Genomic DNA, 57671 nt, shown 5'->3' with positions numbered 1-57671 from the left:
GTCTTCCCTTTTTCTGATTTGTATGGTTGAAAATATTCAATAACTCCGGATGTTCCGAAAATAAAATTTCGTAAAATCTCGTTGTAATTTCAACGCCTTTTTCTTGTAATAATGGTACTGTTGACTTTACGATTTCAATTGTTTTTGCACTTAACATTGTATCCCACTCCTCTATTTCCTTAACTATTTTTAGTTTAACTGAATCTTATAATGCAGATTGTGATTTTAATCACTATTAACACGGTGTTTTTGTGAATAATATATGAACATTATATTTACAAAAGAAAATAAGCTAACTAGAATTCTAGCTAGCTTATTATTTTGTTTGTATAGCTTGTTCAATTACTTTTATATCTTTCCCATCGCCAAACTCCGTATACCCCCAGATATTCGTTTCACCTCTATATTTATTTACGATGATATCCAAGTCATGATATACACGGTGGGCATACACTACATACTCAATATTTTGAAGTTCCACACCTTTTTTTACAATTTCATAGCTTCTATTTACATCGCGTTTTATTTTTTCATTCTTTATTTCCATATGTATATTTTTTAAAGATTGTTCTTGCTGTTGAAACCATTGCTTAAATTGATTCCAATCCCCATCTGTATAATTCTCTGCTTTACCGTAATTTAAGAAATTATTATAGCTTTCATGTGTCATTCGAATAAAATCTAGCACTTTTGTCTCTTCTTGCACATCTTCTATTTGAGCTATTGTATTTACCTCAGCAGGCTTATTCGCATAATGTAACAGCACATTCATAAGACTATAACTCGCAATAATCATCACGATAATAATACCTAATACATTTAACAATTTCTTCATATACAGAACTCCTTCTCTACTAAAAATATTACAACGTATGACTATACTTGTAACATTCTCTTGTAGAAATATAATTCCTGTATTAATTCTTCCTATCATTTCGACAATATTTTTCTATACATTTCTCGTTGGCAAATGTTCTTGTAGAACAATATATCCTTCATAAGCTGTGTAACCGAGTATAGCCATTAATCCAATATAACAAGCAAATACTGTCCATTTCGTTTTCGCATCCACTTTATAATAGTTTTCTTGTTGTTCCTTTTCTGTTTTCCATTCATTTAATTTTCTTTCTGACGCTTCAAATGCTTCCCTTATGTGAATTGTATACTCATCTTTTTCATCTTCATATGGAACATAATCTAACGGTTCGAACTTCGGTAAAAGATACTCTAACACTTCCATTTTTTGAAGTTCACCTATTTGTAACTCTTTTTCCCGTTCTCTTTGTCTTAATGCATTCATCTCATGATGCATCACGTATATAGTCCGATGTACAGCACCCGTTTCTTTTAATTCCTCTTCAAGCCTAGTAACATATTCTTTCATTCCATCAATTTTATGCCCTAATTCCTTAATCGGCTCATCTCTCTTTATTACTCTATATAACTCCATACAACCGATAATAACAATAAATCCTCCCAAAATACTTTTAAAGTAAATTGAATAGCCAAGTAATAAAATAAGGCCTGCTCCCCAAATTTTAGTACTGACAACTGAAATAATTCGCCCACCATCTAGCGGCGAAACGGGAATTAAATTAAAGAAATTAATCATACTTCCAAGCAAAATAACAAGCGCCCAAAATGGCTCTTTCGTCATTATATAAAGCGGTATCGCTGGTAAAAATGACAGAAGTCCGAAAAGCGGACCCATATATGCAATGTAAGCTTCATCTTTCGCATTTTTCGGCATCTCTTTCATTCCAATAAGAGCCCCCATAAATGGAATAAAGATTGCTGGCGATGTTGGGATCCCCTTTCTTTTCGCAGCCCATAAATGGCCCATTTCATGAACAAACAACAAATAAATGAGCGCCACTCCAAATTTCCAACCATATAGAACTGCGTATGCGCCAAGCGATAGAAACATACTAAATACCGTTGAAAACTTTGCTAATTTAAAAATTGCAAATACCCACTTTAACTTAGACAGTAAAAATAGACCTATCGCAACAATAATTCCCCATAATCCTTTTTTATTATTTTTCATATTCCTCTCCTTTATCTCTCATTAATGAATCATATCATTCATCAAAGCTTGTTCTTTTCTCTATTATGACATATTTTTTTCTATTGTTAGAAATAATGTTTATATAATCCATTTTCAGCCAAAAATATAAATAAAAGGAGGTGTACACAAATGAATTTACAATCTCTTATAATAGGTGCTCTATCGTTTTTAGCTTCAACTCTTATTTTTTATACCGTTAGTTACGTATTATTATTAGATTTGTTGCCCAATCACGTATTTATTGCCCTTGTCATCCTTTCCGCTCTTATGATTTCTTTTCTTATTACACGAAAATCAATGAATGAGCCATCTACAAAAGCAAAGTAATAGAGAGGGGTGCTTTCCCCTCTCTATTATCATTTCCTAGGAAAGGTCATATAGATTTGACGAGTTTACATTCATTCCAATCCGTAAGGGCTAATTAAAGTCTCACTTTATCTTTGAAAATTCATTTTTTCACCATAATCTTTAACAATCTGAATTATATTTTGAAACACACCTATTTTTTCTTTTTCACTGTTTAATATTTTCAAATCATAATTTTCGTAATATGTTTCTAATGATTTTAATTGTGATTCTGAAGCGCTTTTTATCGGAACAGTAGCATGTAATTCATATTGCTTATACCCTTCCTTTACTTTTTCACCTAAAATCATTTCACTCTCTTTTGCTCCAATTAATTTTTGAACTTTTTCTGGAAAATTGAGTTGCAAATAATATTCTTGCTCCTTCACTAACTTATTGTATAGTGATTGTGAAATCGTATACCGTACCGTATAATTCACGTTTTGATCGCCTGTTTTAATATGAAACGCGGTAATCTGCAAATCTTTTTTTGTTACTTCCGTTAAAGGGCTTACCTGCATCTCATCTTCTTTTTGTTCTGAGACATTTGGAAATATATCCAAAAGCTTTTCCGTATCTTTTTCATTCAACATATACATAGCTTTCTTATATTGCACCCATCCTCGTCTATCTTCTCCCCTTAACCATGCATAATAAGTTTCTTTTTTTCCATCTCTACTAATTTGTATTTCATATTCAGGTTCACCGAAGCTTCCTGTTATTTCTTGTTTCTCAGCTTTACTCAAAATGTCTATTACTAACTTCGCTTCTGATTCCTGCAACTTTTTCTCTTTATGTTTTTTTTGTATAACGGTTACCCCTATTGTTTCTTTCACTTCATTCACCGTCTCTTCTACTTTTTTTGTTTCTTTTTTCGGCTCAACTTGACCACAAGCTGCTAGTAACATAACAAACAACAACACCAATACATATTTCCCTTTCAAATTAATCCTCCTCTTACGATAAGAAATCCTTATAACCTTCATACATAAAACAAAAACGTGACATCCTATTAAATACGCTATACTAATCATTGAAAGGAGGTCTTTATCATGTCCATTAATTTTCATGATGAAAATAATAAGTACACATATGCAACAAGAAACGCTCATATTTCTTGGGCTGAAATGGTAAAAAACATTACAGAAATACAAAACAAGCAAATAATTGATATCGGCTGTGGTGGTGGGATTTATACGAAAGAACTCGCTCTTATGGGAGCCAATAATGTTGTGGGACTTGATTTTTCAAAAGAAATATTACAAGCTGCAAAAGAAAATTGTAACAACTTTCCAAACATTTCATTCATCCACGGTGATGCACATAATATCCCATACCCTAATGAAACATTTGACATAGTTATTTCGCGTGCAGTTATTCATCATTTACAAGACATTCCTACATTTTTACGTGAAGCTTCTCGTATATTAAATAAAAACGGTGTACTTATTTTACAAGATCGAACAATTGAAGATTGTACAATTCCAGGAAGTCCCGAACATATTCGCGGATATTTTTTCTCTTTATTTCCAAAACTTATTGAAATAGAGTCAAAAAGACGTCCAAAAACCAACACTATACAGACTGAATTGCAAAAACATTCTCTTCATGTACTTCCCACACAAACACAATGGGAAATACGAAAAATACATGATTCTGTAGAAGCATTATTGCAAGATTTATCTCCTCGAACAGGTCGATCCATTCTATATGAGTTAACAGATGATGAACTTTCTCAACTTCTACAACATATACAGACCGCATTACAAAACGTCTCTCCTATTATTGAAAGAGATCGATGGACAATTTGGAGCGCGATGAAGTTGTAAGGAAGGAAGCCTCACAAAATAATGTGAGGCTTCCTTTTTTCATAACCTAATTTTGCAACACTCTTGATATCCTCCACTTCTGGCCTGTGCACTTCCACACTTCGGACATACTAAATATCTAGACTGATTTGTCAACAAACTACCTTTTTGAAAGAGTAAAACTTCTGCTTGTTTAAACGAACGCGAATAATATAACCACATAAAACCAATTATAGCAATAATGCCAAATAATACTCCCATCGCAAGCATTTCAGTCACCTCTTTTGGTTTGTTCTTTCCAGCAAGTGGATTGTTGTATTATTCTCTGTAAATTCAAACAATCCCTTCTTTACTCCTATAAATATCAACTTTCTCTATAAATTTTACAATTCTCCGCAAATTTTTACTTCCATTTTACAATTCATTATTCCTTTTGCAACAACGAATATCACTTTCGATATTTCCGTATATAAATATATCTTTCAAAAAACATATTGACTTTCTAAAAAAAACATGCAACAATACTGTCAGAATACTTGAATAAAAATTCATTGACGAGAACGAGTACGTTATAGAACTGTTCCCCAGAGAGTTGGCGATTTGCTGAAAGCCAACGTTCAGCGCGTAACCGAAAATCATCTCCGAGAAGTAGAACCGAATGTTACAGTAAGTTCTTACCGGCCGTCCCCCGTTACAAGGAACACGTATCATGTTGTACGTTGCAAAGCCGTATACATATAGATTTATTTCTACATGTGTAAATTAGGGTGGTATCGCGGGTAAATATAACTCGTCCCTTTCTTTAGGGACGAGTTTTTTGTGTTCTTACAAATGAATGAAAAAGGAGGAAAAACAATGAACACTGTATCAAAAAAACATATTTTTTTCACGGGTCTTATGCTATTTTCTTTATTTTTTGGGGCAGGTAATTTAATTTTCCCTCCCATGCTTGGGCAAAACGCAGGTGAAAACTTTTGGCCAGCAATGATTGGATTTTTACTAACAGGAGTTGGCTTACCACTACTTACTGTTATCGCAATTTCTCTATCAGGAAATGGAATGCAACAACTTGCAAGTCATGTTCATCCATTATTCGGAATTTTCTTTACAGTGGTTGTATACATTGCCATCGGTCCATCCATGGGCATCCCACGTGTTGCAAATGTCGCTTATGAAATGGGTGTTAGTTCTTTCTTGCCAGAAACAATCCGCTCTAGCAGCCTAGTACTATTTGTATATACAATCATCTTCTTTACTATCGTATTTTGGCTGAGTTTGAATCCATCTAAACTTGTTGATCGTATTGGAAATGTATTAACACCTATTTTATTACTCTCTATTTTCTTATTGTTTGTTAAAAGTGTATTTACACCACTTGGACAATCAGGACCAGCAATGCAAGAGTATCAAACTTCTCCAATCTTCAAAGGCTTTATGGAAGGCTACTTAACAATGGACACCATTTCAGCACTTGCATTCGGAATTATCGTTGTAAATGCAATTCGCTCTAAAGGTGTGAATGATCGTAAGTCCATTGCCATCGCCACAGCAAAAGCAGGGCTTATTGCCGCTACAGGGCTCGTACTTGTATACGGTGCACTCGGCTGGCTTGGGGCAACTAGCGTCTCGCTCGGATATGCAAAAAATGGCGGACAGCTACTTACTGTTATCGTACAACAATTATTCGGTCCATATGGTTTGCTCCTATTATCTCTTATCGTTACACTCGCTTGTTTAACGACATGCGTTGGACTCGTCTCTGCGTGCAGCCAATATTTTTCAACATTATTGACTACATTTTCATACAAAACGTTCGCGAGTATCATTTGCGCATTAGGATTACTAGTTGCCAACTTAGGTTTAACGAAAATTATCGCAATCTCTGTTCCAATTCTGCTTGTTGTGTATCCAATTGCAATTGTACTCGTACTACTATCATTGCTTCATAAATACTTCGGTGGATATCGCTCTGTTTATGTAGGTGCTTTAATCGGAGCAGCTGTAGTAAGCGTATTTGATGGATTAAAACAAGGTGGTATTTCAGTTTCATTTATCACACCATATTTTGAATTTATCCCTTTATATAATGAAGGAATCGGCTGGCTAATACCAGCATTAGTAGGAGCTCTTATTGGTCTTGCAATGGCTAAGCTAAGCGGTACGAAAAAAGTTCCATTAGTAACCGACTCTCACGAAGTAAAAGCCTCCTAAAAAAACTCCCAAAAGGGAGTTTTTTTACATTTGATACGCAGCATGATTAAAACTGCTTATTTTATAAGCTTTCGTATAATATTCAATATTCGTATCAACTGTTTCTACCTTGACAACATCATAGTGCTCTTCTTGCTTTACTAAAAATAAATAGTATTCCTCTGTTGCCTCAATAATCGCAATTTTATCTGTTTCAACATTATATTGTTCACAAAGCGCTTGTAATGCGTTCACATAATCCCCTAATTTTTTAGACTTATCCATTCCGAATATAGTTTGAACTAACATATACATTCTCCCCTTTATATGTACTGTTAACACCTCAATGATAACGCTTACATTATTTATCGTCAATAAAAACATTCAATTGTTTTAACGCCAAATCTATATTGTATCGAGCCAATAATCAGCGAGGAATTCCCCGCCAATTAAAGCTTCACTTTATCCCGCATTAACTGCCCGTAAAAACCCGATTGGTGAGAGCTGATAATCAGTGGGGGGATGAATCCCTCCCACTGATTAAAGTTTCACTTTATCACTTCGTTAATTGATGCCTAAATGCATAAATAACCGCCTGAGTACGATCACTTACATTCAATTTATTTAATATATTACTCACATGTGTCTTTACCGTTTTCAGTGCAATAAATAACTCGTCCGCAATCTCTTGATTACTTTTCCCCTCTGCAATTAATAACAAAATCTCAAACTCTCTTTCCGTTAAATCATCATGCAAAGGTTGCTCTTTCTTTTGACGCATACGGGACATCATTTTCCCGGTAACTTTTGGCTCTAATACTGTTTCTCCATCATAAGTAGCTCGTACAGCATCAGCAATATCACTTGCCCTTGATGTTTTTAATAAGTAACTGGTCGCCCCAGCCTCAATAACAGGATACAATTTTTCGTCATCTAAAAAGCTTGTTACAACTACAATTTTTGCTTCTGGCCATTCTTGAATAATAGCACGTGTTGCTTCGACACCATCCATCTCATCCATAACAAGGTCCATTAAAATAATATCCGGTCTTAATTGCAATGCTAATTCTGATCCTTTTCTTCCATTCTCAGCTTCTCCTACTACTTCAATATCTGGCTGTGTAGATAAATATGCCGATACACCCATACGAACCATTTCATGATCATCGACAAGCAATACTTTTATCATACTTCTCCCCCTCTCACAATCATAATCGGTACTTTTACTTCTATTTGTGTACCTTTTGCTGGGAAACTAAGTACCTTGAGTGTCCCACCAATTTCATGAACACGCTCTTGCATCGATCTTAGGCCATATGAACCAGCCTTATTAACCCCTACTTCAAACCCAACGCCGTCATCAATGATTTTTAAAATCGCATATTGATCAATTTTTCGAAGGCGCACTTCTGTTTTCTTTGCCTTCGCGTGTCGCAACGTGTTTGATAGCGCTTCTTGCACAATACGGAATAAATGATCTTCTACACCTTTTTTTAATTCTATTGGCTCAATAAGCCATTCAATTTTCATATGTTGCTTTCGCGATAATTCCGTCAATAATTCCTCTATACCTTGTGTCAGTTTCTTACCTTCTAATTGTACAGGCCGTAAATGAAGAAGCAACGCTCTCATTTCTGATTGTGCATTTACAACCATATTTTCAACGAGCTGCAACTGCTTTTTTGTCGTTTCTGGAATTTCAGCTACTTGTTCATTAATAGCTGACATCATCATCGACATTGCGAAAAGCTGCTGACTCACTGAATCATGCAACTCCCTTGCTAAACGATGCCTTTCTTGAGAAATCGCTTCTTGTCTCATCTCTTCATTCCAATGAGCTCGTTCATTCGTTACTTTTTGAAAGAGTCCAGCTTGCTCCTCTAATCGACGAGCCAGAACGATTACTTTTCGTTCCACTTCATGAAATTCATCATCTGCAGTAAACGAAACATCGCTCGGAAAATTCCCTCGCTCTACTTCAAATAGAAACGTATTTAATCCTTGTATACGCTGCTCTATATAGTAACCGATTGCATATCCTACAATTCCCCCGATAAGTAAACTTGTAGTCATAATAAACAAGCCAATTGGAACAGAAGCGATGGATTCCTTCCATAATAAATCATACACTTGTTGCTCGCTTTTCCATACATATACAATTGTACAAATGAGTGCGATACTAACAGAGGACAACATAGAATACCGAATATACATCCACGAAATATTTTTTTGTTTCTTCATTATACTTTCCTCACTTCCGTGTCGCCTACGACAAGCGAAGAAATAATTTTAATACGACGAGGAGCCTCTTTATACTGCTCTGTTCTAAATGTAACATTGCGGTTAAACCCTGTCTCTTCATGACCTGGCAAGAGCACACGTCCGACAATAACAGAATGATTTAAAGAAAGTTCAATATCATATGGCACATATAAACGAATATTGCCAACGACACCCCGAATAACAATTACCGTTTCCCCTTCTGGAATCATAGCAGTCGTTAAATCTATTTCCACATCACAGGCACCATATTGAACATTAATATCCTCAAGTTCATAAATATGATCCATCATTCGTACATTGCCTACAAACATATTTTTTAAATATGTTTCTGTACGATATATTTGCTTCTCTTCGTCTATAATCCCTTTTTCTTTAATTTCAACCTTCATTGCTTTTTGCTGATGTCCTTGTTGAATCAATTGATAACCTATTAAAGCTAAACAAGCAAATACGACAAGAACAAATGCTGCTGATGAAAATAAGAAGAATAAAAATACGATACCACCAACAAATAAAAATACATTTCCCCGTACATAACGATTCTTTTTACGATAATGCCTTCCAAACATAAGCATAATAAATGCAAAAATGAGACCACCTGGTTCAAAATGTCCAAGTATCATATCAAGAAAAAGACCGAATCCAAATATGATGAGGAGCATCCCCATTAATTGTGTCTTTGAAAAATGTTTCTTCATTTCAGCTCCCCCTTCTTGTCACATATACATAGAAGAAAAGGCATTGCTTTCCAACACCTTTTCTCCTATCACTATATCATAAGCCTGTTTTATAATATACCACTATTATTTTGTTAACTCTTTCGTTAACGATACATCATTCTTTTCTTTCATTTCACGCTCAAGTTTTGCAATTTTCATATCAAACGTGTCACGCTCATGCTCTTCATTCATACGAGTTTCTAAGTCACGAATATGATCTTCAATCTCTTCAAATCGTAAGAACGGATTATTTTCATCCATTTTATGCATCGCAGTATTCATACGACGATTTGCATGTGCCATATTTTCACGTGCCATTAGTTCCATTCGTTTTGCGTGCATTTCTTTTAATTTATTTTTCATTTCAGAAAGACGACGCTCTAACTCATCAATTTGCTCTACAACACCTGCATACATTTCTTCTAATCGAGTTACTTGCCCTTCATAATAAGCTACCTCTTCTAACGCACGTTCGTGCAATTGTAATTCGCCTGCTTCTTGAGCAATGATAGCTTGCTTTGATCTTTTATTAACGAAATAACGTGCTTGCTCAAGCTCACGAGCAAAATTAGATTTTAATGTTTTATGACGCCCAATTAACTTCTCAATTTTTGTTATTTCACGCTCACTATCACGTAAATATTGGTTTAACATCGCAATTGGATTTTTTCTTTCCTTCTCATCTAACACGTTATGAAAATCAGCTAAAATTGCATCGCGTACACGTCCGAATAAAGATTGTTTCATTATAAATCTTCCTCTCTTCTACTTTATTTATAATTTGATTTATTTTTTTAGTTTTTCATTAATTTGTTCCACTCATCTTCAAAGTTGCTATATGGTTTAGAACTTTCTGGAGCAGATTCAACAACTACATCTTTTTCTTTTTTCCACTCACGGTATCCGTAGTATAAAACCACTAAAGCAGCGATACCGATTAATGCTGGTGAATGAGAAAGTGCAATGGATAAACCGATTAAACCAACAATACCCCAAGCTAACTTTCCAAAAAATGATTTAGCTCGCACAAATGATTTATAGCTCCAATATACAACTCCTGCTCCGATTGCGAATCCTACAATACCAGCAAGACTACCAAGAGCAATTAAAGCCAAAATACCGGCTGCGATAAACGCTAGAAATTGTTTCATCTTGTGCTTGCCTCCCTTCGATTTGATACTCTTATCTTAACTAATTTTTCGTCTTCCCATAACGAGCTTAAGAACCGTTTTTAACTCAGACTTAAGACCGAGTCATATTCAGCCCTTTACGCAAAAAAACGTGCAGAATCTATTCTCTGCACGTTTTTTAATTACTAACATTCATATTAAATTAAGCTGTTTTATGATACTCTTTTTTCTCAGCTACTTTCGAAAACCTTGGAAACCCAATTAAAATAGAAACAATCCCACATACTCCAACTAACATTGGATAAAATGCATATGGCAACAATTCAACCGGAGATAACGCTGCAAATCCTGCTGCCGTTAACATTTGGGCACCGTACGGAATTAATCCTTGCACACAACATGAGAAAAGATCTAATACACTCGCTGATTTACGAGGGTCTATTTCATATTGATCTGCAATATTTTTTGCAAGGGGTCCTGTAAAGATAATTGAAATCGTATTATTCGCTGTACACATATTCGTCATACTCACTAAACCAGCAATACCAAATTCCGCTCCTTTTTTCGAACGAATATTACGTGTTAATACATTCATCAAATATTGAATACCACCATTATATTGGATTAATTCAACCATACCGCCAATTAATATAGCAAGTAATACTAACTCCATCATACCGCCCATTCCAGTCGTTACACTTTTAAAGAAACTTTCTAACGTGTAACTTCCATCTATAAGACCGATAACACCAGATAGTACAGTTCCACCAGTTAATACAATAAGTACATTCCAGCCAAGTAGCGCTGTAATAAGTACTCCTGCGTACGGTAAAATCTTTATCCAATCAAAGTTATGTGCTTTAATGTGCGTGTCACTTCCTGAAGTAACTATTACTAATAGTACAATTGTAATAATAGCCGCTGGTAACACAATTAAAAAGTTCGTTTTAAACTTATCTTTCATTTCTGTTCCTTGTGAACGAACAGCTGCAATTGTTGTATCTGAAATAAATGATAAATTATCACCAAACATCGCTCCGCCAACAACAGTAGCCATTGCAAGCGCAATTGAGATATCAGTTTGACCACTAATACCTACAGCAATCGGCGCTAATGCTGCAATTGTTCCCATTGAAGTTCCCATCGCTAATGAAATAAATGCACCAATAACAAAGATTCCAGCTACGATAAATCCTGGCGGTAAAATAGTTAACGCTAAATTAACAGTTGAGTCTACTCCGCCCATTCCTTTAGCAGTTTCAGAAAATGCACCTGCAAGCACAAAAATTAATACCATAATCATAATATCCGGATTTCCTGCACCTTTAGCGAACCGCTCTACTTTCACATTAAAACTTTCTTTACGATTCATCACTAAAGCGACTCCTACAGCAATTGAAATCGCTACAAGTATCGGCAATTTATAGAAATCACCTGTAATAATTCCAGAACCAATAAATAGCGCCAAAAATATCCCAAGTGGTAATAAAGCTAAACCATTTTCTCTCGTTTCTTTCAAAGTACCATCTCTCCCTAGTTTCAACCTTTTTCTAATGAATAACAAAAGACCTCTTCCGATGAGAAGAGGTCTTATACATCTATAAGAAACACTCTTCTCATCTTTCAAGCACACGCTTGCTGGATTTGGCACAGCACTCTGAAATCGAGTCCGCTGCCGAGGCATCGTAGGGCCAGTCCCTCCGCCTCTCTTTATAAGAAGGTTTCATATTTATTTTTTAATAATAATTTCTTCCCTAACTTTACTCGCTTACAAAAAAAAAGTCAATTATTTTTTGTATAGATTTTTTTGGTAATTATACAAAAATTTGAATACAACAATCATTTCAACTTTTCTATTTCTTCTTTCAATATTGAAATCCAATAAAATTTACTATTTTTTATTGTTGCTAATATCCATTTCGTAGTATACCAAGCTAACTCATACTCTTCCTTCGTGACATCGCCACTTTTATAAGCATACTCTAGCTCCTCTTCATCTAATACATACACCTTACCGCTAGGTAATAATACTACATCTAAATATAAATCATCAAAATACGGTAAACCACGATCGTCTATTTTATATTCTTTCGCCACATCTATATAATATTGCACTAATTTTTTCTGATCATCTAACATAGCGGTAATCGCAAAGTTTTTCCCGTCTATGAAATATTGAATCCACGTATACTGATCCGCTGCAATACAAAGTTCTTCACCATCATATTCTTTACAACTAGGCTCTCTCACCTTTTTTATATCCAGTATTCCGAGCATTCCCTCTTCCACTTGCTTAACCGTATAACTCTTTTCTATTAGTCTCTTCCACGAAGAACCGTCACCATATTTTCGTTTCATTATGTCTGCTCCTCTTCTATATACAGAAAAGCTCCCACATATTATGTGAGAGCTTGTTCATATTATAATTAAGCCGCTTGACCCTTTTCAGAAATCTCTTTTAAATAAGCTTGTCCTTTTTCAGCGTCATATTGACCTTCCCACTTAGACATAACTACAGCTGCTAAAGAGTTTCCTACAACGTTAACTGCTGTACGAGCCATATCTAAAATACGGTCAATACCAGCAATGAACGCTAAGCCTTCAGGTGGAATACCTACTGTACCAAGTGTCGCTAATAATACAACGAATGATACGCCCGGTACACCTGCGATACCTTTTGATGTAACCATTAATACAAGCAATAATGTAATTTGTTGTGTAATAGATAAATCAATACCGTACATTTGCGCTAAGAAAATAGCCGCAATTGCTTGATATAAAGTTGATCCATCTAAGTTAAATGAATAACCTGTCGGAATAACGAAAGATGTAATTGCTTTCGGACAACCGAATTTCTCCATTTTCTCCATGATTTTTGGTAAAACTGTTTCTGAGCTTGCTGTAGAATACGCTAAGATCAGCTCGTCTTTTAAAATCTTAAAGAATTGGAAAATGTTGATTCCAAATATTTTCGCTGTAAGTCCTAAGACAACTACGACGAAGAAGATCATTGCCCCATATACGACAATTAGTAATTTCCCTAATGGAATTAATGAAGCAAGACCAAATGTAGAAACTGTAACACCAATTAGTGCAAACACACCAAATGGTGCAAATTTCATAACTTGGTTTGTTACGTAAAACATTGCGTCAGCTACACCTTGGAAAAATTGAAGAACTGGTCTTCCTCTTTCACCAATTGCTGCTACGCCTAAACCAAATAGTACAGAGAAGAAGATAATAGCAAGCATATCTCCGTCAGCCAATGACTTCATAATGTTCGTTGGAACAATATTTACAAACGTATCTGCAAATGAATGACTTTGTACTTGCTCTGTCGTATGTGTATATTTCGAAATATCTGTCTTTGTTAACTGCTCCATATTTACGCCTTTTCCTGGTTGGAAAATATTCGCTATTAATAGACCAACAATAATTGCAATTGTTGTAATAATTTCAAAGTAAAGAATTGTTTTTCCGCCTAGTCGACCTAGTTTTTTAACATCGCCAACACCAGCAACCCCAACAACAATACTTGCTACAACAATCGGTACAACGATCATTTTAATTAATCGGATGAAAATATCACCAATTGGTTGTAAGTACTTCACAACAGCTGGATTATCAAAGAAAATCGCCCCAACCGCAATACCAAGCGCAAGCCCTATTAATATTTGCCATGCAAGTCCTATTCTTTTCATATTTGTTGTAACCCCCTCTTCGATGTGTCACTCTATCTCTCATTCTATCTCTATAAAACTAAGAAATTAAGAGTATTACATATTATTCGACAATTCACTACATTTTGTCCCTGTTAAAAATCATAAATCAAAAATTTAAATCTGACAACAAAATAACTTTGCCCGAACACAAATAATTTTCTTGACAAAAAGCAGACCCATGTCAGAAAACCTAACATGAGAACGATTCCTCACTAGTGTTTTATTAGCTTTCCAAGTAATATTTTACCTCATAAAAACGATTACTTTCCTTCTTCACTTTACAGATTAATTCCAAAATATACCTTTGTTACACATATGAATAAAATGTATGTACTATGACAATTACAGTTGAAAAATGATAAATTCCGACAAAACTTAGCAATTTTATAAAGTTTTCTTTACATTATGATTACAACGATAGACACTCTTCTTCTTATGATATATAACATTCATAGAGAAAGGAGTCAGACAACTATGAAAAAGAAATTTGCAGCGTTTAGTGTTTTAGCAGCAGGAACGATTTTTGCTTCCCCGTTACTTTCACCTGTATACGCTGAAACAAATCAAGATAAATTATCTAACATTCAATCTGAATTAGAAGGCAAACAAAGTGACTTACAAAATAAATCAGTCGAGAAAGAACAAATAGAAAAAGAAATTCAAGAATTACAGAAGAAAATTGATGAATTAACTACTTCTATTAATAAAAACGAAGCTGAATTAAACGATACAAAAAAAGAAATTAGCAAAACTCAACAAGTAATTGCTGACAAAAAGAAACATATAGAACAATTACAAACAAACATAGATACACGTCAGGAAGTTATTAAACAACGATTACAATCTATGCAAGAAAAACCTCGTACAAATATCATTACAGAGGTACTAACAAATTCTTCAAATATTGCCGATCTTGTTGATAATATGTACTCCGTAAGTTTAATATTAAACAACGATACAGATATTGTAAAAAAACAAACATCTGATCAAAATGCTGTAACTACAGAAAAAGAGGCTGTTGAGAAAAAAGAACAACAACTGAAAGAATCTGAGCAAAAACTAGAACAAAAACAGCAAGAATTACAAAATAACCAACAACAGCAACAAACTCTTATTAACGATCTACATACGAAAGTAGCAAAAGTAGATTCAGAGATTGAAGGATTAGAAGAATCCAAAGGCATTTTAGAAAATCAACGTCAAGCTGTGCAAAAAGCAATTGAAGAAGAAAAACGGGCCGAAGAAGCTCGTAAAGCGGAAGAAGCCCGCCAGGCAGAAGAGGCCCGCAAACAACAAGCTACTAAATCTGCTCAAGCAACTCAAGCCGCTCCAACACCACATGATACAAACATCGGTGGCTTTATCAAACCAGCAGCTGGATCAAAAACTTCCGGATTTGGTGTACGTTCTTTAGATAACCATAAAGGAATTGACATCGCTGCTTCGGGAACGGTTCCAATTATCGCCGCTGCAGATGGCGTTGTTATTCGTTCAGAATTATCATCTAGTTACGGAAACGTAGTGTATTTATCTCACCGTATAAACGGAAAAACATATACGACAGTATATGCTCATATGAATAGCCGTTCTGTATCGAATGGACAAACTGTAAAACAAGGCGATCAGCTTGGATTTATGGGGAACACGGGCCAATCATACGGACAACATTTACACTTCGAACTTCATCTTGGAGAATGGAATGTCGGCAAGACAAACGCAGTTGACCCATCTCCTTATATCGGATTATAAAAAACCTCGGTGCCTACCGAGGTTTTTTATTTACACTTCACACAATATAGGCATTCTACATAGACTATAACTAAATGCCTATAGTTTACGGGGTGATCAATATGAATACGCAATTACAACAAAAAATAGAAGAAGCTAGAGAGACGTATATTGGCCGGATATTTACATTTGGCGGCTCAGTATTATTTTTAATCGGTTCATTCCTTGCAGTCACTACAGCCTATAAAGCATATAATCGTTTATTACACTCATCAACATCCACATAAAAAAAGACGGGAGATCCCCGCCTTTTTTTATGCAAACATTTTAAATACACCTATCGCATTTAAAAATACAATTATTACAGTTACCGGAATAACATAACGAAGTAAGAAGAACCAAATGTTAAATAACGTTTTCCCCTTCGTTTCCGTCACTTCTAATTCTTTCATCAATAACTCTTTACTCATTTTATTTGGTACAAATAATGAAATAGCTAGTACTCCTAACGGCAGCAATACGTTACTTACCGAAAAGTCAACTAAATCAAAGAATGTTTTCCCGAATATTTTCACGTCACTCATAATCCCAAATGATAAAGCTGATGGAATACCGACTGCAAAAATAAGAATACCGATTAATAATGATGCTGATGGACGCTTCTTCTCATTACCTTTCGCAACAGATGCTACTACAATTTCAAGCATTGAAATTGCTGATGTTAAAGTCGCAAAGAAGAATAAAATTAAAAACATAATAAAGAAAAATTGACCAAATGGTATTTTTGCAAATACTGCCGGAAGGACGATAAACAGTAATCCTGGTCCTTCAGTCGGTTTAACTCCTAATGCGAAAATCGCTGGGAAAATTGCTAATCCTGCAAGTACTGTAACAAAAACAGTTAAACTTACAATAGATGTTGCTGATTTCGCTAAATGTTCCTCTTTCTTTAAATACGAACTATACGTGACCATTACTGAGGCACCTACTGTTAGTGAGAAGAAAGATTGTCCCATCGCGTATAAAATCGTATCTGCTGTAAGCTTTGAAAAATCTGGCTTTAAGAAGAACTCTACTCCAGCAAAAGCACCATCGAGTGTTAACGCACGAACAATAATCGCAATAAATAAAATAAATAATAGCGGCATCATGTACTTACTTGCCTTTTCTATACCTTTCTCTACACCTTTACTTACGACAAAAATTGTACAAAGCATAAAGATAAATTGTGCTCCAATCGCACTTAACGGATTTGAAATCGTTTCACCGAACAATTGTCCATAATCAGCTGCTCTATTCCAGAAACTTCCTGTCACACTATAATATAAATAAAGTAAAATCCATCCACCTACAACACTATAAAAAGATAGTACACTAAAACAAGTAACAACTCCCATACGACCAATCCAAGGATATACTTTGCTATTTGGCACTAGTACTTTATAAGCTGTAACGGCCTCTTTTTGCGTGCTACGTCCAATAACAAACTCCGCTATTAGAAGAGGCATACCTATAAATAAAGTTAATAGTAAAAATACAAGGAAGAATGCGCCTCCCCCGCCATTACCTGCAACATATGGAAATTTCCATATCGCACCAAGACCTACTGCGGCTCCGGCTGCTGCGAGTACAAAGCCGATTTTCGACGTCCATTGCTGTGTTTCTTTCATCATAAATTCTCCTTTTCTGAATATTTAAACTTTTGTTAATTATACACTTTCATTTCATACTCGCACACCTCCTTTAGAAAATAAAAAAGTCCCCTACACGCAAATATGCATGTAGAGGACGATATATGTAATGTAAATACCGTGGTACCACCTCAATTGGATTGATAAATCCCACTTGTTCAAGTACAGGAATAATTCCGATACTCTATCCTTTTAACGGCGGAACCCGGGTTGCCTACTACAATGTTCAACATACCTCTCGCAAGCCCATTCTGTATATTTTATCGTACCGGGCTCCCACCTAACCCCAGCTCTCTGAACGCATCAAATATACGTACTCTTCTTGCTCATCGATTTCATCTATTGAAGTTACTTGTGATTATAAATTATATTTTTATATTTGTAAAGCGCACTTTATCTTTTATTATTTTAAAATCTTTTCCTCTAATTCTCGTAAAAAACTTTCTCTTTTCCCCTCGTTTTGCACATATACTGATTTCAACACTTCTTGGAGCAATATATTTCGTTCCCTCTTTTCTAACTGTAAATCTTTTAACTTCAACCTTACTTCATATAAAAAATCTAAATACGATTCATATGTCTCATCATATTTATTTGCAATATCATCTCGAATTTTTTTTGCGAGCTTCGGGCTCGCTCCCCCAGTAGAAACTGCTATATTAAGTAAACCACGATGAATCGCTGCCGGAAAATGAACATTACCACTTTCCGGATTTGTAATAACATTTACTAATTGATTCTCAGCGGCATCTTCAGCAACTTGTTCATTTAATATTGAATCACTACTCGCTGCAACAACTAAAAAAGCACTTTTAATATCACTTTTTTCATATTCTCTTTGATACCAACGAATTTTCTTTTCTTCCACAAGTTTTACTAAATTCGCATCTAATTCTGGACTTATCACAACTATATCCGCACCCTGTTTGAGTAAAGGAATAATTTTAAATCCTGCAACTTTTCCCCCGCCAATAACAACAACGCGTTTCTCATTAACTCGCACTGTAAGTGGATACATACTGATCTCCTTTCAATAACTCCGTCGTTTTCTGAATTAACATATCTTGAAACGCTTCATTCTTCCCTAAATATGGACTGATTTTTATCTCTTCCAATTCATATTGGCGCACTTCTTTCTCAATATGTTTCATAAGTAAACCTGTAAATAACAAGTAAGGCAGTACAACGATGTTCTTTTCTTTTCGTTCTACAACTTCCTTTAACTTCTCCTCAAATTTTGGCTCTGCAGCCGCTAAATAACAAACTTCTACTTTTTTAACCTTCTCTTTTGTTTGAAATAAAGAAGCAATCCAGTTTATATCTCTTAATACTTCAGGATCACTACTCCCTCTTGCAACGAGAAGTAACGTCACTTCATTTTTATCTTCCTGTTCGATGCCACTTCCGCTATACACCGATTTAACAAGTGTTTCTGATACACCAAACGGATTACCATAAGTCACTTTAACATTTGGATATTGATTCTTGAGCTTTACCAATTCAAACGGAATATCTTTCTTCACATGACCTGCCGCTAATAAAAAAACAGGGATAGCAATAATCTCTGTGGCCCCACGCTTCACACATGTACGAAAACCATCTTCAATAGAAGGATTCGCTAACTCTAAAAAACAAACTTCTTGAATAGTCGCTTCTATACGGCTCATACACGATGTAATAAATTGAATCGCCTCTTCTTTCGCTGTCTTCAAACGACTTCCATGACATATATATAAAACGGCTTTCATTTTACAACACTCCACTTACTTGATAAGCATTTTCTGTCTGCTTCTCAAACCAATGAATTTTTTCTCTAAAACGGACAACTTCTCCAATTACAATCATGCTCGGATTTTGAATTTGCTCTTTTTTCGCAACATCTACAATTGTCCCTAACGTTCCAACAACTGTGCGTTGCATAGACGTCGTCCCCTGCTCAATAATAGCAGCTGGCGTACTTTTATCTTTTCCATGCTTCATAAGTTGCTCACATATGTAGGGCAAATTACTAACCCCCATATATACCGCTAAAGTCTCTACACCTTTCGCTAAACTTTCCCATTTCACTTCTTCTTCAGCACCTTCTTTCCTATGCCCAGTCACAATAGCAAAACTTGCACTTGCATCACGGTGCGTCACTGGAATGCCCGCATAAGCAGGAGCAGCTATTCCAGCTGAAATACCAGGAATGATTTCAAATGGTACACCTTGCTTTGCTAATGCTTCAGCTTCTTCTCCCCCTCTACCAAACACAAATGGATCGCCGCCCTTAAGCCTCGTTACAACTTTTCCTTTTTTCGCATACTTAATAAGAAACGTGTTAATTGTCTCTTGCTTCATCGTGTGATAATTCGGGAGTTTTCCGCAATAAATTAAATCCGCGTCAGGCTTTGCGTGTGAAAGCAGCTCTTTATTCACAAGTCGGTCGTATAAAATAACATCTGCCTTCTCAATACATTTCAACCCTTTAACAGTAATTAAATCTGGATCGCCAGGACCCGCTCCAACAATATAAACCTTTCCCATCATCTCTCCTCATTTCTTCTATTAAAATGAAACTTCCATTCGTATATAAGAATGGAAGTTTTTATTTTTTCGTATTACTGATCTCTACTCATGGATAACAAATGCCGCACCTTTTCGAATCTTCTTTTTTTCAAACAAAGAAATCTCTTTTACCTCTGGCAACGGTAAAAAATGCTTTTCAAGCTCAATCTCCGCAAGCTTAAATGCCTGTTCTTCACTTTGAGCAACAACAACTATCGGAACAATATCACTCACTAATACAGCTTCAAATCGATATAAATCCATATCGTCCCTCCTAAGACGCTATTACTTCTTCTAGCACATTATTTAACGCTATTTGTAATGTATCTACACCAACACGACCTACAAAATCATAAAATGTTTCGGCTGGTAATTTATTCTCTTTGAAATAACTTATAAATGATGCGAGTACATCAGGTAGATCCTCGCCATCTATTTTTCCTTTTAACTTTTGATTGTAGGCACCGCCATCTAATAATGTTCCACCTACGTATATTTCAAACGCTTCAACAATGCCTTTTTCCTTCGTTTTCATTTTCACACCTTGTAACCCAATGTCAGCAATTTGACGTTGACCACATGAATTCGGGCAGCCTACCATATGAATTCGAACTGGAACATCGAGTGCAATTTGTGTATCTAAGTATTCTGCAATTTTTCGTAATCTTTCTTTCGTTTCTACTAGTGCAAGATTACAATATTCAATACCGGTACATGAAACCGCATGACCAATAAATGATTTCGGGCTAGCAGATATCGCTTCAAACAGCGGTTCACTAAGTAATCCTTTTACATTTTCCGGAGGAACGTTCGGAATAATGAAGTTTTGCGAGTTACATGTACGAATTTGTCCATTTCCATATTGCTTTGCGATTCTTGCAATCTCAAACATTTCTTCTGCATGTAAACGACCTACCGGTACATTAAAACCTACATATTTTAATCCCTCTTGTTTTTGGTCTTGAACACCATAAAAATAGCCTGCATTCCATCCTTTGAGTGCACTTTCCCCTTTACTTTGTAAAGGCCCTGTATACTCTATTAGTTTCTCTTTAAATTTCTCTGCTCCCCAGTCCGCAACAAGAAATTTCAACCGAGCTAAATGACGTTTCTCACGATATCCAAAATCACGGAATATAGTAGCAATCGCAATCGCCACCGCCTTCACTTCTTCTGGTAAAACGAATACATCTAATTCCTCAGCTAAATACGGACGGGCTGATAATCCTCCACCTACTTTTATATGAAAACCAACTTTTTTCTCACCATCTATTTCTTTCGTAGCAGGTGTAAATGCAACACAGTTAATCTCTGCGTTTGCTGAGTTATAAATATTAGAGCTAATAGACATTTTAAATTTACGTGGTAAATTAGAAAACTCTTCATTATGCTGGAAGTAATCGTATACTTCTTTTACAATATGCGTTGTATCAAATAATTCATTTGCATCAATGCCAGCAAGCGGATTACCTGTAATATTACGCGTTATATCACCACACGCTCCAGCTGAAGACAATCCAACTCTCGCTAATCTATTAAAAATATCTGGAATTTGATGAATTTCTAACCAATGAAACTGAATCGCTTGTCTCGTCGTAATATCTATTACATCACGTCCATAATCTTCAGCGATAGAAGCAAGTACTTCTGCCTGTGCATTTGTAATAATCCCTGACGGAATATTTACCCGCATCATAAAATAACCAGCTTCTTTCGGTCTTTGTAAATACAAGCCTGCCCATTTAAAGGCATCCCACTCTTCTTTCGGAATAGATTCGAAACCATTTTCCGCATAGTAAGGAATATCATTAAAAATTTCTAAGCCATCTTTTTCTAATTTATTTTTCTCGGTCTGATTTAATTTTTCATTGTTAGCCCATACTTTTTCATAACTCATTGTTTATCCCCCTATATAAAACTACGCTCTTGTAAGTACTTCACGATTTGTTCTGCACATTCTTCAATAGAATATTTGTGCGTTTCTACAATTAATTCCGCTTGCTCTGGCTCTTCATAAGGCGAATCAATACCTGTGAAATCCTTAATGTCACCTTTTCTTGCCTTTTTATAAAGCCCTTTCGGATCACGTTTCTCACACTCTTCAATCGGACACTTCACAAAAATTTCAATAAATTCATCTGCCGCTAATAAATCTCTTACTTGTTTACGGTCTACTCGAAATGGTGAAATAAATGCTGTAAGGACAACTGTTCCTTGATCTACAAATAACTTTGCCACTTCGCCAATACGTCTTATATTTTCCATGCGATCACTTTCAGAAAATCCTAAGTCTTTATTTAAACCGTGACGAATGTTATCCCCATCCAGCACATAATTTCCAATATTCTTTTCAAACAGTTTACGAGCGACCGCATTCGCTACTGTAGATTTACCCGAAGCTGATAAACCAGTAAACCAAATTACAAAACTGTGATGTCCATTCTTCGCTCTTCTCTCATCTTTTGAAACCGACGCTGTATGCCAAGTAATATTCGTATCCATCTCGTTCTCTCCCTATTCTGTTACTACTGCTTTTTTCAATCCTTTAATTAGTACTTCCACTACTTCTTTACGACTAAATGTACTCGGCGGAATCTCACCGTTTCTTAATAATTCTCTTACTTTTGTACCCGATAAAATAACATGATCTTCTTTTCCGTGCGGACATGTTTTCGTTGAAGCCATCGCTTCACATTTCGTGCAGTAAAAACTATGTTCAAAGAATAGTGGTGTAATTCCTAACTCTTCTATCGTAAAATTCGTGAAAATTTCTTGCGCTTCATACGTTCCGTAATAATCTCCTACCCCTGCATGATCGCGCCCTACTATAAAGTGGGTACATCCAAAATTCTTTCTTACTAACGCATGAAATATCGCTTCCCTTGGTCCTGCGTAACGCATGGCAGCAGGAAATACACTTAAAAAGACACGCTTTTTCGGATAATAGTTTTGAAGGAGTACTTCATAGCTTTCCATTCTTACATCAGCAGGAATATCATCCGATTTCGTTTCTCCAACGAGCGGATTTAAAAAGAGACCATCTACAATTTCAAGAGCAGACTTTTGGATATACTCATGGGCACGATGTACCGGGTTTCTCGTTTGAAACCCGACCACTGTTTTCCACCCACGTTTTTTAAATTCTTCCCTCGTTTCAATTGGGTCTAAATGATAAGAAGGAAATTGATTATTTTCAAAGCGTTTTGTTAGAATAATAGTTCCTCCAACGTAAACGTTTGGTCGTTCATATAATTTTTCCACTCCTGGATGAGCCCCATCCGTTGTTTTATATACAAGTAACGCTTCTTTTTCTTTATCTGGTACAAAAATATCTTCTATTTGAATGACACCATATATATTTCCATTGTTGACAAGCTTTACTTCCTCTCCAACTTTCAGGCTTTCTGCGACTTTTTCTGTTACAGGTAATGTAATTGGTATACTCCACACACTACCATTTGCTAAACGAAGCGTTTCTACGACTGAATCATAATCTTCCTTCCCTAAAAAACCAGTAAGGGGGCTATATCCACCTGTCGCCAATAGTTCTAAATCACTTAACGCAATATTGTCTAACTTAATTTCTTTTTCAATTTGTGATACGTCATATGCCTCATCTATACGGTTTACTAATTCGTTTACTATGCTCATTTTTCTATATCCTCTCTTAGCTTTATTTCAAGATTCATCTTATTGATAATGAAGACCACATTCAGTTTTCACTTTTCCAGCCCATCTACCATCTCTTGAATCGCCACCATCCCCAACAGGTAACGTACATTTCTCACACCCAATACTTGGATAACCAATATCATGCAACGGGTTATACGGCAAGCTATGTTTGTATACATATCGCCAAACTTCTTTCCACGTCCAATGAATGAGTGGACAAACTTTAATAGATTGAAAACGATGATCTTGATTTATAAACTTTGTATGCTTACGTGTTTCTGATTGTTCCCTTCTTAAGCCTGATATCCATGCTTTTTCCACTACTAATGATTTTTCTAAAGGTAAAATTTTTCTAATCTTACAACAAAGATTCGGATTGCTCTCCCACAGTTTTTCACCATGCAACTTCGCCTGTTCATCAAGTGTAAGTTCTGGCTGTTTTTCTATAATATTCAATGAAGGAAATCTTTCCCGCACTTTCCGAATTAATTCATACGTTTCTTGAAAATGAACATTTGTATCCAAAAATACGACTTTAGCATATGGATTTACTTGGTTTATAAGGTGCAGCAATACCATACCTTCCACCCCAAAGCTACATGCGTAGACAATTTCATCTTTATACTCTCCATAAGCCCACTTTAATACTGATAGCGCGCCTTTTGTTTCGTCTTCTTCCGAAAATGAAACAACATTTTCTTCCCACGTTTCATACGTCAACATGTTTTTTCCCCCTGTAAAAGCAAAAAGACGGTTTTAACCTAATGGAAATAGGTTAAAACCGCCTCTAGTTTTTCTAGTCAGCGCTTTTCACTTTAAACGTACTTTTTCACTTTTCTCTAACTGAATTACTTTTCCATCTTGCACAACAATTGTAATTGAACCATATTTCATATCAGCAAGCATCGCTTCAATCTTCTCGGATACTTCATCAAAATGTTCCCGTACACTCACGCAAACAGCCCCCCCTTTTTATTCATAAAAAAAATCTTTCCCATTTCGAAAAGACTGTTCGGTAATATATTTTACCTTATCTTTCAAAATGGATCCCATTTTGCTGGATTTAGCACCTTGCTTTCTATAAGCAGGTTGCCGAGCTTCTTCGGGCCAGTTCCCTCCGCTTCTCTTGATAAGCTTTGTATTTGTATTTTATCACAATTCTGATTTTTTTCAATCCTAGTTTTCCGATATATTTTAATTATTTTATTTTATAAAAAAGGAATTGCCCATACGAACAACTCCTTTTCCTATTTAGACAAGCTCTTTAATACGTATGCGATCGTTCCCAATAATATTTTCATATGTTTCACGTTCCACAACTACTTGCGATGTTCCGCCTTTTGCAAAGACAACGGCTGGTCTTCGAATCCGATTGTAATTATTCGCCATCGAGTACCCGTATGCTCCTGTACAGGAAACTGCTAGTAAATCAGAAGCAGCGACTTTCGGTAAATGAATATCCCAAATCAACATGTCTCCACTCTCACAGCATTTCCCGGCAATCGAAACGAGTTCCTCATTCTCATCATTCCCTCGATTCGCTAACATCGCTTCATAACGCGCGCTATATAAAGCTGGTCTTAAATTATCTGTCATTCCACCATCGACTGATACATATTTCCGAATACCAGGAATATCTTTCACAGATCCAACTGTATAAAGTGTTGTCCCAGCATCACCTACAATGCTACGGCCTGGTTCAACCCATATTTCTGGCAATGGATATTCACATACAGTAAATTGTTCTCTCACTGCACTTGTTACAGCTCGCACATATGTCTCAAGAGTTAATGGTGTATCTGACTCTGTGTAACGTATTCCAAATCCTCCGCCTACATTTAACACTTTTACTACATAGTTTGTTTGCTCTCTCACTTCTTCTAAAAATTGGCGAAGAACTTCAATCGCTCGAACAAAACCAGCTGTTTCAAATATTTGTGATCCAATATGTGAATGGATCCCTAGCACATTATAATTGGATTTTTGTACAGCAAATCTAATTGCCTGCATCGCTTGACCGTTTGAAACGCCAAATCCAAATTTCGAATCATCTTGACCTGTTGTAATATATTCATGTGTGTGCGCCTCTACTCCAGGCGTTACACGAATTAATATGTTCACAAATTTCCCATGTTGCATCGCTAAATCGTGTAAAACTTCTAATTCAAAGAAGTTATCTACGACAAAACAACCGATATTCGCCTGAAGAGCCATCACTATTTCTTCTTCTGTTTTATTATTTCCATGAAAATGAATACGTGATGCCGGAAATCCTGCTTGGAGCGCAGTATATAATTCTCCCCCAGAAACAACGTCTAATGACATACTCTCTTCACGAGCTACTCGGCACATCTCCATGCACAAGAACGCCTTGCTTGCATATGCTACTTGATAAGAGAAACCACTTTCTTTAAAAGCACGATGAAATGCTCGGCATTTTCCTCGGATAGACTCTTCATCGTATACATAAAGTGGTGTTCCGTATTGCTTTGCTAGCTGCGTCGTATCGCACCCTCCAATTTCTAAGTGTCCTTGCCCATTAATTCGGCTTGTGCCGTGTAAATACATTTAAATTCCTCCCTTATTTCCTCTAAAACTCATAACCCCAATCTTCTATTCATTGCAGCACGCTTTTAGATAGACAAAAAACGCGCGGAACAATGTTCACACGCGTTTCTTATTAGGAAAAATATATATTGAAAAAATAAACGAGTTGTTATCTCCTCAAAATAAGAAACCGCATCAACATCTCCAAATAGCTCTCCATAAAATAAATCTTATGACAGTACTACATTTATTCAATGCAGTCCCAATATATGAATAAGATGGTTATTCTTATATTTCGGCAATAGTCCCTTTCAACCTATGATCACAGATTCCATTAAATCTCCCATAGCTTACTCTTTCCTATCGCGGCCTCTACCTTTGAGAGTAGATGAGGTAAGTCTATTTAATTTTCAAACATCTAATTGTTGCTATTAACAATACCAAAGGACCATTTTATTTGTCAAACAATTTTTTATATTGTTTTTTTGCAGTTTAATTTCGTATCGTCTGGTAAGCGCTTTACTAATACCTTTGTTACTTCCCATTCGCCTTCTTCGTTATTAAATGTAATCGTTACCTTCTCAAATGGTGGAGCAATTTTCCCAGCAACACGTTCATACTTTGTCACTTCAATACTTGCTTGAAATAAATATGTACCGCTATACACTTTTTTTAAACTAATAATTTTAGGACATTGATAAGGTTTCAAACTTCCATATTGTTTTTCAATTGCTTTATTTATTTTTGGAAATAAAACAGAATAAAGTGCATCTTCCATAAGAGGTGCATCATATTGGGCTACCGACACACTCGGTGAAGTAAAAAATATAACACTACTGCATGCTATAAAACATAATAATTTTCGCATTATAACCTCCGTATTATCACGCGATTCTTTCTGCGTACGATAATTATCATACATAGAAATTCTGTTTTATTGTCTCCCACCACTCTTTTTCTACTCGATTATTATAAAAAAGCCCACAACCTTCTTTTATTTTCGTATAATGATACTCATAGTATAATAATCATAATAACAAAGGACTGTTCGTATATATAAAATGAGTCGTTAAGCAAACTGACTCTCAAGAACTGTCATGCTTTTTAGGAGAGGAGTATATTATGCTACAACATCTGTTTCCAAAACTGCGATTTGCACTCGTTGCAGTCGTTTTACTATGGATTAAAACATATATTGTGTACAAGCTAGCATTTGATATTAAAATTGATAATTTCTTTGAAGAATTCATGCTTTTTATCAATCCACTAGCTGCGTTACTTTTATTTTTCGGCTTAGCTTTACTTGCATCTAAGCACCGAAACCGAATTATAATTGGAATCAGTTTTATACTGTCATTTATTTTATTTGGAAACGCAATGTTTTATGGGTTCTATAACGATTTCGTTACTTTCCCGGTTTTATTCCAAACAAACAATATGGCTGATTTAGGGACAAGTATAAAAGAACTCTTTACGTACAAAACATTACTTTTATTTGCAGATGCAATTATTTTAATGTTTATTTCGCGTAAATTCCCATCATTTGGGGACAAAACACCACTTTCCCGCTCAGAGAAGCGAACTTTCTTTAGCGGTGTAACAGCTTTATTAGCACTACAAATTGTTGTATCAGTTATTTATAAACCACAAATGTTCTCACGCTCATTTGACCGTCAAACTGTCGTGAAGAATTTAGGTTTATACACATATCATCTATTTGATATTACGCTTCAATCCAAGTCCTCAGCTGAGCGTGTATTTGCAAGTGGGGATGGGTTTTCTGAAATTAAAAACTATACAGACTCAAAAGACAAACAAGTTGATAAAAACTTATTTGGGGCTGCAAAAGGTAAAAATGTAATTTTAATTTCAATGGAATCTACACAAAGCTTTGTTATTAATAAAAAAATAAATGGAAAAGAAATTACACCATTTTTAAATGAATTTATTAAGGATAGTTTCTATTTCGATAACTTCTATCATCAAACTGGACAAGGTAAAACTTCTGATGCTGAATTTATCGTTGAAAACTCACTTTATCCGCTAGATCGTGGTTCTGTATTCTTTACTCATGCAACAAATGAATACACAGCGACACCAGAACAATTAAAGAAATACGGATATTCTTCTGCCGTCTTCCATTCAAATGATAAAACGTTTTGGAATCGGGATGTAATGTATCCTGCGCTTGGATATGATCGTTACTTTAATTTAAATGATTACGCAGGAACGGAGCAAATGTCTGTCGGTTGGGGATTAAAAGATAAAGAGTTCTTTGAACAATCTATTCCAAAGTTAAAATCTTTACCGCAACCGTTCTATACAAAATTTATTACATTAACAAATCATTTTCCATTTCTTCTAAATCCGGAAGATCAATATGTTGATGAATTCAACTCGGAAAGTGGTGTTGTAAACCGCTACTTCCCAACTGTTCGTTACACAGATGAAGCTCTTAAATTATTTATTAAACAATTAAAAGAAGAAGGATTGTATGATAATTCCGTTATTGTCATCTATGGTGATCATTACGGTATTTCCGAAAACCATAACGCAGCTATGGCACAGTTCCTAGGAAAAGATACTATTACACCATTCGATTCTATGCAATTACAACGAGTCCCTCTTATTATTCATGTGCCTGGCCAAGAAGGAAAAGTTGTTTCTAAAGTATCCGGTCAAATTGATATTAAGCCAACGCTCCTTCATTTACTTGGTATTAAAACAAATAAATCCGTTGAATTTGGAACTGACTTATTTATTAAAGAGAAAGACCCGCTTATGGTAATGCGTGATGGTAGCTTTGTTTCTGAAGAGTATGTTTATACAAAAAATATGTGCTACAAAAGAAGTACGGGTGAAGAAGCTGACATGACGCTATGTCAGCCGTATATTGAAAAAGCAAAAACAGAATTAAAACTCTCCGATAAATTAATTTATGGAGATTTATTACGCTTCGATCCTAATAATCGATATAAAACTGGAACGATGACAACGAAATTTGAATAGTAAAGGAAGCAACTTTATACAAGTTGCTTCCTCTTTTTATTTTCACTTAATTTTCAAACCATCCTTCTATGAAATCTTTCACAAATTGGTAATTTCTTTCGTATGAGGAATAAATTTATGGTATGATAAAATAAGTAAACTTTCATACACTAATTAAGAATTTATTACAGAAAGCAAGGGATCAGATTTTGTATAGAGCAGCTATTCCAAACTTATTTACGCTCGGAAATTTATATAGCGGATTTTTATCAATCGGCTATGCATCTTTAGGATATTATAAATCAGCTGCTATTTTAGTACTTATCGGGATGATGTTAGATAGTCTTGATGGTCGTGTTGCTCGTTTATTACGTGTTGATTCACAAATGGGAAAAGAGCTCGACTCGCTTGCAGATGTCGTAACATTTGGTGCAGCACCAGCTGTTTTAATGTATTACACATCTTTCTCAAACTACGGAATCATCGGATTATACATAGCGGGATTATTCCCTCTTTTCGGAGCATATCGTTTAGCACGATTTAATGTAACACCATCTTCTACTTCAATGAAATATTTCACTGGAGTACCGATTACAGCAGCGGGAGGGCTTGTTGCTTTCTTAACGTTATTTTCACATACCATTCCAAAAATCGTTCTTATTACCGTATTTGTAACGTTCGCATTTTTAATGGTGAGCCGCATTCGTATCCCAAGTTTAAAAGATGTACCAATTCCACGATATAGCATCATTATTACACTATTTTTAGTTGGAATCATTATTACAATGTATCAAACAGGATTTGGAAATTTTTCTGTTTTCTTATTCATTGCCATTCCACTATATATTTTGTACATGTTATCTCAATTCATTAGACAAAGACCGTCTAAAAAAACAAATAAAGAAAAATAAGAAAACCTTCCGAGTCCGGAAGGTTTCTTTTTATTTTGTGACTAATACCTTTTCATTTACAGGTGTTACTGGCTCTTCGCCGTTTAATACAGCTAAAATATTTCTAACAGCCATTTCAGCCATCGCATCACGAGTTTCAAATGTTGCATTCCCTACGTGTGGAGCAAGTACTACATTCTTTAATTCTTTTAACTCTTCTGTAATTTTCGGTTCAAATTCAAACACGTCAAGAGCTGCTCCTTCAATTTCATTCGTTTTTAATGCATGAGCAAGTGCTGCTTCATTCATAATTGGTCCACGTGAAGCATTTACAATATACGCTGTTTTCTTCATCATTTTAAACTGCTCTTCATCAATCATATGATGTAATTTTGGATTATAAGCACAGTTAATTGTAATAAAGTCTGCTGTTTGTAATAATTCTTCCAACGTCACATACGTTGCTCCCAGTTCACTTTCAGCTTCAAGCTTACGATTTGGCCCTGTATATAAAACATCCATTCCAAATGCTTTCGCACGTTTTGCAACAGCCTTCCCGATTTCTCCAAGACCTATAACTCCGATTGTCTTACCATGGACTTCTCGTCCCAAGAAAAATAACGGTGCCCATCCGTTAAATCCGGTCGTACGACATAACGTATCCCCTTCAGGAATTCTACGCGCCGCTGCTAAAAGAAGTGCAAATGTTAATTCTGCAGTCGCTTCCGTTGATACTTTCGGTGTATTCGTAACTGCAATTCCTTTTTCGCCCGCATACGTGTAATCAATATTGTCGTAACCAGCACCATAGTTTGCAACAATCTTTAAATGAGGCGCTGCATCAATAACTTCTTTTGGCACCTTTGTCGAAAGTAAACTTAACAATGCATCTTTATCTTTTACACGCTCTGTTAATTCATCTATAGAAATTAACTCCTCTTTATCGTACATTTCTACATCATGATCTTTTAATAGTTCTAATCCAATTTCCGGAATTTTTCCCGCTACTAATATTTTTGCCACTACTAACACCTCTTCTATAGAAAATAAGATATCTCTTATATTTCATTGTAAGAAATCCACATATAAAAACCAAGGAATTTGATTATAGTTTTAAAAATCGACACTTTTCCATGAAAAAAGAGGAGATGCAACTCTCCCCTTTTCTTACGCTTTTTCCTGCGATTCTTTTCCAAGCTTCACATCAATAGTTCCTTCTGCAACCGTATCGCTAATTTGCTCCTCAATAACCGATTGAGATGCAGCATTCGTTTCAGAAGTATAAGCTTGTTGCTGTGCACCTTGTACATTTTGTTTATTTTGTTGTTTCGCCATTTCTTACCCTCCTTTTCATTCTTTCTTATTTTGAACAAAAAGGACGGTTTTCATCAAAAAATTGCGTTTCATTTTGAATTTGTTACTTCTTCTTCAAGCGACCTCATTACTCTTGCTCGCTTCGTAAATGTTGCAACCTGAGTAACACCGTGAGCTCGTAATGTTTGTACATTTTCTTGTACATAATTCCCTAAATCATTTGGATAATGGGCATCCGAAGAAATCGTAATTGGAACACCATACTTAGCTAATACTTGTAAATATAGTGGACTTGGGCACATTTCACGAACAGGATAACGATAGTATAATCCTGCATTTATTTCTGTTGCCGTATTCGTTTCTACTAACGCACAGGCAATTTCCTCATAATAAGAAAGCTGTTCATTCTCATCCAATCGATAATTAAATACCTTTATATTATCAAGATGAGCGATAATATCAAATAACTCGGTACGAATCGCACTCTCAACTGTTTTAAAAAACATATCATATAATGCGCGTAGGTCATGCTTCTCAAAATATTCTTTCGTATCTGGATTATCAAATCCCCAGCCATTTAGAAAATGAACAGAACCAATTATATAATCAAAGTCTCCTAGCGCTAATAATTCTTTTAACTCTCCTTCACAACCAATAAAATAATCCGCTTCAATTCCAAGTTTAAGTGTGACACCTCTTTTACTCCATCGTTCTTTCGCCTCTTCAATAACCTTTGTAAAATCATACAGTGAAACTACCCTTACTTGATCTAACCATTCCTTCTGTATACGACCGAGCTTAGAATCACTAATATCTACATATTTTTCATAATATCCTTTCGCTTCATGAAAACGATATAGATGATCAACAATTCCCACTTCTTTTATACCTTTTCGCACAGCTTCTTCTAAATAGAGGTCCATCCATTCTGTTGTAAATGGCCCTTCCTTCACACGCTTTTGCAAACGCTCTTGTGTTTTCATAAGCCAATCAATAGAATGCCTTTCTTGAAGCGGTTCATAACGTTCCAGCGCTTCATTTATTTTAGAAAGCCATCCTATTGAATACGGTCCTTCTTCTAAGTGAAGATGATAATCTACTTTCATATACATTCCCCCTTATAATGTATCTATTTCCCTTCTATCCCCAACTTTCGAAAGCTTTCCATTTCGTTCTTTCACCTCTCGCATGACATCTTCCAATGTAATATTTTTTTCAGCTAATAAAACGAAACAGTGATAAAATACATCAACCATTTCTTTCACTACTTCTTCTTTATCATTATTTTTACATGCGATAATTACTTCAGCACACTCTTCACCAATTTTCTTTAAAATTTTATCTTCTCCTTTTGAAAATAAATAATTTGTATACGATTCAGGAAGTGGGCTTTCCTTTCGTTCTTCAATTGTTTTATACAGCAACTTAAAGGCATTTTCCATATGTATCCCCCTATATAATTTGATAGTGAAAACATGTCTTCTCTCCCGTATGACAAGCAGGTCCTACTTGTTTCACATTCATAACAATTGAATCTTGATCACAATCTAAATATAAAGATTGCACATATTGAACATTCCCTGATGTTTCCCCCTTATTCCATAACGACTGCCTCGAACGAGAATAAAACCATGTTCTTTTCGTCTCTAACGTTTTTTCATATGCTTCTTCATTCATATAAGCTAGCATTAAAACTTCTTTCGTACCTTCTTCGATGACAATTGCTGGTATTAATCCTTTTGAAAAATTAGGTTTCATAACCGCACCTCAACATTTGCATCTCTTAATTTTCGCTTTACACTCTGCACTGTCGCCTCACCATAATGAAAGATGGATGCCGCTAACGCTGCATCAACTGTTGTCTTTTGAAAAACTTCTATAATATGATCCGTATGACCACAGCCCCCTGATGCGATGACTGGAATGGAAACACTTTTTGAAATTTCTTCTGTTAAACGAAGGTCATATCCGCTTTTCGTTCCATCTGCATCCATACTCGTTAACAAAATTTCACCTGCCCCAAGTTTAACAACACGCTTCGCCCATTCTATAGCATCCATTCCTGTGTCAACTCTTCCGCCGTTGACATATACGTTCCATTTACCTTCTGCTACTTTTCTAGCATCAATTGCCACGACAATACATTGTGATCCAAAGTGTTCTGCCCCTTCTTCTATTAACTTCGGGTTTCGCACTGCCGCTGAGTTTATTGAAACTTTGTCTGCTCCAGCTCTTAGTAAATTGTACATATCTTTCACACTTGAAATCCCCCCGCCAACCGTAAGAGGAATAAATACTTTAGCTGCTGTTTTTTCTACAACATCTATAATCGTTTTTCTTCCTTCATGAGTCGCTGTAATATCTAAAAATACGATTTCATCTGCCCCTGCCTCGTTATATGCTTCAGCTATTTCAACCGGATGACCGACATCTTGTAATCCTATAAAATTTACACCCTTTACGACTCGCCCTTCTTTCACATCTAGACATGGAATGATTCGTTTCGCTAACATAACTTCGTTACCTGTAACACTTCTTCTAAATCAATCGTTTTCTCGTAAAGCGCCTTTCCAATTATGACACCATATATATTCATATCATTTAACTTTTTCACATCTTGAATAGATGCCACTCCTCCAGAGGCGATGAGACGAATGCCCACACTTTTTTGAAGTATCGCTAATTGTTCAAAATTTGGACCTGCAAGCGTCCCGTCTTTCGAAATGTCTGTAAACACAATCGTTTGAACACCTAAACTTTCCATTTGTTTCGCTAAACTAACGTAAGAAATTTCAGACAGATCAAGCCAACCTCTCGTTGCTACGAAACCATTTTTCGCATCAATTCCAACAATGATTTTCTCTTTATATAGACGAACTGCTTCCTCTAAAAATGACTTATCATAAAGAGCTGCTGTTCCTAAAATCACTTTTTCTACACCTGCTGACAATAACTTCTCCACCGTTACAAGTGAACGAATTCCTCCTCCCACTTGCACAGGAATACGTACCGCCTTGCAGATTTTTTCAATGACGGGCAAATTTAACGACTCGCCAGCAATTGCACCGTCTAAATCAACAATGTGTAGTATTTCCGCTCCAAGCTTTTCAAATATGATCGCCTGCGCTACCGGATCTTCATTCATCACCGTTTCTTTACTAAACTCTCCTTGATAAAGTCTAACGCATCGCCCTTCTTTTAAATCGATAGCTGGGAAGATTTCCATGCTTCTACCACTCCTTGAAAATTTTTTAATATTTGCATGCCAATTTCGCCACTTTTTTCTGGATGAAACTGTGCACCAAATACATTTCCTTTCGCGACAAACCCTGGTATTTGCATTCCATAATCACTTACTCCGCATACAATTTCATCTGGACAATCCGCGTAATATGAGTGAACATAATACACGAAAGAACCATCCACTAATCCATTCCAAAGCGGAAATTCTCTTTCCTTCCTTAATTCATTCCATCCCATATGAGGAATTTTATACGAAACTTTTAACTTACGAATTTCACCTGGTAGTAAACCTAATCCGCTACAATCTTTTAGTTCCTCACTTCGTTCAAATAAAAGTTGCATGCCCAAACATATACCGAGGAGTGGTTTTCCTATGTCACAAACTTCTTTTAGTACACACACTAAATCTCTTTCTTTTAATACTTCCATCGCTTTCGGAAATGCACCTACTCCCGGTAGAATCACGCCATCGCTTCTCAATATCTCTTCTTTATCACTCGTTACAATGTACTCTGCGCCAGTATATTTTAATGCTTGCTCTACACTGCGAATATTCCCCATTCCATAATCTATAATGGCAATCAATTACAACATCCCTTTCGTTGAATTTACACCAGTAATGTTGGCATTTTTTTCGACCGCTTCTCTAAGCGCTCTACCAAAAGCTTTAAATAATGCTTCAATTTTGTGATGTGTATTACTTCCGTATAGAACGCGCGCATGTAATGTAATATTGGCAGCATGTGCAACTGCTCTAAAAAATTCTTCCGTCAATTCTGTATCAAAATCCCCAAGCTTCGGATTTATTAATTCCCCTTGAAATACACAATATGAGCGTCCACTTATATCAATTGCAACAAATCCTAAAGATTCATCCATCGGTACATACGCGGAACCGTAACGATTAATTCCTTCTTTATTTTGCAATGCTTCTTTCAAGCAATTTCCGAGTACAATTCCAACATCTTCAACGGTGTGATGTGCATCGACAAATACATCACCTTCTGCCTCAACTTGCAATCCAAATCTTCCATGTCTAGCAAATAAAGTCAGCATATGATCGAAAAAACCAACCCCCGTTTGAATAGATACACTCGTACTTTCATCAAGCTGCAAACTTAATTTAATTTTTGTTTCTGTCGTCTCACGTGCTTGACTGGACTGACGCATTATTTTTCCTCCTCAAACCTTATTTGGATTGCTCTCGCATGTGCATGTAACCCTTCTTTATTTGCAAGCTCTACAATATGATGCTGTACATTTTTTAATGCTTCCTCTGTATAAGAAATAAAACTTGATTTTTTCACGAAATCATCGACTGATAACGGAGAAAAAAATCTTGCCGTTCCGCTCGTTGGTAATACATGATTCGGTCCCGCCAAATAATCCCCGAGCGCTTCAGGTGCATATGGCCCAAGGAAAATAGAGCCTGCATGTTTCACATAATCTAGAGCATTCATCGGTTCTTTTATATGTAACTCTAAATGTTCTGGAGCAATTTTATTTGATAACTTTAGTGCCTCCTCTAAAGAAGCAACGATAAAGATGGCTCCATTTCTATTTATTGATTCACGTGCAATTTCACTTCTTGGTAACGTTTCTAACTGTCTTTCTACCTCTTTTTCTACTTCTTTAGCTAGTTCCATATTCGTTGTAATACAAATCGCCGTTGCTCTCTCATCATGCTCTGCTTGCGATAATAAATCCGCTGCGATATATTTTGCATTACCTGTTTCATCCGCGACAACTACAATTTCTGATGGACCAGCAATCATATCGATATTTACTATTCCGTATACTTCTCGTTTCGCTAGAGCGACGTACAAATTTCCCGGTCCAACTATTTTATCCACTTTCGGAATCGATTCCGTCCCGTATGCTAACGCAGCAATTGCTTGTGCTCCACCTATCGTATAAATTTCATCTACTCCCGCAAGATCTGCAGCAGCTAATATATGCGGATCAATTCCTCCTTTCCTCGGCGGTGTTACCATTACAATCTTTTTCACACCTGCGAGTTTCGCCGGCAATACATTCATTAATACTGAAGAAGGATATGAGGCTGTCCCACCCGGTACATATACACCTACATTTTCTAACGACCGAATGAGTTGCCCTCTAATTATCCCTTTACTTTCACAATCGAATATTGAGTGCTTCTTTTGCTTTTCGTGATACGAAACAATGTTTTTCTTCGCCTCTTTTAAAGCTTCTAAAAATGAATTCTCTACAAACATACTCGCTTGCTGTATTTCTTCTTCACTTACACGAAAATCTTTCATCTCTACACCATCAAACTTTTTTGTATAGAAAGATAAAGCCTCATCTTTTCCTTCCCTTACATTTCTAATGATTTCTCTTACACTTCTTTGAACAGTTTCTTCTATTATATTAGCGTTTTCTCTTAGCACTTTTATTTTAGATAATGCCTCCTTAAAATCTTCATAAATGATTTCCACTTTAAATCCTCCTATTTCCCTGATAAGATTTCTTGCTCCATCATATTTACAATACTGAATATTTCGTCTTTTTTAGTTTTTAAAGCTGCCTTATTCACAATCATCCGAGCCGATATAGAGTGCATTTCCTCAAATACAATGAGTCCATTCTCTTGTAATGTTTTTCCTGTTTCAACAATATCTACAATTGCATCCGCCAATCCAAGAAGAGGAGCGATTTCTACAGAACCTTCTATTTTAATAATTTCTACATCCTCTCCCTTATCATGAAAATAAGTAGAAGTAATATGCGGGTATTTCGTAGCAATTCTTTTCTTCCGGTAACTCTTCGGATTATACGTAGGAATAGATGCCACACAAAACTTACAAATCCCCACTCCTAAATCCAGCATTTCATAAATATCTTTCTCGTTTTCCATTAAAATATCTTTTCCAACGATGCCAATATCAGCTACCCCATGTTCTACATAAGTAGCAACATCAACCGCTTTTACTAAAATAAATGAAATATTTGTATTTTTACTTTGAAATACAAGCTTCCGACCTTTATTTTTGAGCTCGGAACAATCAATTCCAATCTGCTCAAAAAGTGGAATGACATGTTTTTCTAATCTTCCTTTCGTTAACGCAATTTGAATGTTACGCATGAAGCCTCTCCTTCTTTCTGGACTACCCATTTCTCATTCCATACATATTCCACTAAGTATTCATTCTTTGCCTCAACGACCGTTCCTATTTTATTTTTTCTTGCGAATTGAAAGGTATCGCTTAAATTAGAGAATAGAGATAACCAAGCATTTTTTCCATCCTTTCGAAGTAAATTTCGTAGCCTTTCTGCTTCCGCTATTGTATTTAACTCATAATGAATCACAATATCAATTTGATTTCGTTCATATGGTTCTTGCTGCTCTTGCAGCGCCTTCACAATTTGATTTACTTGTACCGCGAGTCCAACAGCTGGCAGCATTTCTCCAAAATTGCCAATTAGCTCATCGTATCTTCCGCCACTAACGATTTCTTCTCCAATTTCATATATATATCCTTTGAAAATAACACCCGTATAGTAATCTAAGTGTTGAATCATGCCCAAATCAATTGATATGTAAGAACCATATCCTAACGTTTCAATTGTTTCATACATTTCTTTTATTCTTGCAATTGCCATTTTCATTTCATTACTTGAAGCAAGCTTTTCTGCCTCCTCAATAACTTCTAAATTTCCAAATAGCCTTGGCAATTTCTCAAGTAACCTTACTGTCTCATCGCATCGATCTAATTTCTTTTCTCCGATAAAATTTGAGAGGGCAGCATAATTTTTACTTTCTATATATGTTCTAAGTACCCTTTCTTCTTCATCATGGATGGAGAGTTTTTTTACAATACATTTATATAACTGTACTTGCCCAATCTCAATTGTAAAAGATTGCACCTTCAACTTTTGAAGTGCTTGAATGACACTTATTACACATTCAATTTCAGCTCTTACATTATCAATCCCGATAACTTCAATACCACTTTGTACGATTTCATTATATTTTCCAGAATGGGATTCATTCGCTCGAAATACATTCCCGCTATACGTCACTTTAAGTGGCGTATCCCGTCTCTGTGTTCCAATAACTCTCGCTAAAGGAATTGTCATATCTGGACGTAAAACGATAATCCTTCCCTTTTCATCAAAAAATTTATACATCTTCTCTTCATCTATCGGTCTATTTTGAAATGCAAAAACATCATAAAATTCAATTGTAGGTGTTCTTATTTCCTCATAACCTCTCTCTAAAAAAGTAAGTCTTAGTTTTTGTTCTACTTCTTCAATTAACGTACATTCTTCGAATAAATAATCTCTCGTTCCATTCGGGTTTGCTCGTTTCCATTTTGTCATCTAAATTTTCACACCTTTCCCCTTCTAATGTATGCCTATTTCATTCCCCTAAGCCGAAAATAAAAAGAGCCTTGTAGACAAAATACCTACAAGGCTCTTCAGTAGAGTGTAGGTACAACGGGAATAACCCTTGTACCTACACGTTTTCACGCTAGGTTCAAGGGTTTCATGTATGATGATGTAGTTGTGTAAGCATTGTAATAGATTGCACGATATTCATAATACTTACTCCCTTTCTCCTCTGATTTTCACATAGTATATAACAGTTAATTTTGAATGTAAATACATTTTTAATATTCCGTCATTTTTTTAATGTAAAGCCACTTTTCTTTCATACTCTTTTATTTCTTGTTCATATTGCATTGTAATACTAATTTCATCTAAACCATTTAATAACTTCTCTTTCCACATTTTCTCGATTGTAAAATGGAATCTATGCGTATTCGTTGTCATTATTTCATTTTCTAAATCAACTGTAATTTGTTCCCCCGCATCTGTTTTAGCAAGTTGTTCACGCATATCTTTATCCATTACAATCGGTAACATGCCATTTTTCATACAATTCATATAAAAGATATCGGCAAATCCTCCAGCGATAATAACGCGGAAACCATAATCAGCAAGTGCCCATGGAGCATGTTCTCTAGATGAGCCACATCCAAAATTATCACCTGTAATTAATATGCTGGCTCCTTTTCTTTCTTGTGCATTAAGCGGGAAATTAGGGTTTTCTTGGCGATTATTATCATATCGCCATTCATCAAATAAAAACTTCCCAAACCCAGTTCTTTCAATTCTCTTTAAATATTGCTTCGGAATAATTTGATCTGTATCAATGTTATCATTCATCAGTACTGCGGCCGTACCTTTATGAATACGAAATGGCTCCATCATAACTCTCCTTTCTAATATCAACAAAATGACCATATAACGCAGCCGCTGCCGCCATTGCCGGGCTAACTAAATGCGTTCGTGCTCCCTTTCCTTGTCTTCCTTCAAAATTGCGATTTGACGTAGAGGCACAATGTTCCCCTTCAGGCACTTGATCTGGATTCATACCTAGACACATTGAGCATCCGGGCTCTCTCCATTCAAATCCAGCTTCTTCAAATATGCGATGTAACCCTTTATGCATCGCTGCTTCTCTTACCCTTTGAGATCCAGGTACAACAAGTGCTCGCACACCTTCTTTTACTTTTTTACCTTTCACGACAGATGCAGCAATTTCTAAGTCAGAAAGCCTGGAATTTGTACAAGATCCAATGAAAACATGTTGAACTGGAATGTCATACGTACTTTGTCCGGGACTCAATCCCATATAAGAAAACGCTCTTTCGTCATTTGCATCATGCTTTTCTGGCAATTTCTCATCAATCCGAACGCCCATACTAGGATTTGTTCCCCACGTAACGTACGGCGCTAAATCCGTAACATCCACTAGAATATGTAAATCATAAACTGCATCTAAATCTGTATAAAGTTCTGACCATTTTTTCTTAATAGATTCATAGTCTTTCGGTGCATATTTACGCCCTTTTACGTAAGTAACCGTTTTTTCATCTGGTGCAATAATGCCAGCCTTTGCTCCCCCTTCAATTGCCATATTGCAAAGCGTCATCCTCTCTTCCATATCCATAGCATGAATGGCCTCTCCGTAAAATTCCATTACGTAACCTGTTCCAACTGCTACTCCGTACTTTGAAAGAAGGTGTAAAATAATATCTTTCGCATAAACACCTTGCGGTAACTTTCCTTTTAACTCAATGCCCATCGCTTTCGGCTTTCGTTGCCATAACGTTTGCGTTGCCAATACATGTTCCACTTCACTCGTACCAATACCAAACGCTAGTGCGCCAAAAGCACCGTGTGTTGCTGTATGACTATCACCACAAACAATCGTTTTTCCTGGCTGCGTAAGCCCAAGTTCTGGTCCTATTACATGAACGATCCCTTGCTCTTCATCTCCGATATCCGCTAATGGCACCTGAAATTGTTTACAGTTTTCCCGAAGTGTATCTAGTTGCTGCTTCGCAATGCGGTCGGTAATATTCCAAACATCTTTCGTTGGAATATTATGATCCATCGTTGCAAATGTTAAATCTGGTCTGCGGACTGTTCGATTTGTAAGCCGCAAGCCTTCAAAGGCTTGCGGTGACGTTACTTCATGAACAAGATGTAGATCGATATATAATAAATCCAATCCATTTTCATTAGTCGCAACTACATGTCTTTCCCAAAGCTTATCTAGTAACCTTTTCCCCATTATCTTCCTCTCCCTACTAACGCTTGCTCTTCCATTTCTTGAATAACTGCCTTTGTAAATGAAGTTGTCGTTTCAGTCCCCCCGATATCTGCTGTACATTTTCCTGATTTAAGGACTGCAGAAACTGCTTCTTCAATTGCATATCCTTCTCTCGTTAATCCGAACGATTGCCCAAGCATCATTGCAACAGAACGCATCATCGCAATTGGATTCGCCTTATTTTTCCCCGCAATATCCGGTGCTGATCCGTGAATAGGCTCGTATAATGAAGGTCCCTTTTCAGCGTGACTTGCTGATGGAAGCATTCCTAATGATCCAGCTAATACTGAAGCCTCATCACTTAAAATATCACCAAATAAATTTTCCGTTACAATAACGTCAAATCTTCCTGGATTCCGAATTAATTCCATAGCTGCTGCATCTACTAAAATGTGTTCTACTTCCACATTTGGGTAGCGAATTGCTACTTCTTCTGTCACAGTTCTCCATAATTTACTAGACTCTAAAACATTCGCTTTATCAATAGATGTTACTTTTTTCTTCCGCTTATTCGCTAATTGAAAAGCATACGAAACGATACGTTCAATTTCATGGCGATGATACGTAAGTGTATCTGTCGCCACTTCTTCCGTTCGCTCTTTCGGATAAGAAAAATAAATTCCGCCTGTTAATTCACGAACGACAACGAAATCAATTTCATCAGCGTTTTTTAATGGTGATAAATGTGCAGTTGCACTTTCTACCGTTACAGGGCGAACATTCGCAAATACACCGAGTCCTTTTCTTAATGCTAATAATCCTTTCTCAGGCCTTTCTTTCGCACTATCCCACCTTGGTCCACCTACTGCTCCAAGTAAAACCGCATCACTCGCTAAACAGGCGGCAAGTGTTCGCTGTGGTAATGGTTGCCCAGTTAAATCGATAGCAACACCACCAAAGTACTCATCTTGCAAATGAAAATGATGTCCATATAGCCTTTCTACCATATGCAATACTTCCTTCGCACTTTCCATTAATTCTGGACCAACACCATCACCAGCTAAACAAACGATACGTTTTTCCATTTTTAACACTCCTTTTAACCGAATTTTCAGAACTTTAATTTGATAGGTGAGGAAAGCTTCTCTCACCTATCAAATATTTATTTCACAAGCGCTATAAGAGATTTTAATTTCCCTGCTGCATGGACATATGCTCTTGCCGACGCTTCCAATACATCTTGCGCAACACCAAAACCTGATACTTGATGCGTTCCTTCTTTTAATTCAACATGAACATGAGCCAGTGCGTCTTGACCTTGTGTAATAGATTGTATGCGATAATCCACCAATTCACATTCTAATTCTAAAATTCTTTGGATTGCATTATAGATCGCCTCAATACTACCAGAACCAGTGGCTGCATCTTCGTATGCATTTCCTTCTTCGTCTTTTAGTACAACTGTCGCGCATTGTGTACTATTTGATACGAAATGAACTTGTAGTTGCGTAATGTTATATTGCTGAGCTGCAAATGCTGCTTCACCAAGCATAAGCGCACGTAAATCTTCCTCAGTAATTTCCTTCTTACGATCAGCTAATTTTTTGAACGCTTCAAACACCGCATCTCGTTCTTCCTTTGTAAATTCATAGCCAAGCTCTTTCATTTTTTCTGTAAACGCGTGACGTCCAGAATGTTTTCCAAGTACGAATAGATTTTGAGATTCGCCTATTAGCGCTGGTTCAATAATTTCATATGTTGTCACTTCTTTTAAAACACCATCTTGATGAATTCCGGATTCATGAGCAAAAGCATTCGCTCCAACGATCGCTTTATTTTTCGGTACAACCATACCTGTTAATCTGCTTACTAATGTACTCGTCGTTTTAATTTCTTTTAGCATCATAGAAGACTCCGCCTTATAGAAATCTTTTCTAATATGAAGAGCAACTGCGACCTCTTCTAGCGCCGCATTACCTGCTCTTTCTCCAATTCCATTAATTGTTCCTTCTACTTGCAACGCTCCGCCTTCAACCGCAGCTAATGAATTTGCTACTGCCATCCCAAGATCATCATGACAATGACAAGAGAAAATTGCTTTTTCATATGAAGGAACGGATTCTTGTAAGTATTTAAAAAGAGAATAATACTCTTCCGGATTCGTATATCCAACTGTATCCGGAATATTAATTACATTCGCTCCTGCTCGAATCGCAATTTCTACTGCTTCAGCTAAAAATGCTCTCGATGTTCTTGTCGCATCTTCTGCAGAAAATTGTACTGTCGGAAATAATGATTTTCCAAGCGTAACCGAGCGATGAATACTATTTAACACATCTTCTTTTGACATACAAAGTTTATATTTCATATGAATATCACTCGTAGCTAGAAATACGTGTAGACGAGGGGATACAGCACCTTTCACAGCTTCATATGCTCTTCGAATGTCACTTTCTTTCGCTCTAGCTAAACTCATAACCGTAGCATTTTGAATTGTATTCGCAATACGTTTTACCGATTGGAAGTCGCCTTCGGAAGCTGCCGCGAATCCAGCTTCCATTACATGAATACCAAGCCTCTCTAATTGCCTAGCAATTTGTAATTTCTCTTGTTCATTTAAATTTACTCCTGGTGATTGTTCGCCATCACGAAGCGTTGTATCCATGAACAAAACCTGCTTCATATTATTTAACCCCTACCTTTACTCGCGGCTGTACGAAAGGCATCATTTCACGTAATTTACGTCCAACTACTTCGATTTCATGTTTATTCTCTTTCTCATTTGTCGCATGGAAATTTGGTCTTCCTGCTTTATGTTCTGCAATCCATCCTCTTGCAAATGTACCATCTTGAATTTCTGCTAATACTGCCCCCATCGCTTTCTTCGTATCTTCAGTAACAACGCGTGGTCCTGATACGAAGTCTCCCCACTGCGCTGTATCAGAAACTGAATATCTCATATTTTCAAGTCCACCTTCGTACATAAGGTCAACGATTAGCTTCAGTTCATGTAAACATTCAAAATATGCAAGTTCAGGCTGATATCCCGCATCAACTAACGTTTCAAACCCAGCTTTTACTAGCGCAGTTACTCCGCCGCAAAGCACAGCTTGCTCTCCAAATAAATCTGTTTCTGTTTCTTCTTTAAATGTCGTTTCTAATACACCAGCTCTCGTCGCTCCAATCCCATCAGCATAAGAAAGTGCCTTTTCAGTCGCAACTCCTGTTGCATCTTGGTATACTGCAAATAATGCAGGAACAGCTCCGCCCTCGACGAACGTACGGCGTACGAGATGCCCCGGTCCTTTTGGGGCTACTAGAAATACATCTACATTAGCTGGTGGTTTTACTTGACCAAAGTGAACATTAAATCCATGTGCGAACACGAGAGAGTTTCCAGCCTGTAAATTTGGTGCAATTTCAGCTTCATATACTTCTGGTTGTAATTCATCAGGCAGTAGAATCATTACTACATCAGCTTTTTCCGCTGCTTCTGCTACTGTATATACAGAAAATCCATCTTCATTCGCTTTATCCCAAGACTTACCTTTTCTTAAACCTACTACTACATCAAATCCGTTATCACGTAAGTTTTGCGCATGCGCATGACCTTGCGAACCATATCCAATGATTGCTACTTTCTTTTCTTTTAATACATTTACCGTTACATCTTTCTCATAATAAACTTTTGTCATTTTCATTTCCCCCTATATTTAAATGATTATTGAATTAACATAACTTGCTTATCTTGTTTTTTCATACTACGCGTAAATGCTGTTACACCTGTTCTAGCAATTTCTTTCAGACCGTATGGACGAAGTAATTCGATTAACGCTTCTACTTTATCTTGCGTACCTGTTACTTGCACAACTATGGAATCCTTCCCAACATCTATTACAGCGGCTCGAAACGGTTCAATTAAACTATATAATTCTGCTCTTGCTACTGATGTTGCTACTTTAATAAGTGCAAGTTCTCTAGCAATCATCGCTTCTTCTGTAATATCTGATACTTTCAGAACATCAATTTGCTTATGAAGTTGTTTAATTAACTGCTCCACTTGCTGTTCATTTTCAACGTGTACAACAATCGTCATCCGCGATATGTCCGATGATTCCGTATGACCTACTGAAATACTTTCAATATTAAAATGTCTTCGTGTCATAACCCCTGTAATTCGGTTTAACACACCACTTTGATTTCGAACTGTCGCTGTAACAATTCTCTTCACCTTTTTTCCACTCCCTCCATTTGGTGAACACCTTTCCCTGGCGCAACCATCGGCATTACCTTTTCTGATTGAAGTACACGGCAATCAATTACGACTGGTCCTTGTAATTCAATCGCCTGCTGTATTTGCTTCTTTGCAAGAAGTGGATCCTCTATGCGAACTCCTTTTATGCCATACGCATTCGCAAGAGCGACGAAATCTGGTTGACACGACAATAAAGAGTGCGAGTATCTTTGATTATAAAATTCATCTTGCCATTGTCTTACCATTCCTAAAGCTTCATTATTTAAGATAAATACTTTAACAGGCAACGAGTGTTCTTTTAACACACTTAATTCTTGCAAGGTCATTTGAAATCCGGCGTCACCGACAATTGCAATAACTAGTTCCTCAGGCTTTGCAATTTGCGCACCGATTGCTGCTGGAAATCCGAACCCCATCGTTCCTAATCCACCAGAAGTTACCCATTTATCTGGATTTTTCAGCGGATAATATTGCGCTGCCCACATTTGATGTTGCCCAACGTCTGTTGTTACAATCGCTTCTCCCTTCGTAATTTCATATAACATATCAATTGCGTATTGAGGCTTAATACTTTCAGAGTTTCTTTTATAAGAGAATGGATATTGTTCTTTTCTCCCCTTTAATAAAGTGATCCATTCATGATGATTTTCTTTTCCCCCTTCTGGTTCAAGTAATACTTCCAATGCCCGCTTAGCACTTGCAACAATAGGAATTTCAGTCGGCACATTTTTCCCGATTTCTGCTGGATCGATATCGATATGTGCAACAGTAGCCCCTTTAGCAAAATAAGCTAAATTCCCTGTAAGCCGATCATCAAATCTCGCACCTACATTAATGAGTAAGTCACATTCATATAACGCCATATTGGCTGTATAAGAACCGTGCATTCCTCCCATTCCTAAAAATAGTTCATCATCTGGTGGAAAGCCACCGAGACCAAGTAATGTATGCACAACAGGAATTTCATATTTACGAGCAAAACTTGTCAATTCTTTCGAAGCTTTCGCATGCAATATACCCGCTCCAGCTAAAATTAACGGTTTTTTTGCGGTTTCAATTACTTTGAGTAATTTGTTTATTTGAAGTAGATTCGGTTCATAATTAGGGTTATATCCTGGTAAATCCATTTGTACATTGCTACATCGCTCACCTTTCTCGACTACCATATCTTTCGGAAGGTCAATAACGACTGGTCCTGGTCTTCCTGTTTTAGCAATATGAAATGCTTCTTTAATAATTCGAGGTAAATCTGAGGCCTTTCGCACTTGATAGTTATGTTTTGTCACTGGCATCGTAAGTCCCATAATATCTGCCTCTTGAAAAGCATCGCTCCCAATTAACGTTGTTGCTACTTGGCCTGTAAATACTACAAGTGGCAATGAATCAATCATTGCATCAGCTAGACCCGTAATTACATTTGTAGCACCTGGTCCACTCGTTGCAATTACAACCCCTGGATGCCCTGTAATTCTGGCATATCCTTCAGCAGCGTGAATTGCCCCTTGCTCATGCCTTGTTAAAATATGCGGAATTTCACAATCATACAATGCATCATAGAGAGGTAAAACGGCACCACCCGGATAACCGAAAATCACTTCTACCCCTTCCTTTTCTAGCGCTTCTAACAATAGCTGTGCACCAGTTGCCAGTTTCTCTTCCGTTTTTGAAGACATTGTTCTTATAAGCCCCCTTTTTCAAACTTTTATACAATAAAAAAATCCTACGTCCACACTCCAGCTATGTGCTGAAGGGACGAAAGATTTCGCGGTACCACCCTTCTTCGCAAGAATACTCTTGCCTCAGTGATCCATAAATGGATCTAGCTAATAACGGAGCTACCGTCTAAGCCTAGACAAATGCTTTAGCTTAGCACTCAAGGGCGATGTTCGTCGACGTGAACCATCGGTTTTCAGCAACCACCGACTCTCTGTGAGGCTTCACAATCAACTACTCCTCCCTATCAACGCTTTCTTATGTTAAAAAAGTTGTTATCCAACTTTATTTTCTTCGTAAATTTTCTCTCCATCTTCTACAACTAACTTACGAAACTCTTCTAATAAACGGTTCGTATGTGGACCTGTTTGCCCTAAGCCAATCGTTCTACCATCTACTGTCGTAACAGCAATCACTTCAGCAGCTGTTCCTGTTAAAAACACTTCATCAGCTACATATACATCATGTCTTGTAAATAACTCTTCTCTTACGTCATACCCAAGTTTTTCGCCGATTTCTAAAATAGCGTTTCGTGTAATACCTTCTAACGCTCCAGCAGAACTTGGTGGTGTAATTAATTTATTTCCTTTAACAATAAACACGTTATCTCCTGATCCTTCAGCTACATATCCTTGATCATTTAACATAAGTGCTTCTTGTACTCCAGCTAATTTCGCTTCAATACGAACTAAAATATTGTTTAAGTAATTTAAAGATTTTACTTGAGGGGATAAAACATCGGGACGATTTCGGCGCGTTGCAACCGTTACAACTGGAATCCCTTTCTCATAATATTCTTGCGGGAATAAAGATAATTGTTCTGCAATTACTACTACATTCGGCTTCTTACATGAATCGGGATCCAATCCAAGATTTCCTGCTCCTCTTGATACAACAAGGCGAATGTATCCATTAGATAATTTATTTTGTCGAATCGTCTCAACAACAATATTTGTTACTTCATCTAATGAATATGGAATTTCTAAAAGGATTGATTTTGCTGATTCATACAGCCGGACAAGATGCTCTCTCAAACGGAAAACATTACCGCTATAAACTCTAATTCCTTCAAACACTCCATCGCCATATAAATAGCCATGATCATATACTGAAACTTTTGCCTCATCTTTTGGAACAAATTCTCCATTTAAGAAAATCCATTGCTCATTCACTAGAAGCGCCTCCTATGTTCTATGAATTTTTTATTGTTTCCTAGTTTACTCTCCTTTCTAAATAAATCAAGTGAATTTTTAGAAAATTTATAATTTTTAATCGTACGTACTTCTTTGCTTATACTGATTTAACAACATTGTTAACGTTTACAAAAAAACCAAAAATTTTTTTCGCTAATTTCCACTAAAAAAATATTTGTTTAAAAGAAGGATTTTCATCAATTGATACGAATCTATTGTATTCAATAAACGGACGTCCGATTTTATAAATCTGGGAATATATAACGACTTTTGCTGAAAAAGGGGGGAAATAACAAAAATAGCGCTGTCTAAAAATAACATTCATATTTTTCATTTCGTAATCATAATCCTATTTTTAAAAAACAATTTGTCAAAATAAAGGAGGAAATAAATATGGCGTGTGTACAAATTAAAGGAACGAGACAAGAGGTAGTAGAAATGCTGCAATTATTTGATCTAATGGATACGAAAGGTTTTTGTAAATTCGATAATTACGTAGAGGTAGAACCAAATACGAAAGAACATAATCATTTTATTGCTTCAATCGACATCCATTCAAATACTTCTTCAGCACAAGATACATTAAACGATCAATTCGTTAGTCAAATGCTTACTGGCGTATATAACGACTAAACAAAGATTTACTTCCTACCGTCTTTTCATAAATATATGCAGTGAACTTGGGCATACTAGCAATTAGATGGTAGGAGGTGAGAATTATGGCTAGAATTGGCGTTGAAAACTCATTAACAGACGTTCAACAAGCTCTTCAACAACAAGGTCATGAAGTTGTTACACTTAACTCAGAACAGGATGCACAAGGGTGTGATTGTTGCGTTGTAACTGGGCAAGATTCTAATGTGATGGGCATTGCAGATACATCAATTAAAGGATCAGTCATTACAGCTCACGGTTTAACAACGGATGAAATTTGTCAACAAGTTGAAAGTCGCACTTAAAAAATGAAAGAGGACTCCTTTTAAAAGGAGTCCTCTTTTTTATATTCACCTAACGGGAAAGTAACATATACTGGATGAAAGCCCTACCTCTCTCTCATCATTACGGTTCCACTGACCGCTCCTTGATTCACTAGTATACATATATAGCTTACAAATACAATTTATAGGGTTTGTTCACAAAAGTTGTTGATAAAATTACCCGATCTTTCGCAAACTTTTCGTATTGCATTCATAAGAGATATTTACTTTACACTAGCTGTAACCGAGACACGAATTAAAATTATAACACCAATACAATAACTTGTCAATTTTTTTCGGTAAATTAAAAACAGACATTAACGGTTTGTCTGTTTTAGAATGGAGCTTTTTCTTTTATTACATATACAACAAAGCCGCTTACTAACATAAATAAGCCAACTACTAAGTTTTTGATATTAATCATAAATTCCTCTCCCTTATTCCACACATCATATATATTTACATTTCAATTATTCCGATCATCCTAAAGCGCACTTTTTCTAATATATCATAATTCCTAAAAAATGCAAGTTCACTTTTGACGACCATTCACAAATTTATCTACAGTGCTTGGTACAGTATTTAAAGCCTTTTCAATTAAATGTGTACTGCTGTTGAGATGTAATACTTGCACCCCATTAGAACCAACTACTAAAAAAGCTACTGGACTAATGGAAACCCCAGCCCCGCTTCCTCCTCCAAATGGATGCCCTTGTTTGTTCTCTTTATGCTGATTTTGCCCACCGTTATGTTTTTCAGCAATGAAATCCCCTTTAAAATCACTTCCACCAGCTCCAAAACCAAAAGCCACTTGAGATACTGTTAATACTACATTTCCGTCAGCTGTTGAAACCGGGCTCCCAATAATTGTATTTACATCTACCATCTCTTTTAAATTTGTCATTGCCGTTTTCATTAAATTTTCAATTGGATGTTCCATTATGTATTGCACCCTTTCCTCATTATTCCTTTTTATATTTTCCAAAATAGAGGAAGTCATACTAACTTTTCCTATTTCAAAAAAACATTTTCCTTCTTTTAAAAGATACTACTCCCTGTACATGCTCCGGTATAGTGAAACTTTAATCAGTGGGATGTGTACGTAGCTCGACTCCCACAAATAGCGGGATAAAAAAGAAAAAGAGATACATACTACTATTGAACCTTGTTATGAAAGGAGTCATGACTTTGACTGAGAAATTTGATGATTATAAAAGAAGAGATAGAATAGATAGTGATTATAGTGACTATAAAGAAGAGTACGCCGCTGAGGTTGCACCACAACGCATTGATTATAATTACGATGATAAAGACGATAAAGATGTTGTAAAATCGTCCGCTGCTGGATCAACTGCTGGTTTTATCGCTCTTGCGCTATCTATCTTATCGCTATTTACATTTCCAACACTATTTGGTCTTGTTTCTGTTTTACTCGGTATTTACGCTTATAATCGCGGAGCTACTGTAACTGGCGGTATCGCTGCAGTTGTCGGTGGAATTGCTGCACTTATCGCAATTTTATTCCGAGTAGCACTTATTGGTCTATTGTTCTCCCTGTTCTAAAAAAGAAAAAGGTATCTCGCTTAACGCGGGATACCTTATCCTGTAAACACATCTTCCGATGGATATTTTATTTTTTGTTTTGCTGGTCGCGCTAAAGAGAACACAAGTGTTAATGGTCCAATTAATCCGCAGAACATAACAAACATAATAATACATTTTCCGAATGCCGATAGCTGTGCAGTAATTCCCATCGTTAATCCGACTGTGCCAAACGCTGATATTGTCTCAAATAATAATTGAATAAAGCTGAAGTTTTCTGTAAGCATTAATATGAATACCGCTGCTAAAATAAGTATTTGACTGGCAACAGCAATTGCTAATGCCCTCGTTACTGTCGACATTTTAATTGTACGCTGAAATAAAACAATTTCCTCCTTTTTTCTAAAGAAAGAAAGGACAGATGTAATTAAGATAACAAACGTCGTTAATTTAATTCCTCCACCTGTCGATACACTTCCTGCACCAATAAACATTAAAATCATCGTAAATAATATAGATGATTCTTCCATACCTCCATAGTCAACCGTATTAAATCCAGCTGTCCGCGGAGTAATACCTTGAAAGAAGGAAGCCCATAGTTTTTCATTTAAAGATAAATTCCCTAACGTCTTCACATTATTATATTCCAATACAAAAATTACAATCATTGCTATAACATTTAGCACTACTGTTCCAATAATCATTATTTTTGAGTGAAGTGATAATTTTCGAAAACTGCGACTATACCATATATCAATTAATACGGTAAAACCGAGTCCTCCGATTACAATTAAAGAGCAAATCCCAATATTAATAATGGGATCCCCCTACATATCTTGTTAAATTATCTGGCCATAAAGCAAATCCTGCATTATTATAAGATGCAATTACATGAAAAATACTATAGTATAAACCTTTTCCAAAACCAAACTCTGGAATAAAGCGAAACGATAAAAAAATGACCCCAATAAGTTCAATACAAATCGAAAATATAAAGACACGCTTTACTAATTTTACAAGACCACCTATATTGGTTTGATTAAATGCTTCTCCAATTAATAAACGATGGCGTAATCCGATTTTTTTACCTAGTACCCAAACAATTAAAATGGCAATTGTCATAAGACCTAGACCACCTGTTTGAATTAAAAACATAATAACAATTTCGCCAAACATCGTAAATGTACTTGCTGTATCCACTACTCCCAAACCAGTTACGGTCGCTGCTGAAGTTGCTGTAAAGAAAGCATCTACCCAACTAATATGTGCTTTCGTTGCGAATGGTAATTTTAATAACAAACCGCCAACCACAATTAAGCAGAAAAAGCCTAATGCTAATATTTGTGGTGGGTTTAATCGTATAAGACGATTATACAGCCCTTGTTTTTTTGTTACGTTCATATCACTAACTCCCTTATTAAAGTGAAACTTTCCCCTCATAAATAAAAAGCTTTTTAAAAGCCCTTAAATAATTGGGACAAACCTTATATTCTCATAATATAGTTGAGCATAATCTTTTTTTTCATAGATTACAACTTTTATTTATATTCAGATTCCTTTTCGTTTTTATGCTGGAAAACTCTATATCCTAACTCAATATTGCTAGCAATAACAATTTCATATGTACTATTTTTCAAATCCCCATATCTTTCACTCTATGTTCACATAGAGGTCACATCCACCTTTTATAGTATATGTATCGAAGCTGTTCCTCCCTAATTTATAAGACATTCCCCAGTGTCTTTGAATAGCTTCCATCCCTAATTAAATTGACATAAATTGTCCCCTTCCCTTGACCATCTTATAAATGATGGTCTTATTTTTTGTTTGCTCTATCTTTTATTCCACTATTTGTGGGCAATAAACGCCCGATTGGTTAAAGCTAATAATCAACAGGGGATGAACAAAAAACACTCATTAAATTTTCATTTTATTTAAAACTCCCTCTCTCTTTCACTCTATGTTCACACAGAGGTCACATCTACCTTTTATAGTATATGTATCGAAGTTGTTCCTCCCTAATTTATAAGACATTCCCCAGTGTCTTAAAGCAGCTTCCATCCCTAATTAAATTGACATAAATTGTCCCCTTCCTTGACCATCTTATAAATGATGGTCTTATTTTTTTGTCTTTCTACCTTTTATTTAAAACTCCCTCTCTCTTTCACCCTATGTTCACACAGAGGTCACATCTACCTTTTATAGTATATGTATCGAAGTTGTTCCTCCCTAATTTATAAGACATTCCCCAGTGTCTTTGAACAGCTTCCATCCCTAATTAAATTGACATAAATTGTCCCCTTCCTTGACCATCTTATAAATGATGGTCTTATTTTTTTGTCTTTCTACCTTTTATTTAAAACTCCCTCTCTCTTTCACCCTATGTTCACATGAGAGTCACACCTACCTTTTATAGTATATGTATCGAAGTTGTTCCTCCCTAATTTATAAGACATTCCCCAGTGTCTTAAAGCAACTTCCATCCCTAATTAAATTGACATAAATTGTCCCCTTCCCTAGACCATCCTATGTGATGGTCTATTTTATTTTCCAAACACAAAATCAGTCTATCTACACTTAAATTAAAACAAAAAATTCAGAAAATATTGTCAAATTAGGTATTTTTTCGGTATAATTACTTTAGAAAGAAATTTTGCAAAAACAAAAGGGGGGATTTTATTGAAACAAACAAAAGCAATCTTAATCGCATTATTCCTAGGTCTAGTTGTTGGACTCACTCTAAATTTAGCTGCTCCATCTATCTTTGAGCCACTAAATCAATATGTGTTCAACCCAATTGGTCAATTATTTATTCGACTTATTAAAATGCTAGTTGTTCCTGTTGTGTTCATTTCTATCGTACTTGGTGCTGCCGGTCTTGGAGATCCGAAACAACTTGGAAGAATCGGTTTAAAATCAATTTCATTCTTTCTCGTAACAACTGCGGTTGCCATCTCTATAGCGGTTACATTTGCACTTATTATAAAACCAGGAGCTGGCGGTAATTTTAAAACAGAAGGTCTTAAGTATGAAGGTGCAAAAACTGAAACATCTTTCGTCGACACATTGTTAAATATCGTACCAGATAACCCAGCAAAAGCCATGGCTGACGGAAACATGTTACAAATCATTGCCTTTGCCGTATTGATTGGACTCGGTATAGCTATTTTAGGAAAACGAGTTCAAGGTATCCATTCATTACTTGAACAGGGCAACGAATTAATGATGTATCTTGTTAATCTCGTTATGAAATTAGCCCCAATTGGAACATTCGGTTTGCTCGCTTCATCCGTTGGTAAAATGGGTCTTGCAGGCGTCGCTGCGATGTTCAAGTATATGATTGTCGTTATGTTAGTACTCATTATTCACGGGGTCTTTGTATATGGCGGCTTATTAAAGGTATTAGCAAAAGAAAGTATTGTTCGTTTCTTTAAACATTTCGGACCAGTAATGGCAATTGGATTTAGTACATCTAGCTCTAATGCATCGCTTCCATTTGCAATGAAAACAGCACAAGATAAGCTTGGCGTTCCAAAAGCGATAAGCTCATTTGTACAACCACTAGGGGCAACTATTAATATGGATGGTACTGCCATTATGCAAGGAGTAGCCACTGTATTTATCGCTCAAGTATACGGAGTTGAACTTACATTACCGCAATTAGCTATGGTCGTATTAACTGCTGTACTAGCTAGTATCGGTACTGCTGGTGTACCTGGTGTTGGACTTGTAATGCTTACAATGGTTTTAAATCAAGTAAATCTACCAGTAGAAGGTATCGCTTTAATTATCGGTATTGACCGTATTCTAGATATGTCTAGAACAGCTGTAAACATTTCTGGGGATGCAATTTGCGCAATGATTGTCGCAAAATCAGAAGAAAAATATAATACGGATCAATCGGCAGCATCGTAAATCAAAAAAGGAGTGAATTATTTCACTCCTTTTTTGATTTACTCCCTTTTTTAGAACGATATTCTTTTCCTTTATTATCATTACCAGTTTCAAATTCAGTGCTAAATTCCTGATTAAATTGGCCGGACTTTGGTGATCCTTGATTACCGCTCCCTTTACTACCGTTACGATTCGTCATATTTCTCCCTCCTTCCTTGTATTAGTAGTATGGCGCTCTATCTTTTTTCATACACATTTTATTTATTAACATCTATTACACACGAAAGAAGATCTCCCATCTATAAGGAAGACCTTCTATTTTATCACGTAAGCGTTTTCTTGTTTATAATCACTTAAATAAGTTTTTTGGAAATTGAAATCATTACATTCATTTCATCTTCTGAAAGTGCAGAGAATCTTTCTTGTAAATATTGTTTTTTCGCATCTTCCATTTTCGCAACTAAATCTTTCCCTTGTTCTGTAATCTCTAAATACACAACTCGGCGATCTGATGTAGAACGTGAACGAGTTACAAAACCTTTATTAATTAATTTTTCTGTAACAGCTGTAATATGACTATTCGACACATTTAATTCATTTGCTACACGCGATACCATTTCTTTATTCGTACGATTTAATATTCTTAGGACGATGAATTCATTCCACGGTATGTAACCACCGAATATTTTTCCGATATCATTACGCAACGTGCGAAACATAGCAAACACATTTGTCGATAGTTCTTCCATTAATTGCTCTCGATTTTGAGACAACATTGACAGCTCCTTTTATTTCATTTAGTTAAATAAAAACCTTATTAATAATTTTACATGAAATCTTACTTTTTGTCACCTTATTTTCCCATAATTCGTAGTTTTTTAATATGTATTTCATGATAAAATGAAGTCAACTTCCAGAAAAAGGGGTATTTTAATGCATGAGGAGGATAGGTTCTCAAATCTCAGCCTAAAAGATAAAACAATTATCATTAGTATTATTGCTCTTTTTCTCATTATAGTTTTTACATTTATATTTTTTGTATATGTAGGAATCTTTCAAATTACAGGTATAGCGTATAGTTCACGTACTGCTTTACTTCTCTTTTTTTTATTAATCACTTTCTTAGATGGTATTACATTATTTATTTTCAGTTTCTTCAAAGCGCTGCTATATCCATTGACTCAAAACATGCCAAATTGGATTTCTCTCACTCTTTTCTCATTCATTGAAATTACACTAGATTGGTTCGTCATTCGTACTGCTGATGATTGGATAGAAAGCGTACAAATGTCCAACTTAACTGAATTATGTGTCGTACTATTCTTTTTTCTATTAAATAAATTATTAAGTGACAAGAAAGAGTAAGAATACAAGCTTTTCTATATAAAAGTTGGTACAATGAAAGCAAATCTTACTAAAGAGGTGTTAATTATGAACTTACAACAATGGGCTGATAAAGGTATGTCCTTTGATACATATGTGAATGAAATGCAAGTAAACCAATACGAGCTACTACACATTTACAATAATTTTTTAATTCCAAATGAATTACTTCCTGTATTAGAAGAACGTCAAAATAATGGCTGGCGTGTTATCGTATTAACTGCTGATTGGTGTGGCGATGCTCTTTTATGCGTACCTGTTATGAAACGAATTTCTGAAGTTGCAAATATTGATATGCGTTTATTAATTCGCGATGAAAACTTAGAATTAATGGATCAATATTTAACAAATGGAACAGCACGTGCGATTCCAATCTTTATTTTCATTGATAAAGATGGAAATGAACAAGCCGTCTTTGGACCACGCGCTCCAAAAGTACAAGAATTAGTAACTTCAATGCGCGCTACATTACCTGAAAAAGAAGATCCAACATTCGAAGAAAAACAAAAAGAAATGTATGCTAATTTCCGTGCTACATTAGCTGATGATACTTCTCTTTGGGAACATGTAATGGAAAACATGATAGAAAAATTAGTAAAATAAAAACCTGCCGAGCTCGGCAGGTTTTTATTTTACATAATGAAGAAATAGAATACCGCAGCTAAAATGAAACGATAATAAGCGAACGGTGTTAGTTTTACACGAGATAATAATTTCAAGAATGAAACAATTGCAAGCATCGCAACAACGAATGCAGTTACAAATCCTGTTACAAATAGCGTTATATCTGCTGAGCTTAATACATCCCAGCTTTTAATTAAATCTAAGCCACTTGCAGCTACCATCATCGGTACCGCTAAAATGAACGTATATTCAGCTGCCGCTGTATGCGACACGCGAGCTAATAAACCACCACTTATTGTAGAACCAGAACGAGAAAATCCTGGCCAAAGAGCTAAACATTGGAACATTCCAATTGTAAATGCCTGTTTATATGTGATTTCATCTAACGTTCTTGCTGTACTTGGTTTTGAAAACTTCTCAGCAACAATCATTAAAATACCACCGGCTACTAAGCTAATAACAACTGGTCCTGGACCAAATAAAACCTCTTTAATAGTGCTATGGAATAATACGCCAAGTACCCCGGCAGGAATCATCCCGATAATAATATGTAATAAATTTAACGATGGTCCGTCTGTTACTTTACCTATTCCAACTAACGACCATAGACGCTTCCAAA

The 57671-nt window shown here is 36.0% G+C and carries 64 protein-coding genes, 1 pseudogene, 3 riboswitches and 3 other annotated features (2 of these 71 cut by a window edge); of the genes and pseudogenes, 13 read left to right on the top strand and 52 right to left on the bottom strand.

Annotated features, from left to right (window positions below):
• The 3 genes from hmpA to MHB52_RS07865 all read right to left on the bottom strand — a co-directional run.
• Positions 1-157: the start of an NO-inducible flavohemoprotein gene (gene hmpA, locus MHB52_RS07875; protein ID WP_000947320.1), read on the bottom strand. The gene continues 1052 nt to the left of window position 1, outside the view; the window shows 157 of its 1209 coding nt (coding positions 1-157); it begins with the start codon at positions 155-157; its stop codon lies beyond the left edge, outside the window.
• Between the two features lie 159 nt (positions 158-316).
• Positions 317-835, bottom strand: a complete 519-nt coding sequence (locus MHB52_RS07870) for a hypothetical protein (RefSeq protein ID WP_000735229.1) — start codon at positions 833-835, stop codon at positions 317-319.
• 114 nt (positions 836-949) lie between these two features.
• The gene (locus MHB52_RS07865) at positions 950-2047 is read right to left on the bottom strand and encodes a site-2 protease family protein (protein ID WP_000794491.1); all 1098 of its coding nucleotides are present in this window, start codon (positions 2045-2047) and stop codon (positions 950-952) included.
• Between the two features lie 150 nt (positions 2048-2197).
• Between MHB52_RS07865 and MHB52_RS07860 the strand changes: the two genes are divergently transcribed.
• On the top strand, positions 2198-2395 hold the full coding sequence (locus MHB52_RS07860; protein ID WP_001053357.1) for a hypothetical protein: 198 nt from the start codon (positions 2198-2200) through the stop codon (positions 2393-2395).
• Between the two features lie 107 nt (positions 2396-2502).
• Here the strand turns inward: MHB52_RS07860 and MHB52_RS07855 are convergent, their stop codons facing one another.
• Positions 2503-3357, bottom strand: a complete 855-nt coding sequence (locus MHB52_RS07855) for a hypothetical protein (protein ID WP_044796641.1) — start codon at positions 3355-3357, stop codon at positions 2503-2505.
• Positions 3358-3465: 108 nt separating this feature from the next.
• On the opposite strand from MHB52_RS07855, the gene MHB52_RS07850 reads away from it, so the two are divergent.
• Positions 3466-4242 carry a class I SAM-dependent methyltransferase gene (locus MHB52_RS07850; RefSeq protein ID WP_000026283.1) on the top strand — a complete coding sequence of 259 codons (777 nt, stop codon included), beginning with the start codon at positions 3466-3468 and terminating at the stop codon, positions 4240-4242.
• Positions 4243-4281: 39 nt separating this feature from the next.
• Here MHB52_RS07850 and MHB52_RS07845 read toward each other — a convergent pair whose 3' ends face one another.
• Positions 4282-4491: a hypothetical protein gene (locus MHB52_RS07845; RefSeq protein ID WP_000880630.1), complete on the bottom strand. Its 210-nt coding sequence runs from the start codon at positions 4489-4491 to the stop codon at positions 4282-4284.
• A 272-nt stretch (positions 4492-4763) separates the two neighbouring features.
• Positions 4764-5022: a binding site (T-box leader), on the top strand.
• Positions 5023-5076: 54 nt separating this feature from the next.
• On the opposite strand from MHB52_RS07845, the gene brnQ3 reads away from it, so the two are divergent.
• Positions 5077-6432 (top strand): branched-chain amino acid transport system II carrier protein BrnQ3, encoded by a 1356-nt coding sequence (gene brnQ3, locus MHB52_RS07840; RefSeq protein ID WP_001099175.1) that lies wholly within the window; start codon positions 5077-5079, stop codon positions 6430-6432.
• 24 nt (positions 6433-6456) lie between these two features.
• Here the strand turns inward: brnQ3 and MHB52_RS07835 are convergent, their stop codons facing one another.
• The 9 genes from MHB52_RS07835 to gltP form a co-directional block, all read right to left on the bottom strand.
• Positions 6457-6795 (bottom strand): DUF3922 domain-containing protein, encoded by a 339-nt coding sequence (locus MHB52_RS07835; protein WP_115735452.1) that lies wholly within the window; start codon positions 6793-6795, stop codon positions 6457-6459.
• A gap of 172 nt (positions 6796-6967) precedes the next feature.
• Positions 6968-7600: a response regulator gene (locus MHB52_RS07830; protein ID WP_000598707.1), complete on the bottom strand. Its 633-nt coding sequence runs from the start codon at positions 7598-7600 to the stop codon at positions 6968-6970.
• On the bottom strand, positions 7597-8652 hold the full coding sequence (locus MHB52_RS07825; protein ID WP_061663867.1) for a sensor histidine kinase: 1056 nt from the start codon (positions 8650-8652) through the stop codon (positions 7597-7599). Before MHB52_RS07825 ends, MHB52_RS07830 begins: the two co-directional genes overlap by 4 nt.
• Positions 8652-9392 (bottom strand): cell wall-active antibiotics response protein LiaF, encoded by a 741-nt coding sequence (gene liaF / locus MHB52_RS07820; RefSeq protein WP_000716095.1) that lies wholly within the window; start codon positions 9390-9392, stop codon positions 8652-8654. Before liaF ends, MHB52_RS07825 begins: the two co-directional genes overlap by 1 nt.
• 105 nt (positions 9393-9497) lie before the next feature.
• On the bottom strand, positions 9498-10160 hold the full coding sequence (locus MHB52_RS07815) for a PspA/IM30 family protein (RefSeq protein WP_000814133.1): 663 nt from the start codon (positions 10158-10160) through the stop codon (positions 9498-9500).
• A 47-nt stretch (positions 10161-10207) separates the two neighbouring features.
• Positions 10208-10564, bottom strand: coding sequence for a lmo0954 family membrane protein (locus MHB52_RS07810; protein ID WP_000808640.1), 357 nt, complete (start codon positions 10562-10564; stop codon positions 10208-10210).
• 181 nt (positions 10565-10745) lie between these two features.
• Positions 10746-12062, bottom strand: coding sequence for a Na+/H+ antiporter NhaC family protein (locus tag MHB52_RS07805; RefSeq protein WP_000665465.1), 1317 nt, complete (start codon positions 12060-12062; stop codon positions 10746-10748).
• A 94-nt stretch (positions 12063-12156) separates the two neighbouring features.
• Positions 12157-12262: riboswitch (SAM riboswitch) on the bottom strand.
• A 120-nt stretch (positions 12263-12382) separates the two neighbouring features.
• The gene (locus MHB52_RS07800) at positions 12383-12901 is read right to left on the bottom strand and encodes a DUF402 domain-containing protein (RefSeq protein WP_044796644.1); all 519 of its coding nucleotides are present in this window, start codon (positions 12899-12901) and stop codon (positions 12383-12385) included.
• Positions 12902-12969: 68 nt separating this feature from the next.
• A complete protein-coding gene (gltP, locus tag MHB52_RS07795) occupies positions 12970-14244 on the bottom strand; it encodes a glutamate/aspartate:proton symporter GltP (protein WP_000821130.1) in 1275 nt (424 codons plus the stop codon).
• Between the two features lie 495 nt (positions 14245-14739).
• Here gltP and MHB52_RS07790 point away from each other — a divergent pair, with 495 nt between their 5' ends.
• Both MHB52_RS07790 and MHB52_RS07785 read left to right on the top strand, forming a co-directional pair.
• A complete protein-coding gene (locus MHB52_RS07790) occupies positions 14740-16014 on the top strand; it encodes a murein hydrolase activator EnvC family protein (RefSeq protein ID WP_000726081.1) in 1275 nt (424 codons plus the stop codon).
• Positions 16015-16115: 101 nt separating this feature from the next.
• On the top strand, positions 16116-16280 hold the full coding sequence (locus MHB52_RS07785) for a hypothetical protein (RefSeq protein WP_001096002.1): 165 nt from the start codon (positions 16116-16118) through the stop codon (positions 16278-16280).
• Between the two features lie 27 nt (positions 16281-16307).
• On the opposite strand, the gene MHB52_RS07780 is transcribed toward MHB52_RS07785, so the two are convergent.
• The 12 genes from MHB52_RS07780 to MHB52_RS07725 all read right to left on the bottom strand — a co-directional run bounded on the left by MHB52_RS07780 (position 16308) and on the right by MHB52_RS07725 (position 27318).
• Entirely contained in the window at positions 16308-17663 is a 1356-nt protein-coding gene (locus MHB52_RS07780; protein ID WP_000665441.1) for a sodium-dependent transporter, read from the bottom strand.
• 111 nt (positions 17664-17774) lie between these two features.
• Positions 17775-18023, bottom strand: a binding site (T-box leader).
• 64 nt (positions 18024-18087) lie between these two features.
• A complete protein-coding gene (locus MHB52_RS07775) occupies positions 18088-18702 on the bottom strand; it encodes an NAD(P)-binding protein (protein WP_000283355.1) in 615 nt (204 codons plus the stop codon).
• Positions 18677-19432 (bottom strand): sirohydrochlorin chelatase, encoded by a 756-nt coding sequence (locus tag MHB52_RS07770; RefSeq protein ID WP_000648889.1) that lies wholly within the window; start codon positions 19430-19432, stop codon positions 18677-18679. Before MHB52_RS07770 ends, MHB52_RS07775 begins: the two co-directional genes overlap by 26 nt.
• A gap of 1 nt (position 19433) precedes the next feature.
• Positions 19434-20210, bottom strand: a complete 777-nt coding sequence (cobA, locus tag MHB52_RS07765; RefSeq protein ID WP_000521255.1) for a uroporphyrinogen-III C-methyltransferase — start codon at positions 20208-20210, stop codon at positions 19434-19436.
• Between the two features lie 84 nt (positions 20211-20294).
• On the bottom strand, positions 20295-20495 hold the full coding sequence (locus MHB52_RS07760) for a DUF3906 family protein (RefSeq protein ID WP_000366918.1): 201 nt from the start codon (positions 20493-20495) through the stop codon (positions 20295-20297).
• A gap of 10 nt (positions 20496-20505) precedes the next feature.
• Entirely contained in the window at positions 20506-22128 is a 1623-nt protein-coding gene (locus MHB52_RS07755; protein WP_000119607.1) for a nitrite/sulfite reductase, read from the bottom strand.
• 11 nt (positions 22129-22139) lie between these two features.
• On the bottom strand, positions 22140-22733 hold the full coding sequence (gene cysC, locus MHB52_RS07750) for an adenylyl-sulfate kinase (protein WP_000380494.1): 594 nt from the start codon (positions 22731-22733) through the stop codon (positions 22140-22142).
• A gap of 12 nt (positions 22734-22745) precedes the next feature.
• A complete protein-coding gene (gene sat / locus MHB52_RS07745; protein ID WP_000029483.1) occupies positions 22746-23882 on the bottom strand; it encodes a sulfate adenylyltransferase in 1137 nt (378 codons plus the stop codon).
• 39 nt (positions 23883-23921) lie between these two features.
• Complete coding sequence (locus MHB52_RS07740) at positions 23922-24626, bottom strand: phosphoadenylyl-sulfate reductase (RefSeq protein ID WP_000959010.1); 705 nt, start codon at positions 24624-24626, stop codon at positions 23922-23924.
• 87 nt (positions 24627-24713) lie between these two features.
• Complete coding sequence (locus MHB52_RS07735) at positions 24714-24857, bottom strand: YezD family protein (RefSeq protein ID WP_000116158.1); 144 nt, start codon at positions 24855-24857, stop codon at positions 24714-24716.
• Between the two features lie 73 nt (positions 24858-24930).
• A riboswitch (SAM riboswitch) is annotated at positions 24931-25039 on the bottom strand.
• A gap of 115 nt (positions 25040-25154) precedes the next feature.
• The gene (lysA, locus tag MHB52_RS07730; RefSeq protein WP_000280678.1) at positions 25155-26471 is read right to left on the bottom strand and encodes a diaminopimelate decarboxylase; all 1317 of its coding nucleotides are present in this window, start codon (positions 26469-26471) and stop codon (positions 25155-25157) included.
• 180 nt (positions 26472-26651) lie between these two features.
• Positions 26652-26833: riboswitch (Lysine riboswitch) on the bottom strand.
• Between the two features lie 89 nt (positions 26834-26922).
• On the bottom strand, positions 26923-27318 hold the full coding sequence (locus tag MHB52_RS07725; RefSeq protein WP_001228751.1) for a DUF3888 domain-containing protein: 396 nt from the start codon (positions 27316-27318) through the stop codon (positions 26923-26925).
• A 254-nt stretch (positions 27319-27572) separates the two neighbouring features.
• Between MHB52_RS07725 and MHB52_RS07720 the strand changes: the two genes are divergently transcribed.
• Positions 27573-29459: an LTA synthase family protein gene (locus tag MHB52_RS07720; protein ID WP_000939082.1), complete on the top strand. Its 1887-nt coding sequence runs from the start codon at positions 27573-27575 to the stop codon at positions 29457-29459.
• Positions 29460-29647: 188 nt separating this feature from the next.
• A complete protein-coding gene (pssA, locus tag MHB52_RS07715; protein WP_000285418.1) occupies positions 29648-30349 on the top strand; it encodes a CDP-diacylglycerol--serine O-phosphatidyltransferase in 702 nt (233 codons plus the stop codon).
• 30 nt (positions 30350-30379) lie between these two features.
• Here the strand turns inward: pssA and MHB52_RS07710 are convergent, their stop codons facing one another.
• The 20 genes from MHB52_RS07710 to ilvE all read right to left on the bottom strand — a co-directional run bounded on the left by MHB52_RS07710 (position 30380) and on the right by ilvE (position 48611).
• Positions 30380-31351, bottom strand: a complete 972-nt coding sequence (locus MHB52_RS07710; RefSeq protein ID WP_001062840.1) for a 2-hydroxyacid dehydrogenase family protein — start codon at positions 31349-31351, stop codon at positions 30380-30382.
• Between the two features lie 144 nt (positions 31352-31495).
• A complete protein-coding gene (locus MHB52_RS07705) occupies positions 31496-31663 on the bottom strand; it encodes a YozQ family protein (RefSeq protein ID WP_001118878.1) in 168 nt (55 codons plus the stop codon).
• Positions 31664-31731: 68 nt separating this feature from the next.
• Positions 31732-32748: a histidinol phosphate phosphatase domain-containing protein gene (locus MHB52_RS07700; protein WP_000861856.1), complete on the bottom strand. Its 1017-nt coding sequence runs from the start codon at positions 32746-32748 to the stop codon at positions 31732-31734.
• 12 nt (positions 32749-32760) lie between these two features.
• The gene (gene hisE / locus MHB52_RS07695; protein ID WP_000426356.1) at positions 32761-33084 is read right to left on the bottom strand and encodes a phosphoribosyl-ATP diphosphatase; all 324 of its coding nucleotides are present in this window, start codon (positions 33082-33084) and stop codon (positions 32761-32763) included.
• Between the two features lie 10 nt (positions 33085-33094).
• The gene (hisI, locus tag MHB52_RS07690; RefSeq protein WP_000803963.1) at positions 33095-33400 is read right to left on the bottom strand and encodes a phosphoribosyl-AMP cyclohydrolase; all 306 of its coding nucleotides are present in this window, start codon (positions 33398-33400) and stop codon (positions 33095-33097) included.
• Positions 33397-34155: an imidazoleglycerol phosphate synthase cyclase subunit gene (hisF, locus tag MHB52_RS07685; protein ID WP_000880115.1), complete on the bottom strand. Its 759-nt coding sequence runs from the start codon at positions 34153-34155 to the stop codon at positions 33397-33399. The genes hisI and hisF overlap by 4 nt, the downstream gene beginning before the upstream one ends.
• Positions 34149-34868 carry a 1-(5-phosphoribosyl)-5-[(5-phosphoribosylamino)methylideneamino]imidazole-4-carboxamide isomerase gene (hisA, locus tag MHB52_RS07680; RefSeq protein ID WP_000402298.1) on the bottom strand — a complete coding sequence of 240 codons (720 nt, stop codon included), beginning with the start codon at positions 34866-34868 and terminating at the stop codon, positions 34149-34151. The genes hisF and hisA overlap by 7 nt, the downstream gene beginning before the upstream one ends.
• Positions 34841-35470, bottom strand: coding sequence for an imidazole glycerol phosphate synthase subunit HisH (gene hisH, locus MHB52_RS07675; protein ID WP_000560362.1), 630 nt, complete (start codon positions 35468-35470; stop codon positions 34841-34843). Before hisH ends, hisA begins: the two co-directional genes overlap by 28 nt.
• Positions 35471-36055, bottom strand: coding sequence for an imidazoleglycerol-phosphate dehydratase HisB (gene hisB / locus MHB52_RS07670; protein ID WP_001249950.1), 585 nt, complete (start codon positions 36053-36055; stop codon positions 35471-35473).
• On the bottom strand, positions 36055-37344 hold the full coding sequence (hisD, locus tag MHB52_RS07665; RefSeq protein WP_000402917.1) for a histidinol dehydrogenase: 1290 nt from the start codon (positions 37342-37344) through the stop codon (positions 36055-36057). The genes hisB and hisD overlap by 1 nt, the downstream gene beginning before the upstream one ends.
• 11 nt (positions 37345-37355) lie before the next feature.
• Entirely contained in the window at positions 37356-37991 is a 636-nt protein-coding gene (hisG, locus tag MHB52_RS07660; RefSeq protein WP_001244486.1) for an ATP phosphoribosyltransferase, read from the bottom strand.
• On the bottom strand, positions 37967-39229 hold the full coding sequence (locus MHB52_RS07655) for an ATP phosphoribosyltransferase regulatory subunit (RefSeq protein ID WP_000170290.1): 1263 nt from the start codon (positions 39227-39229) through the stop codon (positions 37967-37969). Before MHB52_RS07655 ends, hisG begins: the two co-directional genes overlap by 25 nt.
• Before the next feature lie 309 nt (positions 39230-39538).
• Entirely contained in the window at positions 39539-40120 is a 582-nt protein-coding gene (gene leuD / locus MHB52_RS07650) for a 3-isopropylmalate dehydratase small subunit (protein ID WP_000433183.1), read from the bottom strand.
• Complete coding sequence (leuC, locus tag MHB52_RS07645; protein ID WP_000518104.1) at positions 40098-41492, bottom strand: 3-isopropylmalate dehydratase large subunit; 1395 nt, start codon at positions 41490-41492, stop codon at positions 40098-40100. Before leuC ends, leuD begins: the two co-directional genes overlap by 23 nt.
• Positions 41492-42556 (bottom strand): 3-isopropylmalate dehydrogenase, encoded by a 1065-nt coding sequence (leuB, locus tag MHB52_RS07640; protein ID WP_061663868.1) that lies wholly within the window; start codon positions 42554-42556, stop codon positions 41492-41494. The genes leuC and leuB overlap by 1 nt, the downstream gene beginning before the upstream one ends.
• A gap of 77 nt (positions 42557-42633) precedes the next feature.
• Positions 42634-44154, bottom strand: a complete 1521-nt coding sequence (leuA, locus tag MHB52_RS07635) for a 2-isopropylmalate synthase (RefSeq protein WP_061663869.1) — start codon at positions 44152-44154, stop codon at positions 42634-42636.
• 1 nt (position 44155) lies between these two features.
• Positions 44156-45172: a ketol-acid reductoisomerase gene (gene ilvC, locus MHB52_RS07630; RefSeq protein WP_103572823.1), complete on the bottom strand. Its 1017-nt coding sequence runs from the start codon at positions 45170-45172 to the stop codon at positions 44156-44158.
• Positions 45173-45192: 20 nt separating this feature from the next.
• On the bottom strand, positions 45193-45702 hold the full coding sequence (gene ilvN, locus MHB52_RS07625) for an acetolactate synthase small subunit (protein ID WP_000822946.1): 510 nt from the start codon (positions 45700-45702) through the stop codon (positions 45193-45195).
• Positions 45699-47399, bottom strand: coding sequence for an acetolactate synthase large subunit (gene ilvB / locus MHB52_RS07620; protein WP_000095835.1), 1701 nt, complete (start codon positions 47397-47399; stop codon positions 45699-45701). The genes ilvN and ilvB overlap by 4 nt, the downstream gene beginning before the upstream one ends.
• A 72-nt stretch (positions 47400-47471) precedes the next feature.
• Positions 47472-47699, bottom strand: a binding site (T-box leader).
• Positions 47700-47714: 15 nt separating this feature from the next.
• A complete protein-coding gene (gene ilvE, locus MHB52_RS07615) occupies positions 47715-48611 on the bottom strand; it encodes a branched-chain-amino-acid transaminase (RefSeq protein ID WP_001005486.1) in 897 nt (298 codons plus the stop codon).
• A 414-nt stretch (positions 48612-49025) separates the two neighbouring features.
• Between ilvE and MHB52_RS07610 the strand changes: the two genes are divergently transcribed.
• Positions 49026-49265, top strand: coding sequence for a DUF3911 family protein (locus MHB52_RS07610; protein WP_000752512.1), 240 nt, complete (start codon positions 49026-49028; stop codon positions 49263-49265).
• 86 nt (positions 49266-49351) lie between these two features.
• Complete coding sequence (locus MHB52_RS07605) at positions 49352-49591, top strand: YkuS family protein (protein WP_000101022.1); 240 nt, start codon at positions 49352-49354, stop codon at positions 49589-49591.
• Positions 49592-49943: 352 nt separating this feature from the next.
• Here MHB52_RS07605 and MHB52_RS07600 read toward each other — a convergent pair whose 3' ends face one another.
• Entirely contained in the window at positions 49944-50033 is a 90-nt protein-coding gene (locus MHB52_RS07600) for a hypothetical protein (protein ID WP_000608227.1), read from the bottom strand.
• A 108-nt stretch (positions 50034-50141) separates the two neighbouring features.
• Entirely contained in the window at positions 50142-50609 is a 468-nt protein-coding gene (gene ytfJ / locus MHB52_RS07595) for a GerW family sporulation protein (protein ID WP_061663870.1), read from the bottom strand.
• 188 nt (positions 50610-50797) lie between these two features.
• Here ytfJ and MHB52_RS07590 point away from each other — a divergent pair, with 188 nt between their 5' ends.
• Positions 50798-51172, top strand: a complete 375-nt coding sequence (locus MHB52_RS07590; RefSeq protein ID WP_000136550.1) for a hypothetical protein — start codon at positions 50798-50800, stop codon at positions 51170-51172.
• Between the two features lie 35 nt (positions 51173-51207).
• Here the strand turns inward: MHB52_RS07590 and MHB52_RS07585 are convergent.
• A pseudogene (locus tag MHB52_RS07585) lies at positions 51208-52552 on the bottom strand (TrkH family potassium uptake protein).
• 1278 nt (positions 52553-53830) lie between these two features.
• Between MHB52_RS07585 and MHB52_RS07580 the strand changes: the two are divergent.
• Positions 53831-55066, top strand: coding sequence for a dicarboxylate/amino acid:cation symporter (locus MHB52_RS07580; protein ID WP_000814809.1), 1236 nt, complete (start codon positions 53831-53833; stop codon positions 55064-55066).
• A gap of 22 nt (positions 55067-55088) precedes the next feature.
• On the opposite strand, the gene MHB52_RS07575 is transcribed toward MHB52_RS07580, so the two are convergent.
• Positions 55089-55244, bottom strand: a complete 156-nt coding sequence (locus MHB52_RS07575; protein WP_000184928.1) for a hypothetical protein — start codon at positions 55242-55244, stop codon at positions 55089-55091.
• A gap of 154 nt (positions 55245-55398) precedes the next feature.
• Positions 55399-55818, bottom strand: coding sequence for a MarR family winged helix-turn-helix transcriptional regulator (locus MHB52_RS07570; protein WP_000081432.1), 420 nt, complete (start codon positions 55816-55818; stop codon positions 55399-55401).
• Between the two features lie 160 nt (positions 55819-55978).
• Between MHB52_RS07570 and MHB52_RS07565 the strand changes: the two genes are divergently transcribed.
• Positions 55979-56410, top strand: a complete 432-nt coding sequence (locus tag MHB52_RS07565; protein WP_061662883.1) for a YrvL family regulatory protein — start codon at positions 55979-55981, stop codon at positions 56408-56410.
• 33 nt (positions 56411-56443) lie between these two features.
• Positions 56444-57031 (top strand): thioredoxin family protein, encoded by a 588-nt coding sequence (locus tag MHB52_RS07560; protein WP_137026250.1) that lies wholly within the window; start codon positions 56444-56446, stop codon positions 57029-57031.
• Between the two features lie 29 nt (positions 57032-57060).
• Here MHB52_RS07560 and uppP read toward each other — a convergent pair whose 3' ends face one another.
• On the bottom strand, positions 57061-57671 hold the 3' portion of the coding sequence (gene uppP / locus MHB52_RS07555; protein ID WP_000796256.1) for a bacitracin resistance undecaprenyl-diphosphatase. It continues 181 nt past the right edge of the window; the window shows 611 of its 792 coding nt (coding positions 182-792); its start codon lies beyond the right edge, outside the window; it ends in the stop codon at positions 57061-57063.

Source organism: Bacillus sp. FSL K6-0073 (assembly GCF_038006085.1).
Taxonomy (GTDB): Bacteria; Bacillota; Bacilli; order Bacillales; family Bacillaceae_G; genus Bacillus_A; species Bacillus_A cereus.
Note: the sequence above shows the minus strand (reverse complement) of the source record. Positions and strands in the feature narration are given on the sequence as shown.

Coding starts and splice junctions, on each gene's coding strand:
- MHB52_RS07870 (WP_000735229.1), bottom strand. CDS start 835: ATGAAGAAATTGTTAAATGTATTAGGTATTATTATCGTGATGATTATT.
- MHB52_RS07865 (WP_000794491.1), bottom strand. CDS start 2,047: ATGAAAAATAATAAAAAAGGATTATGGGGAATTATTGTTGCGATAGGT.
- MHB52_RS07860 (WP_001053357.1), top strand. CDS start 2,198: ATGAATTTACAATCTCTTATAATAGGTGCTCTATCGTTTTTAGCTTCA.
- MHB52_RS07850 (WP_000026283.1), top strand. CDS start 3,466: ATGTCCATTAATTTTCATGATGAAAATAATAAGTACACATATGCAACA.
- MHB52_RS07845 (WP_000880630.1), bottom strand. CDS start 4,491: ATGCTTGCGATGGGAGTATTATTTGGCATTATTGCTATAATTGGTTTT.
- brnQ3 (WP_001099175.1), top strand. CDS start 5,077: ATGAACACTGTATCAAAAAAACATATTTTTTTCACGGGTCTTATGCTA.
- MHB52_RS07835 (WP_115735452.1), bottom strand. CDS start 6,795: ATGTTTTTATTGACGATAAATAATGTAAGCGTTATCATTGAGGTGTTA.
- MHB52_RS07830 (WP_000598707.1), bottom strand. CDS start 7,600: ATGATAAAAGTATTGCTTGTCGATGATCATGAAATGGTTCGTATGGGT.
- MHB52_RS07825 (WP_061663867.1), bottom strand. CDS start 8,652: ATGAAGAAACAAAAAAATATTTCGTGGATGTATATTCGGTATTCTATG.
- liaF (WP_000716095.1), bottom strand. CDS start 9,392: ATGAAGAAACATTTTTCAAAGACACAATTAATGGGGATGCTCCTCATC.
- MHB52_RS07815 (WP_000814133.1), bottom strand. CDS start 10,160: ATGAAACAATCTTTATTCGGACGTGTACGCGATGCAATTTTAGCTGAT.
- MHB52_RS07810 (WP_000808640.1), bottom strand. CDS start 10,564: ATGAAACAATTTCTAGCGTTTATCGCAGCCGGTATTTTGGCTTTAATT.
- MHB52_RS07800 (WP_044796644.1), bottom strand. CDS start 12,901: ATGAAACGAAAATATGGTGACGGTTCTTCGTGGAAGAGACTAATAGAA.
- gltP (WP_000821130.1), bottom strand. CDS start 14,244: ATGAAAAGAATAGGACTTGCATGGCAAATATTAATAGGGCTTGCGCTT.
- MHB52_RS07790 (WP_000726081.1), top strand. CDS start 14,740: ATGAAAAAGAAATTTGCAGCGTTTAGTGTTTTAGCAGCAGGAACGATT.
- MHB52_RS07785 (WP_001096002.1), top strand. CDS start 16,116: ATGAATACGCAATTACAACAAAAAATAGAAGAAGCTAGAGAGACGTAT.
- MHB52_RS07780 (WP_000665441.1), bottom strand. CDS start 17,663: ATGAAAGAAACACAGCAATGGACGTCGAAAATCGGCTTTGTACTCGCA.
- MHB52_RS07775 (WP_000283355.1), bottom strand. CDS start 18,702: ATGTATCCACTTACAGTGCGAGTTAATGAGAAACGCGTTGTTGTTATT.
- MHB52_RS07770 (WP_000648889.1), bottom strand. CDS start 19,432: ATGAAAGCCGTTTTATATATATGTCATGGAAGTCGTTTGAAGACAGCG.
- cobA (WP_000521255.1), bottom strand. CDS start 20,210: ATGGGAAAGGTTTATATTGTTGGAGCGGGTCCTGGCGATCCAGATTTA.
- MHB52_RS07760 (WP_000366918.1), bottom strand. CDS start 20,495: ATGGATTTATATCGATTTGAAGCTGTATTAGTGAGTGATATTGTTCCG.
- MHB52_RS07755 (WP_000119607.1), bottom strand. CDS start 22,128: ATGAGTTATGAAAAAGTATGGGCTAACAATGAAAAATTAAATCAGACC.
- cysC (WP_000380494.1), bottom strand. CDS start 22,733: ATGGATACGAATATTACTTGGCATACAGCGTCGGTTTCAAAAGATGAG.
- sat (WP_000029483.1), bottom strand. CDS start 23,882: ATGAGCATAGTAAACGAATTAGTAAACCGTATAGATGAGGCATATGAC.
- MHB52_RS07740 (WP_000959010.1), bottom strand. CDS start 24,626: ATGTTGACGTATGAAACGTGGGAAGAAAATGTTGTTTCATTTTCGGAA.
- lysA (WP_000280678.1), bottom strand. CDS start 26,471: ATGTATTTACACGGCACAAGCCGAATTAATGGGCAAGGACACTTAGAA.
- MHB52_RS07725 (WP_001228751.1), bottom strand. CDS start 27,318: ATGCGAAAATTATTATGTTTTATAGCATGCAGTAGTGTTATATTTTTT.
- MHB52_RS07720 (WP_000939082.1), top strand. CDS start 27,573: ATGCTACAACATCTGTTTCCAAAACTGCGATTTGCACTCGTTGCAGTC.
- MHB52_RS07705 (WP_001118878.1), bottom strand. CDS start 31,663: ATGGCGAAACAACAAAATAAACAAAATGTACAAGGTGCACAGCAACAA.
- MHB52_RS07700 (WP_000861856.1), bottom strand. CDS start 32,748: ATGAAAGTAGATTATCATCTTCACTTAGAAGAAGGACCGTATTCAATA.
- hisE (WP_000426356.1), bottom strand. CDS start 33,084: ATGGAAAATGCCTTTAAGTTGCTGTATAAAACAATTGAAGAACGAAAG.
- hisI (WP_000803963.1), bottom strand. CDS start 33,400: ATGAAACCTAATTTTTCAAAAGGATTAATACCAGCAATTGTCATCGAA.
- hisF (WP_000880115.1), bottom strand. CDS start 34,155: ATGTTAGCGAAACGAATCATTCCATGTCTAGATGTGAAAGAAGGGCGA.
- hisA (WP_000402298.1), bottom strand. CDS start 34,868: ATGGAAATCTTCCCAGCTATCGATTTAAAAGAAGGGCGATGCGTTAGA.
- hisB (WP_001249950.1), bottom strand. CDS start 36,055: ATGCGTCAGTCCAGTCAAGCACGTGAGACGACAGAAACAAAAATTAAA.
- hisG (WP_001244486.1), bottom strand. CDS start 37,991: ATGCGTAACATTCAAATTGCGTTAACGAAAGGAAGATTAGAAAAACAT.
- MHB52_RS07655 (WP_000170290.1), bottom strand. CDS start 39,229: ATGACAAAATGGAAACGAGCAAACCCGAATGGAACGAGAGATTATTTA.
- leuD (WP_000433183.1), bottom strand. CDS start 40,120: ATGGAGCCATTTCGTATTCATAAAGGTACGGCCGCAGTACTGATGAAT.
- leuC (WP_000518104.1), bottom strand. CDS start 41,492: ATGGGGAAAAGGTTACTAGATAAGCTTTGGGAAAGACATGTAGTTGCG.
- leuB (WP_061663868.1), bottom strand. CDS start 42,556: ATGGAAAAACGTATCGTTTGTTTAGCTGGTGATGGTGTTGGTCCAGAA.
- leuA (WP_061663869.1), bottom strand. CDS start 44,154: ATGAAGCAGGTTTTGTTCATGGATACAACGCTTCGTGATGGCGAACAA.
- ilvC (WP_103572823.1), bottom strand. CDS start 45,172: ATGAAAATGACAAAAGTTTATTATGAGAAAGATGTAACGGTAAATGTA.
- ilvB (WP_000095835.1), bottom strand. CDS start 47,399: ATGTCTTCAAAAACGGAAGAGAAACTGGCAACTGGTGCACAGCTATTG.
- MHB52_RS07610 (WP_000752512.1), top strand. CDS start 49,026: ATGGCGTGTGTACAAATTAAAGGAACGAGACAAGAGGTAGTAGAAATG.
- MHB52_RS07605 (WP_000101022.1), top strand. CDS start 49,352: ATGGCTAGAATTGGCGTTGAAAACTCATTAACAGACGTTCAACAAGCT.
- MHB52_RS07600 (WP_000608227.1), bottom strand. CDS start 50,033: ATGATTAATATCAAAAACTTAGTAGTTGGCTTATTTATGTTAGTAAGC.
- ytfJ (WP_061663870.1), bottom strand. CDS start 50,609: ATGACTTCCTCTATTTTGGAAAATATAAAAAGGAATAATGAGGAAAGG.
- MHB52_RS07575 (WP_000184928.1), bottom strand. CDS start 55,244: ATGACGAATCGTAACGGTAGTAAAGGGAGCGGTAATCAAGGATCACCA.
- MHB52_RS07565 (WP_061662883.1), top strand. CDS start 55,979: ATGCATGAGGAGGATAGGTTCTCAAATCTCAGCCTAAAAGATAAAACA.
- MHB52_RS07560 (WP_137026250.1), top strand. CDS start 56,444: ATGAAAGCAAATCTTACTAAAGAGGTGTTAATTATGAACTTACAACAA.